This window comes from Pseudomonas sp. B414 (genome assembly GCF_055408445.1).
Genome location: NZ_JBUZTQ010000027.1, coordinates 1 through 57,671, shown reverse-complemented (window position 1 = coordinate 57,671; position 57,671 = coordinate 1). Strand labels below are relative to the sequence as shown.

42 protein-coding genes and 4 pseudogenes are annotated in these 57,671 nt (G+C 55.2%); 26 read left to right on the top strand and 20 right to left on the bottom strand.

The features are described from left to right. Window positions 1–28: 28 nt before the first annotated feature. On the top strand, window positions 29–562 hold the full coding sequence (locus tag ACZRMH_RS19765) for a DUF3087 domain-containing protein (protein ID WP_464014868.1): 534 nt from the start codon (window positions 29–31) through the stop codon (window positions 560–562). Between the two features lie 99 nt (window positions 563–661). On the opposite strand, the gene ppnN is transcribed toward ACZRMH_RS19765, so the two are convergent. Then, a complete protein-coding gene (gene ppnN / locus ACZRMH_RS19760; RefSeq protein WP_464014867.1) occupies window positions 662–2,035 on the bottom strand; it encodes a nucleotide 5'-monophosphate nucleosidase PpnN in 1,374 nt (457 codons plus the stop codon). A gap of 233 nt (window positions 2,036–2,268) precedes the next feature. On the opposite strand from ppnN, the gene ACZRMH_RS19755 reads away from it, so the two are divergent. Continuing rightward, entirely contained in the window at window positions 2,269–2,589 is a 321-nt protein-coding gene (locus ACZRMH_RS19755) for a YbjQ family protein (protein ID WP_464014866.1), read from the top strand. Window positions 2,590–2,636: 47 nt separating this feature from the next. Here the strand turns inward: ACZRMH_RS19755 and ACZRMH_RS19750 are convergent, their stop codons facing one another. Next, window positions 2,637–3,179 carry a DUF1269 domain-containing protein gene (locus tag ACZRMH_RS19750; RefSeq protein WP_464014865.1) on the bottom strand — a complete coding sequence of 181 codons (543 nt, stop codon included), beginning with the start codon at window positions 3,177–3,179 and terminating at the stop codon, window positions 2,637–2,639. A gap of 297 nt (window positions 3,180–3,476) precedes the next feature. Then, a complete protein-coding gene (gene csrA / locus ACZRMH_RS19745; RefSeq protein ID WP_016780419.1) occupies window positions 3,477–3,671 on the bottom strand; it encodes a carbon storage regulator CsrA in 195 nt (64 codons plus the stop codon). A 251-nt stretch (window positions 3,672–3,922) separates the two neighbouring features. Between csrA and ACZRMH_RS19740 the strand changes: the two genes are divergently transcribed. Then, a complete protein-coding gene (locus tag ACZRMH_RS19740; protein WP_464014864.1) occupies window positions 3,923–4,279 on the top strand; it encodes a hypothetical protein in 357 nt (118 codons plus the stop codon). Window positions 4,280–4,401: 122 nt separating this feature from the next. Further along, window positions 4,402–5,022, top strand: a complete 621-nt coding sequence (locus ACZRMH_RS19735) for a TetR family transcriptional regulator C-terminal domain-containing protein (protein ID WP_464014863.1) — start codon at window positions 4,402–4,404, stop codon at window positions 5,020–5,022. Window positions 5,023–5,165: 143 nt separating this feature from the next. Here ACZRMH_RS19735 and preA read toward each other — a convergent pair whose 3' ends face one another. The 3 genes from preA to hydA are packed head-to-tail and all read right to left on the bottom strand — an operon-like array spanning window position 5,166 to window position 9,306. Continuing rightward, complete coding sequence (gene preA, locus ACZRMH_RS19730) at window positions 5,166–6,440, bottom strand: NAD-dependent dihydropyrimidine dehydrogenase subunit PreA (RefSeq protein WP_464014862.1); 1,275 nt, start codon at window positions 6,438–6,440, stop codon at window positions 5,166–5,168. Next, window positions 6,441–7,808, bottom strand: a complete 1,368-nt coding sequence (locus tag ACZRMH_RS19725; RefSeq protein ID WP_464014861.1) for an NAD(P)-dependent oxidoreductase — start codon at window positions 7,806–7,808, stop codon at window positions 6,441–6,443. 58 nt (window positions 7,809–7,866) lie between these two features. Beyond that, the gene (gene hydA / locus ACZRMH_RS19720; RefSeq protein WP_464014860.1) at window positions 7,867–9,306 is read right to left on the bottom strand and encodes a dihydropyrimidinase; all 1,440 of its coding nucleotides are present in this window, start codon (window positions 9,304–9,306) and stop codon (window positions 7,867–7,869) included. Between the two features lie 623 nt (window positions 9,307–9,929). On the opposite strand from hydA, the gene ACZRMH_RS19715 reads away from it, so the two are divergent. Together ACZRMH_RS19715 and ACZRMH_RS19710 are read left to right on the top strand one after the other, a co-directional pair. After that, complete coding sequence (locus ACZRMH_RS19715; RefSeq protein ID WP_464014859.1) at window positions 9,930–11,417, top strand: NCS1 family nucleobase:cation symporter-1; 1,488 nt, start codon at window positions 9,930–9,932, stop codon at window positions 11,415–11,417. Between the two features lie 36 nt (window positions 11,418–11,453). After that, complete coding sequence (locus tag ACZRMH_RS19710; protein WP_464014858.1) at window positions 11,454–12,728, top strand: Zn-dependent hydrolase; 1,275 nt, start codon at window positions 11,454–11,456, stop codon at window positions 12,726–12,728. A gap of 151 nt (window positions 12,729–12,879) precedes the next feature. Here ACZRMH_RS19710 and ACZRMH_RS19705 read toward each other — a convergent pair whose 3' ends face one another. Genes ACZRMH_RS19705 through ACZRMH_RS19695 form a run of 3 tightly spaced genes read right to left on the bottom strand, consistent with a single transcriptional unit; the run spans window position 12,880 to window position 18,653 of the window. Continuing rightward, window positions 12,880–14,292, bottom strand: a complete 1,413-nt coding sequence (locus ACZRMH_RS19705; protein WP_464014857.1) for an efflux transporter outer membrane subunit — start codon at window positions 14,290–14,292, stop codon at window positions 12,880–12,882. Beyond that, window positions 14,276–15,442: an efflux RND transporter periplasmic adaptor subunit gene (locus tag ACZRMH_RS19700; RefSeq protein WP_464014856.1), complete on the bottom strand. Its 1,167-nt coding sequence runs from the start codon at window positions 15,440–15,442 to the stop codon at window positions 14,276–14,278. Before ACZRMH_RS19700 ends, ACZRMH_RS19705 begins: the two co-directional genes overlap by 17 nt. Next, window positions 15,432–18,653, bottom strand: a complete 3,222-nt coding sequence (locus tag ACZRMH_RS19695; RefSeq protein ID WP_464014855.1) for an efflux RND transporter permease subunit — start codon at window positions 18,651–18,653, stop codon at window positions 15,432–15,434. Before ACZRMH_RS19695 ends, ACZRMH_RS19700 begins: the two co-directional genes overlap by 11 nt. Before the next feature lie 225 nt (window positions 18,654–18,878). Between ACZRMH_RS19695 and ACZRMH_RS19690 the strand changes: the two genes are divergently transcribed. Continuing rightward, window positions 18,879–19,289 (top strand): PA0061/PA0062 family lipoprotein, encoded by a 411-nt coding sequence (locus tag ACZRMH_RS19690; protein WP_464014854.1) that lies wholly within the window; start codon window positions 18,879–18,881, stop codon window positions 19,287–19,289. Window positions 19,290–19,460: 171 nt separating this feature from the next. Here the strand turns inward: ACZRMH_RS19690 and mapR are convergent, their stop codons facing one another. Together mapR and ccoG are read right to left on the bottom strand one after the other, a co-directional pair. Next, entirely contained in the window at window positions 19,461–20,870 is a 1,410-nt protein-coding gene (gene mapR, locus ACZRMH_RS19685; protein ID WP_464014853.1) for a GntR family transcriptional regulator MpaR, read from the bottom strand. A 150-nt stretch (window positions 20,871–21,020) separates the two neighbouring features. Continuing rightward, window positions 21,021–22,442, bottom strand: a complete 1,422-nt coding sequence (gene ccoG / locus ACZRMH_RS19680; protein WP_464014852.1) for a cytochrome c oxidase accessory protein CcoG — start codon at window positions 22,440–22,442, stop codon at window positions 21,021–21,023. 654 nt (window positions 22,443–23,096) lie between these two features. Here ccoG and ACZRMH_RS19675 point away from each other — a divergent pair. The 10 genes and pseudogenes from ACZRMH_RS19675 to ACZRMH_RS19630 all read left to right on the top strand — a co-directional run bounded on the left by ACZRMH_RS19675 (window position 23,097) and on the right by ACZRMH_RS19630 (window position 35,696). Next, entirely contained in the window at window positions 23,097–24,107 is a 1,011-nt protein-coding gene (locus ACZRMH_RS19675; RefSeq protein WP_464014851.1) for a D-alanine--D-alanine ligase family protein, read from the top strand. Between the two features lie 87 nt (window positions 24,108–24,194). After that, window positions 24,195–25,268 (top strand): annotated as a pseudogene (locus ACZRMH_RS19670) (IS630 family transposase). Window positions 25,269–25,394: 126 nt separating this feature from the next. Next, window positions 25,395–26,786, top strand: coding sequence for an ATP-grasp domain-containing protein (locus ACZRMH_RS19665; RefSeq protein WP_464014850.1), 1,392 nt, complete (start codon window positions 25,395–25,397; stop codon window positions 26,784–26,786). Further along, window positions 26,787–28,349, top strand: coding sequence for an asparagine synthetase B family protein (locus tag ACZRMH_RS19660; RefSeq protein WP_464014849.1), 1,563 nt, complete (start codon window positions 26,787–26,789; stop codon window positions 28,347–28,349). It begins immediately after the preceding gene. Window positions 28,350–28,353: 4 nt separating this feature from the next. Beyond that, window positions 28,354–29,466 carry an arginine 2,3-aminomutase gene (blsG, locus tag ACZRMH_RS19655; RefSeq protein ID WP_464014848.1) on the top strand — a complete coding sequence of 371 codons (1,113 nt, stop codon included), beginning with the start codon at window positions 28,354–28,356 and terminating at the stop codon, window positions 29,464–29,466. Window positions 29,467–29,570: 104 nt separating this feature from the next. Continuing rightward, window positions 29,571–30,383, top strand: a complete 813-nt coding sequence (locus tag ACZRMH_RS19650) for a hypothetical protein (RefSeq protein ID WP_464014847.1) — start codon at window positions 29,571–29,573, stop codon at window positions 30,381–30,383. A 37-nt stretch (window positions 30,384–30,420) separates the two neighbouring features. After that, complete coding sequence (locus ACZRMH_RS19645) at window positions 30,421–31,761, top strand: MATE family efflux transporter (protein WP_464014873.1); 1,341 nt, start codon at window positions 30,421–30,423, stop codon at window positions 31,759–31,761. Window positions 31,762–32,198: 437 nt separating this feature from the next. Next, window positions 32,199–32,975: an aspartyl/asparaginyl beta-hydroxylase domain-containing protein gene (locus tag ACZRMH_RS19640; RefSeq protein ID WP_464014846.1), complete on the top strand. Its 777-nt coding sequence runs from the start codon at window positions 32,199–32,201 to the stop codon at window positions 32,973–32,975. A 69-nt stretch (window positions 32,976–33,044) separates the two neighbouring features. Further along, window positions 33,045–34,121, top strand: coding sequence for a pyridoxal phosphate-dependent aminotransferase (locus tag ACZRMH_RS19635; RefSeq protein WP_464014845.1), 1,077 nt, complete (start codon window positions 33,045–33,047; stop codon window positions 34,119–34,121). 225 nt (window positions 34,122–34,346) lie between these two features. Next, window positions 34,347–35,696, top strand: a complete 1,350-nt coding sequence (locus tag ACZRMH_RS19630) for a KamA family radical SAM protein (protein ID WP_464014844.1) — start codon at window positions 34,347–34,349, stop codon at window positions 35,694–35,696. 169 nt (window positions 35,697–35,865) lie between these two features. On the opposite strand, the pseudogene ACZRMH_RS19625 reads toward ACZRMH_RS19630, so the two are convergent. Next, window positions 35,866–36,117, bottom strand: a pseudogene (locus tag ACZRMH_RS19625) (transposase domain-containing protein); the annotation flags it as partial. A 565-nt stretch (window positions 36,118–36,682) separates the two neighbouring features. On the opposite strand from ACZRMH_RS19625, the gene ltrA reads away from it, so the two are divergent. Continuing rightward, the gene (gene ltrA / locus ACZRMH_RS19620; RefSeq protein ID WP_464014843.1) at window positions 36,683–38,008 is read left to right on the top strand and encodes a group II intron reverse transcriptase/maturase; all 1,326 of its coding nucleotides are present in this window, start codon (window positions 36,683–36,685) and stop codon (window positions 38,006–38,008) included. 54 nt (window positions 38,009–38,062) lie between these two features. Here ltrA and tnpC read toward each other — a convergent pair. Next, window positions 38,063–38,982: pseudogene (gene tnpC / locus ACZRMH_RS19615) on the bottom strand (IS66 family transposase); the annotation flags it as partial. On the opposite strand from tnpC, the pseudogene ACZRMH_RS19610 reads away from it, so the two are divergent. Then, a pseudogene (locus ACZRMH_RS19610) lies at window positions 38,977–39,108 on the top strand (IS5/IS1182 family transposase); the annotation flags it as partial. The pseudogenes tnpC and ACZRMH_RS19610 sit on opposite strands and share 6 nt — an antisense overlap. 402 nt (window positions 39,109–39,510) lie before the next feature. Further along, a complete protein-coding gene (gene glgB / locus ACZRMH_RS19605; protein WP_464014842.1) occupies window positions 39,511–41,736 on the top strand; it encodes a 1,4-alpha-glucan branching protein GlgB in 2,226 nt (741 codons plus the stop codon). 137 nt (window positions 41,737–41,873) lie between these two features. On the opposite strand, the gene ACZRMH_RS19600 is transcribed toward glgB, so the two are convergent. The 6 genes from ACZRMH_RS19600 to ACZRMH_RS19575 all read right to left on the bottom strand — a co-directional run bounded on the left by ACZRMH_RS19600 (window position 41,874) and on the right by ACZRMH_RS19575 (window position 49,919). Then, window positions 41,874–42,677 (bottom strand): endonuclease/exonuclease/phosphatase family protein, encoded by an 804-nt coding sequence (locus tag ACZRMH_RS19600; RefSeq protein ID WP_464014841.1) that lies wholly within the window; start codon window positions 42,675–42,677, stop codon window positions 41,874–41,876. A 93-nt stretch (window positions 42,678–42,770) separates the two neighbouring features. Then, window positions 42,771–44,924 carry a glycogen debranching protein GlgX gene (gene glgX / locus ACZRMH_RS19595; RefSeq protein WP_464014840.1) on the bottom strand — a complete coding sequence of 718 codons (2,154 nt, stop codon included), beginning with the start codon at window positions 44,922–44,924 and terminating at the stop codon, window positions 42,771–42,773. Between the two features lie 150 nt (window positions 44,925–45,074). Further along, window positions 45,075–45,296 carry a DUF2934 domain-containing protein gene (locus ACZRMH_RS19590; RefSeq protein WP_464014839.1) on the bottom strand — a complete coding sequence of 74 codons (222 nt, stop codon included), beginning with the start codon at window positions 45,294–45,296 and terminating at the stop codon, window positions 45,075–45,077. Window positions 45,297–45,322: 26 nt separating this feature from the next. Next, the gene (gene malQ, locus ACZRMH_RS19585) at window positions 45,323–47,404 is read right to left on the bottom strand and encodes a 4-alpha-glucanotransferase (RefSeq protein WP_464014838.1); all 2,082 of its coding nucleotides are present in this window, start codon (window positions 47,402–47,404) and stop codon (window positions 45,323–45,325) included. Window positions 47,405–47,465: 61 nt separating this feature from the next. Continuing rightward, entirely contained in the window at window positions 47,466–49,037 is a 1,572-nt protein-coding gene (gene glgA / locus ACZRMH_RS19580; RefSeq protein WP_464014837.1) for a glycogen synthase GlgA, read from the bottom strand. Between the two features lie 435 nt (window positions 49,038–49,472). After that, window positions 49,473–49,919 (bottom strand): DUF411 domain-containing protein, encoded by a 447-nt coding sequence (locus ACZRMH_RS19575; protein ID WP_464014836.1) that lies wholly within the window; start codon window positions 49,917–49,919, stop codon window positions 49,473–49,475. 157 nt (window positions 49,920–50,076) lie between these two features. Here ACZRMH_RS19575 and ACZRMH_RS19570 point away from each other — a divergent pair, with 157 nt between their 5' ends. Both ACZRMH_RS19570 and ACZRMH_RS19565 read left to right on the top strand, forming a co-directional pair. Beyond that, on the top strand, window positions 50,077–50,856 hold the full coding sequence (locus tag ACZRMH_RS19570; RefSeq protein WP_464014835.1) for an AraC family transcriptional regulator: 780 nt from the start codon (window positions 50,077–50,079) through the stop codon (window positions 50,854–50,856). A gap of 89 nt (window positions 50,857–50,945) precedes the next feature. Further along, window positions 50,946–51,905 carry a quinone oxidoreductase family protein gene (locus ACZRMH_RS19565; RefSeq protein ID WP_464014834.1) on the top strand — a complete coding sequence of 320 codons (960 nt, stop codon included), beginning with the start codon at window positions 50,946–50,948 and terminating at the stop codon, window positions 51,903–51,905. A gap of 118 nt (window positions 51,906–52,023) precedes the next feature. Here the strand turns inward: ACZRMH_RS19565 and ACZRMH_RS19560 are convergent, their stop codons facing one another. After that, window positions 52,024–52,554, bottom strand: a complete 531-nt coding sequence (locus ACZRMH_RS19560; protein WP_464014833.1) for a DUF4946 domain-containing protein — start codon at window positions 52,552–52,554, stop codon at window positions 52,024–52,026. A gap of 228 nt (window positions 52,555–52,782) precedes the next feature. Here ACZRMH_RS19560 and ACZRMH_RS19555 point away from each other — a divergent pair, with 228 nt between their 5' ends. The 4 genes from ACZRMH_RS19555 to ACZRMH_RS19540 form a co-directional block, all read left to right on the top strand. Beyond that, the gene (locus tag ACZRMH_RS19555) at window positions 52,783–54,060 is read left to right on the top strand and encodes a serine/threonine transporter (protein WP_464014832.1); all 1,278 of its coding nucleotides are present in this window, start codon (window positions 52,783–52,785) and stop codon (window positions 54,058–54,060) included. 151 nt (window positions 54,061–54,211) lie between these two features. Continuing rightward, complete coding sequence (locus ACZRMH_RS19550) at window positions 54,212–54,736, top strand: sigma-70 family RNA polymerase sigma factor (RefSeq protein ID WP_464014831.1); 525 nt, start codon at window positions 54,212–54,214, stop codon at window positions 54,734–54,736. A gap of 11 nt (window positions 54,737–54,747) precedes the next feature. Continuing rightward, entirely contained in the window at window positions 54,748–55,716 is a 969-nt protein-coding gene (locus ACZRMH_RS19545) for a FecR domain-containing protein (protein WP_464014830.1), read from the top strand. Window positions 55,717–55,824: 108 nt separating this feature from the next. After that, a partial coding sequence (locus ACZRMH_RS19540) for a TonB-dependent receptor domain-containing protein (protein ID WP_464014829.1) occupies window positions 55,825–57,671 on the top strand: 1,847 nt, incomplete at its 3' end.

Sequence of the window (57,671 nt, the reverse complement as noted above, 5' to 3'; positions counted from 1 at the left end):
CCCGTCATTCTGGAGTCATATAACAGTGATGTTTGAAATAAAACCGATAAGCCCTGAAATCTATCGCCAGCAGACTCGTCGCAGCACGCTGTATATCGCGCTGACATTTATCGTACTGGCGCTGCTGGTGTCCGGGCTGGCGGTGATGTTGCTGGGCGAGGCAGGTGGCGACAATTTCCGCTTGAATCTGGGCGGGGTGATTGTGGCCCTGATCGCTACCATTTTACTGGTGCGGTATCTGTTCTGGTCGCAACCCTGGATGGCGCCTGCAGTTTACGGCTGGCAACTCAAACGCAGCCTGATGAAGGTCACCAACGTCATGCATCATGTAACGGCAGGGGTAATGGCGGGGGATGTGGCAGCGATGAAACTGCTGCGCTTTTATCACCTGGGCTTGACCCAGATGTACCAACTGGACGCCAACTCCAGTGCGTTAAACCAGATGGTTCGCGAGATTGATTTGCATAAGGCGCGCCTTGAAGCGCTGGGTATCGACACGGAGCAAACCAGGCTTGATCCACAGTGGCTTGAAGCGGTGAAAAACTTTGCGCCACTGAAGTAATGCTGTTCAGGTCTGCGGTACTTGTGTGTGGGAGCGGGCTTGCTCGCGATGGTCTTCAACGACCATCGGGAGCAAGCCCCACAGTTTATAAGGTGAGGCTTAGCTTACGACTCTGTAGCACGGCTCATAGGCCGCGCCGCCTGGCAGTTTCATGCGGTGTTGTTCGACAAATGCCTGCAGCAGTTTATCCAGAGGCTTCATCACAGCAGCGTCACCGTGGATCTCATACGGCCCGTGTTGTTCGATCAGGTGGATACCTTTCTCTTTCACGTTACCCGACACAATCCCGGAAAAAGCCTGGCGTAGATTGATAGCCAATTCATGCGCCGGCATGTCGCTGCGCAGTTTCAGGTTGGCCATATTGGCATGGGTCGGGTCGAAAGGGCGCTGGAAGCCTTCGTCGATTTTTAGTAACCAGTTAAAGTGAAATGCGTCGTTGCGTTCGCGACGGAACTGTTTCACTGCCTTGAGCCCGGCGGTCATATGGCGGGCCACTTCGGCCGGGTTGTCGATGATGATCTGATAATGCTGCTGGGCTTCTTCGCCCAGGGTTGCGCCGACAAATTCATGCAGTTGTTGCAGGTAGGGTTCGGCTTCCTTGGGGCCGGTCAAGACAACCGGGAACGGCACATCCTTGTTTTCCGGGTGCATCAGAATGCCGAGCAGGTACAGGAACTCTTCAGCTGTGCCGGCACCGCCCGGGAAGATAATCACCCCGTGACCCACGCGGACAAAAGCTTCAAGACGCTTTTCGATATCGGGCAGGATCACCAGTTCGTTGACGATGGGGTTCGGCGCTTCGGCAGCGATGATGCCCGGCTCGGTCAGGCCCAGATAGCGGCCACCGGTCAAACGCTGTTTGGCGTGGGAAATGGTCGCGCCCTTCATCGGTCCTTTCATCACACCGGGGCCGCAACCGGTACAAATATCCAGGCTGCGCAAGCCCAGTTCGTGGCCGACCTTTTTCGTGTATTTGTACTCTTCGGTGTTGATTGAGTGACCACCCCAGCACACCACGATTTTCGGTTCGACGCCGGGGCGCAGCGTACGGGCATTGCGCAGCAGGTGGAACACGTAGTCGGTGATGCCCTGGGAGCTGCTCAGGTCGATGCGCGGGCTGTCCAGGCCGCTCTGGGTATAGACGATATCGCGCAGGGCGCTGAACAGCATTTCACGGGTGCTGGCGATCATTTCGCCATCAACAAAGGCATCCGCTGGGGCGTTGAGCAGTTCAAGGCGCACGCCGCGGTCTTGCTGGTGAATCCGTACCTCGAAATCCTGGTAGGCCTCAAGGATGGTTTTGGCGTTATCGACGTGCGCGCCGGTGTTCAGGATAGCCAGTACGCACTGGCGGAAAAGCGTGTAACTGCTGCCTGAGCCAACCTCGCTCAGTTGTTGTACTTCACGTTGGGAAAGTGTTTCCAGGCTGCCTTTCGGACTAACCGAGGCGTTGATGACTTGTCTTTGGACCATTGCGAGCTTCCTTGAGCGGGGTCGAAAAGTTGCTTGGCGCAGCTATTGAATTCATGTCAGCAGCGAGCGAGGCGTCCCAACTCTTACGTTTTTTGATGGTTCTACTGTAAGCATAGTAGCCCTGGTCATGTAATTAAAAGAGCCTGCAGTTAACTCTGGTTACAGTACCAGCAGTGAGCGCGGCGGCGATAAGGTAACCTCGCAAGTCACTGAAAAAGAAAAAGGACAGGCAGATGATCATCACCACCACACACAGCATCGACGGCAGAAAAGCCACTGAATACCTGGGTATTGTCAGCGCCGAATCGGTCCACGGGATCAACGTGGTGCGGGACTTTTTTACCGGCGTACGCGATTTTTTTGGCGGGCGTTCGCAGACCCTGGAGCGGGCACTCAAGGAAGCGCGGGCAGAAGTGACGGACGAAATCCGTGACAGGGCGAAGGCCATGGGCGCAGATGCGATTATGGGGTTGGATTTTGAAATCAGCATGCCTTCAGGTCGTGGTGGCATGCTGGTGGTGTTTGCCACGGGCACCGCAGTGCGCTTGAACTGAGGCGCCAGGTTTCGACCGCACAGGGCGGTCGAATGGGCCTGTACGGGTTAAACCGTTTTGGCCAAAGGCACGGAAGTGGTTTTGGACAGCGCGTCCTGCAGCTTCTGCTCTTGCTCGGGCGACAGGGAGGTACGCAAAACCTTGCCCTTGAAGTCCGAGTCTTCCAGTTCCTTAAGCACTTTTTCCGGCTGGAACTTGCGCAGCAGCACAAACAGGGCCGAGGAGTCATTTGGAATGGTCTCGCTCAATGATTTGATAAAATCATCATCGATGCCGTAATCGCTCAACGAGCCCGACAGGGCACCGGTCCCAGCACCCAGTGCGCCGCCAATGGCAAAGCCTGCCAGCGGGTTGAGAAACAGCAGCCCCACCAGTGCGCCCCACAGGCCACCAGTGACCAGACCTGAGGTGGCCCCGATCGCTGTCAGATTGACGCTTTGCTTGATATGGATCTTGCCTTCGGCATTACGTACCACAATGACCGCATCTTCCAGCTCGACCAGATGCTCTTTGCTCAGCGATACCATCTTGGTGAGGGCACGATCTGCTTTTTCGGTGTCTGAAAATCCCACTACGATTAAATCGGACATGTCTTTCATTCCTTGACGGTACAGGTCCAGCCCGGCGAAGAGCTGAAGGGTGGAGGAGTTTCTCAAGGCGTCACAATGCAAACGCCCTGGCGCGCAGTGGTTCAGCTGTTTAGAGCCTTCTGCGAGGAATGAGCGTGGTCGCTAACCTTGAAACGGTCAAGTCGACAAGACATATCTCTTAACAAAGAGACGGGTGCAGCAAGAGGGCTATGCCGTGGCAGGTGCTGTGTGCAAATGCTTTGAAGAGGGCTGACTGAGCAGCCCTGACCTCAAGCCTAGGGCTGATACCTCACAGGCTTACGGCTGTTCGTTCTTTTCAGGAGCATTCAAACCGGCCTGGATGCGTTGGTAAATTTCTTCACGGTGAACGGCTACATCCTTCGGCGCGTTGATGCCGATTCTGACCTGTTGACCGCTGACACCTAAAATAGTGATCGTAATATCGTCACCGATGTTTATGCTTTCACCAACTTTGCGGGTGAGTATCAGCATTTTTTTCTCCTTGATGGCTTTGTAAGGCACGTCTCTGAGACGGTGCGGCTTCGGTCATGACTACAGAATACTGCTAAGTACGTATTATTGCGCCGCTCATTACAGACGACATGGCCAGAGGTTTAATTCCCTTTAAGGGGAAAATTCTCGCGCATAAGCCTTAAATTGGGGCGCTTTGGATTTGTTCAAGGAGAGCAAGGCCGCTGCCCCAGTGATAAAATCTACCCATTCAAACAGACAGGGGAAACGCAGTGCGTATAGTCATCGTGATGACAGCTTTTTTGGCCTTGACGGCTTGCGGTCAGGAGTCTAACGATAAAATCCAGCGGGCTAAAGCAGCTTCTGAAGCATCAGCGGTCCAGGCACCCGTTGCTCACTGGGCGTTGGAGATCACTGAGGGTCAGAGAGCGACCATCCCGGACACTACCGGCAGGCTTCTTGACAACGGTTTTACTCCTTATATTTTCGAGAGTGGCGGTGTTCAGCACTTCCTGATCGGGCCGTTTACCTCCGAGGCTCAAGCGCTTGAAGCCCAGCAAAAGATGAAGCTCAAGCCCAAGCTGGACGGCATTGAAACCAACGTGATCGAGTTACCCGCCGCGAAATAATCTGATACAGCGTCGGGTATTCGCCTAAGCGTAGCTGCCACAGGCGTTATTCGACGCCTTGTGGAGGAAATATTTGCTCACTCGGCGTCCATCAGAGCAGCACGACGGCAAGGGTAATCGCCATGAGCAATCACAAGATCGAAATTCGACGCAGCAATGTCGAAAAAATCCTTCTGGGGGCCGAAAAGGTTTTTGCCGAAAAAGGCTTTGCCGGCACGGCGATGGCGGATATTGCGGCGCAAGTGCAGTTGCCACGCTCTAACCTGCACTACTACTTCAGCACCAAGACTGATCTGTACAGCGCGGTTTTGCTGGGGTTGCTGGAAGTGTGGAAGCAGGATGCGCTGTGTTTCGAGACTTACGACGATCCGCGCCTGGTCCTGAGCAGCTACATACGCGCCAAAATGAACCATTCACGCACCCGGCCCCATGGCTCGAAAGTCTGGGCCAATGAAATGATCCATGGCGCCCCGACCCTGGGCCTGGCGCTGGATGCCAGCCTGTATGACTGGGCCAAGATGAAGGAAGCGAAAATTCGCCAATGGGTGCAAGACAAGCGAATCCTGCCGGTGGAACCTTCCAGCCTGCTGTATATGATCTGGGCCTCAACCCAGCATTACGCTGATTTTGACCATCAGGTGATGATCATCAATGATCACCAGCCGTTGTCCGATATCCAGTTTGAACGGGCGGTGCAGACCGTCACCAGTGTAATCCTGCGCGGGATCGGGCTGGAGCCGTAAAAACACCTTGGGATGTACTCAATGTGATGTGTGGGAGCGGGCTTGCTCGCGATGGCATCACGCTGGTGTCCTTGACACACCGCGTCGCTTGCATCGCGAGCAAGCCCGCTCCCACAGAAGTTTATTTATGCTTTCGTTAAATTTTACGAAGCCACCCGATACGGGTTACGCGGGTCATGGTTCCAGTCCAGGAACGGCAGGCCATTGTTATGCGGCACCATCTCGATACAGTCCTCCACAGGGCAGGTGATCTGGCACAGGTTACAACCCACGCATTCATCGTCTATCACTTCATAACGGTGCGTGCCGTCCGCCTGTTTCAAGCTGGCGATGGCCTGGTGCGAGGTGTCTTCGCAGGAAATATGGCAGCGCCCGCAACCAATACAGGCGTCTTGATCGATCTTGGCGATGACCTGATAATTGATATCCAGATATTTCCAGTCAGTGGTATTGCCCACTGCACGGCCAGAAAAGTCCTCCAGGCAGGTGTAGCCCTGGCTGTCCATCCAGCGCGACAAACCGTCTTTCATCTCGTCAACAATCCGAAACCCGTGCAGCATCGCGGCGGTACACACCTGCACCGAGCCACAGCCCAAGGCAATAAATTCTGCGGCATCACGCCAACTGCCAATGCCGCCGATGCCGCTGATCGGCAAGCCTCTGGTCAATGGGTCACGGGCAATTTCGGCGACCATATTCAGCGCGATCGGCTTGACCGCCGAGCCGCAATAGCCGCCGTGGGTACTCTGGCTCCCCACCATCGGCAATGCCACCATGCGTTCAAGATCGACACTGGTGATCGAGTTGATGGTGTTGATCAACGATACCGCATCGGCCCCCCCACGATGGGCGGCCCGGGCGCTAAGGCGCACATCGGTGATATTGGGCGTGAGCTTGACGATCACCGGCAGTGAGCACCAGGTCTTGCACCAGCGCGTGACCATCTCCACATATTCAGGCACCTGGCCCACAGCCGCGCCCATGCCGCGCTCCGGCATGCCGTGGGGGCAACCGAAATTCAGCTCGATGCCATCGGCGCCTGTGGCTTCAACCAGCGGCAGGATAAATTTCCACGATTCCTCCTCGCAGGGCACCATCAGCGACACGATCAGCGCCCGGTCCGGCCAGTCCTTTTTGACCTGGGTAATTTCGCGCAAATTGATCTCAAGGGAGCGATCGGTGATCAGCTCGATATTGTTGATGCCCATGACTTCTCGATTCGGCCCGAAGTGCGCCGAGTAGCGTGAGGACACGTTGACCGCCGCCGGGTCTTCGCCCAGGGTTTTCCAGACCACGCCGCCCCAGCCCGCCTCATAGGCGCGCACGACGTTGTAGGCCTTGTCGGTGGGTGGCGCAGACGCGAGCCAGAACGGGTTGGGCGCTTTGATACCGGCGAAAACAATTGAGAGATCGGCCATTTACGCAGCCTCCTGATCAAGCATGAGTTGGGCATGCATGGCTTCTGCGGCCAGCTTGCCGTGTTGCACGGCCTGTACGGTCAGATCCTGCCCCAGTGAAGTGCAATCGCCGCCGGCATAGACCCCGGGAATGCTGGTACGCAGTTGTTCGTCCACCTCGATGCGGTCGCCTACGCGCTTGAGCGTTTGTGCCAGCGGGTCGGCCAGGGCGTGCTCATCAAAGGTCTGGCCGATGGCCTTGAACACTGCGTCTGCGGCCAGCTCAAAGGTTTCACCGGTGGTCACCAGGCGCCCGTCCTCAAGATGAGTACGGGCAAAGCGCATACCGCGCACCTTGCCCTTTTTATCCAGCAACACTTCCTGTGGCTGTGCCCAGGTCATCAGGCGCACCTGATTGGCCTTGGCGATGTCCTGCTCGTGCCCGGTGGCGCCCATGTCCTCCAGCCCGCGGCGATACACCAGATTTACTTCGCGAGCACCAAGACGAGCCATTTGCACGGCCATATCGATCGCCGTATTGCCAGCGCCCAATACAATGCAGCGCTCGGCCAGGGGCAATTGCGTCAGGTCATCACTCTGGCGTAGCTCGCGAATGTAGTCGGTGGCGGCCAACAGTCCCGGCGCATCTTCGTGGGTTAAACCCAACTGGCGACTTGCCGCCAGGCCCAGCCCCAGAAATACCGAATCGAATTGCTGATGCAGTTCACTCAGGCTCAGGTTGGCGCCCAATCGCTGCCCGTGGCGAACCTCAATACCGCCCACTTGCAGGACGAAATCCACTTCACGCTGGGCGAAATCATTTACCAGTTTGTATTTGGCAATCCCGTACTCGTTTAGTCCGCCGGATTTCTCCCGGGCTTCGAAAATCACCACGTCATGCCCGTGCAGTGCCAGGCGATGGGCACAGGCCAGCCCCGCAGGCCCGGCGCCGACCACGGCAATGCGCTTGCCGGTAGGCGCAGCCCGTTTGAACGGATGCTCGCTGAACTGTGCATGGTCAACTGCATAACGCTGTAACAAACCGATCAGCACTGGCGCGCATTCCTGGCTGTTGTTGCGCACGCAGGCTTGCTCGCACAGCACCTCGGTCGGGCATACCCGGGCACAACTGCCGCCGAGGATATTGGCCGAGAGAATTTTCTGCGCTGCGCCCTGGACGTTTTCCTGCTGGATATTGCGAATAAACGACGGGATATCTATATCACTGGGGCACGCATTGACGCAGGGCGCGTCGTAGCAATACAGGCAGCGTGAGCTTTCCAGCACCGCTTGACGGGCGTTGAGGGGGGGTGCCAGATCAGTGAAGTGGCTCGCCAGCACCTGCGCATTGTCGTGCGGGTGCGGTAAATGGTTCAGGGACTTGATCACAGTGATTGCCTCACGGTTGTGGGGTACGTCCTGCCTCTGTCGGGCAGTGGTCTGACACTTAGCGCTTCACAGCCACCGGCTGCTGGTGTTCGGCGCGTTTTTTCAGCAGATCGAACACGGCAGGGTAGGCCGGGCGCTCGATATAGCGGCCTGCACCGCGTTCAGCCCGCAGGTCACCATCGGCCCACAGCACACGGCCCTGGCTGACGGTATGGCTGGGAACGCCGCGCACGGTTTTGCCTTCAAAAATATTGAAGTCGACGTTTTGATGATGGGTTTTTGCGGAAATGGTGCGAGTGCCCTGTGGGTCCCACAGCACCAGGTCGGCATCGGCACCGACGCGGATCGTGCCTTTGCGCGGGTAGATATTGAAAATTTTCGCGGTATTGGTCGAGGTCAGTGCAACGAACTCCTGCATTGACAGGCGCCCGGTATTCACCCCTTCATCCCACAGCAGCGCCATGCGGTCTTCGATGCCCGCGGTGCCGTTGGGGATCTTGCTGAAATCGTCACGCCCGGCGGCCTTTTGCTCGGCACAGAAGCAGCAATGGTCGGTGGCAGTGGTGTGCAGGTTGCCCGACTGCAGGCCATGCCAGAGTGCTTCCTGATGCCCGCGCGGGCGGAAGGGCGGGCTCATCACATAACCGGCGGCGGTCTGCCAGTCCGGGTGCTGATACACGCTGTCATCGAGCAACAGATGCCCGGCCAGTACCTCGCCGTACACAGGTTGGCCCTGACTGCGCGCGTAGGTGATTTCATCCAGCGCTTCACGGGTCGAGACATGCACCAGATACAGCGGTGTGCCGATGGTCTGAGCGATGCGGATCGCCCGGCTGGCGGCTTCGCCCTCGACCTGGGACGGGCGCGATAGCGGGTGGGCCTCAGGCCCGGTCATGCCCTGGGCCATCAGCTTGCGTTGCAGGTGGTACACCAGTTCGCCGTTTTCCGCATGCACGGTGGGCACTGCGCCCAACTCCAGGCAACGCTCGAAGCTGGCCACCAGGGTGTCATCAGCGGCCATGATCGCGTTTTTGTACGCCATAAAATGTTTGAAGCTGTTGACGCCGTGCTGGCTGACTAATTCGGCCATTTCTTCACGCACCTGCTCGCTCCACCAGGTGATGGCAACGTGAAAGCCATAGTCCGCCGCTGACTTCTCGGCCCAACCGCGCCACTGATGAAAAGCCTCCAGCAGGGACTGCTGCGGGTTGGGAATGACAAAGTCGATAATCGACGTTGTGCCGCCAGCCAGACCGGCTGCGGTACCACTGAAAAAGTCTTCACTGGCCACCGTGCCCATAAAGGGAAGTTGCATATGAGTGTGCGGGTCGATACCACCGGGCAGCAGATATTGGCCGCTGCCATCGAGCACTTCGCAGCCTGCCGGAACATCAAGATCGGTACCTATTGCGCGGATTAGACCGTCGGCGCAATAAACATCGGCACAATAACTTTCATCATGGGTCACAAGCGTAGCGCCACGGATTAACAGCGACATACGGAGTTCCTCGCAGGCTGACCGGCTAGAGCCGGTTCTAAATGTTGTTATTAAAGTTAGTGGGGAGTTTCCATTCCTGCCACTGGTGACAGGAATAAAATCTAGAGGGTTGTATGGAAATGATCAAACTTTATTTTTAATTGCACTATTTGTACTTAACTAACTGATTTATATGTATTTATTATTAAAATCACCAAAATGATGCACGACCTCACCATTTTGACGCACTTGACAGGAATCAAATATGAGCGAAGTTTCTTATGCTAAATCAGGCGCTTGAGCCTGCAGGGTAACGGTGATGAATCGATAAAATAAATAAGCGTGCACCGTGTTGTTTCGTTTAGCTATATGAAAAAAAGCAGAAGAGGGACAGGAAGGGCGTTAAACGGGAATGAGAGTCATTTGGCTGCATAATTAAAACAGTTTTAAACCAGTAAGTTGCAAGTTAAAGAAGCCAGTAAGCGGGGGTGAGGCAAGTAACACGGCACAGTTCTTGATTGTTGCTGCCAACACCTGATCGGGCGAGACAGAAAAGTGAGTGTCCAAGTAAGGGAGACGCTCTGCGCCACCGTGCAGGGTTAAACAGTACAACCAGGAACATCACAAAAAGAGAGTGATCGAGTATGCAACCGAGCAGATCCCAAGTCACCGAACGTAACGGATTGTACGAACTGGAGGCCGGGCCTGAAGTCCTTGACAGCCCCCGCTATAACCACGATATAGCGCCCACCAGGGTGCATGAGCGCACTTGGAACAAATGGCATATCACGGCTTTGTGGGTCGGCATGTCGATTTGCGTGCCCACTTATACCCTGGGAGGTGTGCTGACGGCCTATTTCGGGCTTTCAGTGGGGGAGGCATTGCTGGCGATTTTACTGGCCAATATCGTGGTGTTGATCCCGCTGACTCTCAATGCTTTTCCCGGCACCAAGTACGGCATTCCCTTTCCTGTATTGCTGCGCTCTTCCTTCGGCATTATCGGCTCCAACGTCCCGTGCCTGATCCGTGCGCTGGTGGCCTGCGGCTGGTTCGGCATCCAGACGTTGTTTGGTGGCCTGGCGATTCACCTGTTTCTGGGCTCAGTGTTCGAGGGCTGGAAAAGCCTCGGCGGTACCGGTGAAGTAATAGGTTTCATGATGTTCTGGGCCCTCAACCTGTGGGTGGTGTTGCGCGGTGCCGAGTCGATCAAGTGGCTGGAAACCCTGTCCGCGCCGCTGCTGGTGCTGGTGGGGATCGGGTTGCTGGTGTGGGCATTGCCCAATGTGTCGATGACCGAGCTGCTGGCCCAGCCGCCGAAACGCCCGGAAGGCGCCAGTGTGTATGGCTACTTCTTTGCCGGCCTGACCGCGATGGTCGGTTTCTGGGCCACCCTGTCGCTGAATATCCCGGACTTCAGCCGCTACGCAAAAAGCCAGAAAGACCAGATTCTGGGGCAGATTTTCGGTCTGCCGTTGACCATGTTTCTGTTCGCCGCTTTAGGCGTGGTGATGACCGCCGCGTCGGAAAAACTGGTCGGCGTCACCGTGTCCGACCCGGTCAGCCTGATCGGTCATATTCAAAGCCCGGGCTGGGTGGCGCTGGCGATGGCACTGATCATTATTGCAACGCTTTCGACCAACACTGCGGCCAATATCGTCTCGCCCACCAATGATTTCCAGAACATCGCACCCAAGCTGATCAACCGCACCAAGGCAGTGATGCTGACGGGGTTTGTCGGGTTGGCGCTGATGGCCCATGAACTGCTGAAAAAACTCGGTTTGCTGGTCTCGGAGGTGAGCCTGGAGACGGTGTATTCCAACTGGCTGCTGGGTTACTCCAGCCTGTTGGGGCCGATCGCGGGGATCATGGTGGTGGACTATTTCATCATCCGTCAGCAACGGCTCGACCTTGCCGGGCTGTACCGTGACGGCGTGTACCCGGCCTGGAACTGGAACGGCTTTATCGCCTTTGCCGTGCCCGTGCTGCTGACCCTGCTGTCGCTGGGCAGCAGTGCCTTCAGCTGGTTCTATGACTTTGGCTGGTTTACCGGGTCGTTGCTCGGGGCCGGGATTTACTACGGACTGTACCGCTTTAGCAGCCAGCCAGCCGTGTCCGTGAAAGGCACGATCTGAAGCTGATTCTTATAAAAACTGCCTGAGGAAAACATTATGAACGCCGTACAAGACCTTCAGCAGCAACGCCCGCAGTCAATCAACGGTGAGCGCCTGTGGGCCTCGCTGATGGAACTCGCCCAGCTGGGCGCCACGGTCAAAGGCGGCGTGTGCCGTCTGGCCCTGACCGATCTCGACCGTCAGGCCCGGGATATTTTCGTACGCTGGTGCGAAGAGGCGGGCTGCACTGTCAGCGTGGATGCGGTGGGCAATATCTTTGCCCGCCGCCCCGGGCGCAACCCCGACCTGCCGCCGGTGATGACCGGCAGCCATATCGACACCCAGCCCACCGGCGGCAAGTTTGACGGCTGCTTTGGCGTACTGGCCGGGGTTGAAGTGCTGCGCACCCTCAATGACCTCAAGATCGAGACCGAGGCACCGCTGGAGGTGGTGGTGTGGACCAACGAGGAGGGCTCGCGTTTTGCACCGTGCATGATGGGTTCGGGGGTATTTGCGGATAAATTCACCCTCGAAGAAACCCTGGCCAAGACCGATGCCCAGGGCGTGACCGTGGGCGAAGCCTTGACCGCCATTGGTTATGCTGGCACTCGCAAGGTCAGCGGTCATCCTGTGGGGGCTTACTTCGAAGCCCATATTGAACAAGGCCCGATCCTGGAAGATGAACGCAAGACTATCGGCGTGGTGCTGGGCGCGTTGGGGCAGAAATGGTTCGACCTTAATCTGCGCGGCGTAGAGGCCCATGCCGGGCCGACCCCCATGCACCTGCGCAAGGACGCCCTGGTCGGTGCGGCGGTTGTAGTTGCAGCGGTCAATAGCGCTGCACTCAGCCATCAGCCCCATGCCTGCGGGACCGTGGGGTGCCTGCAGGCCTATCCGGGTTCGCGCAACGTGATCCCCGGCGAAGTGCGCATGACCCTGGACTTCCGCCATCTGCTGCCTGAGCGTCTGGACTCCATGATTGCAGAGGTGCGCGGGGTGATTGAAGCCACCTGCCAGCAACATGGCCTGAGCTATGAACTGACCCCTACGGCGGATTTTCCGCCGCTGTACTTCAACCCGGACTGCGTCAATGCAGTGCGCGATGCGGCCAATGAATTGGGACTGTCCAATATGGATATCGTCAGCGGGGCAGGGCACGATGCGATTTTCCTGGCTGAACTGGGGCCGGCGGGGATGATTTTTGTGCCTTGCGAGGGAGGCATCAGCCACAACGAAATCGAAAACGCCGACCCCAAGGATCTGGCAGCCGGGTGTGCGGTTTTGCTCAAGGCCATGTTGGCGGCGTCGAAGACGGTGGCGCAGGTTAACTGATCGGCTATTTACGGGTGGGAGCGAACTTGCTCGCGATGGTATCGCCGAGGAGTAACAGACACACCGCGTCGCTTGCATCGCGAGCAAGCCCGCTCCCACATATTCTCAGCCCTACGCAAAATTTATGTTCGACACAAAACCCGTGGGAGTTTCACCCCTCCCAACCACCCCCCAACGCTGTCAACAACCCCACACTGGCCTGCAACTGCCGGGTGCGCAGGGCCTGCACCTGGCGTTGCGCCTGTAGTGCTGCGGTTTGCGCGGTAACCACATCCAGATAACTTATCGCCCCGGCTTCATAGCTGTTGGTGGCGATCGCCTGGGTGTGTTCGGCGGCATTGGCCGCGGCCTGCTCGTCGAGGCTTGCCTGTTGCAGGTCGCGCAACTGCGCCAGGTTATCTTCAACTTCGCGCACGGCATGCAGCACCTGGCTGCGGTATTTGGCCGACGCCTCTTCAAACTCAGCCCTGGCCTGACGCTCCTGTCCATCGAGCCTGCCGCCGTCAAAAATCGGCAAGTTGATCAGCGGCCCCAAGGCCCAAAAGCGGTTGCTGGCAGCCAGTAAATTACCACTGCCCTGAGTTTGCCCACCCAGCAGCCCGGTCAAACTGAAGTCGGGATACCAGGCCGCTTTTGCCACACCAATTCCGGCATTGGCCGCAAATACCCGGCGCTCGGCTGCGGCAATATCAGGACGGCGTTGCAACAAGGTGCTGGGCAAGGTGTGCGGCTGATCAGGCACGCTGAGTCTGTGTTCACTGGCAGGCAACTGGAAGTTGCTGGCGGGCTCGCCCACCAGTTCGCCGATGGCGTGTTCGGTGAGGTTGCGCTGGGCGCGCACATCGTCCAGTTGCGCCTCGGCTTCAGCCAGTTGGCTTTGGGCGCGGGTCAGGTCGAGTTCCGAGGCAATTTGCCCCTGATAGCGGGAACGGGTCAGTTGCAGGGCCTGACTGTAATCATCCAGCGATTTTGAGAGAATCTGCCGTTGCGCATCCAGCCCGTCGAGTTGCACATACAGGCTGGCAAGCTGACGTTGCAGGCTCAAGCGCGCCACGGCCAGATCATCTGCCGAGGCCTGTGCCTGGGCATCCCCCGCCGAGACTTGATTGCGAATTTTGCCCCACAGGTCGAGGTCGAAATTCAGCGCAAACCCCGCCGTATTGCTGTTGTATATCGACGGCTGCGTCGTGCCGCGCAAAGGTCGATTGTCTGACTGACGCTGGCGTAGTGGCTGACCATTGGCGGTAATTTGCGGGAACAAGCCTGCGTGCAACTGGCTGGCATAGGCCTGTGCGCCGTCAAAGTGGGCCAGCGCTGCCGCCAGGTCAGGGTTGGCCTTGAGCAATTGCTGTTGCAGTGCGTTCAGGCGTTCATCCTCATACACCTGCCACCACTGCGGCGACAACTGGTCGGCAGGCTGCGCGCTGTGCCATGGGCCATCACTACTTTGCTCGCGATAGTGCGCGGGCAAGTCCAGCGTTGGGGGTTTGTAGGTCGGTGCCAGGGAGCAACCCTGCAAGGCCAGGGCCAGTAACAAGACGCTTTGCTTAAGCCTTGGCTGCATGGGTGGCTCCTGCGTCGGCCAGTTTTACCGTATCGCCTTCGCGCAGGGCGTCGGGAGGGTTGTCGATCACCGTGTCAGCCGGTTTCAGGCCTTGGTCGATCACTAGCCTGTCGCCTAGGTCCAGGCCGATATGGATAGTTTGCAAATGCACATGCCGGGCACTGTCGAGCACCGCGACCTGGGTACCCTGGGCGCGGAAGATCAGGGCGCTGGCCGGGATGCTGACGCCGTGGGTGTCTGCCGGGATCGCCAGGGTCGCTTCGGCATAGTCGCCGGGCATCAGCGCATCGCCGGGGTTCTGCGCGACAAACTGGGCCATCAGGGTGCCCGAGCGCGGGTCTACTGACGTCGAGTTGCCGATCAGGCTGGCGCTGAAGGTCTGCCCCGGATGTTCCGGCACGCTGAGCTGCACCTGCATGCCGGGGCGGATCACGCTGGCGTAGTTCTGTGGCACCGGCACATACAGGCGCAACTGGTGGGTATCGGCGAGATCAAACAGCTCGATATCGCTGTCGGTATCGGCCTTGATCAGTTGGCCAATATCGGTATTGCGCGCGGTGATGGTGCCAGCGAAGGGCGCGCGAATGGTCTTGTAGGCTTCCAGCGTCGAGAGACGTGCGTAATTGGCTTCAGCGGCCTGGGCATTGGCTTTGGCAGCGGCAGCATTGGATTGTTTTTCGTCGGCCTCCTGGCGTGATACCGAATGGCTGGCCAACAGGTTTTGCCAGCGCGTGGCAGTGATCGCGGCAAGCTTGGCGTTGGCCTGTTCCTGCAACATTTGCGCATGGGTTTGCGCCAATTGCTGGTCGAGGTCAGGGCTGTCGATGACGGCCAGAATCTGCCCCGCTTTGACCTTGCTGCCGATATCGCTTTGCCAGCTTTTCAGGTAGCCGTTGACCCGAGCATGGATCGGCGCCTTGCTCCAGGCTTCCAGGTGCGCCGGCAGGCGCAGGGTATCGCCGTGAGCGTTCTGCAGCGGCTGGAACACGCTGACAATCGGCAGCGCCGCCGCTTCGGTCCATTGGCTGACTGCATGCTCATGGCGGCTACGTGCCGCCAGGCCATTAGCAACCAGCAAGGCAGCCAGGGTCAGGCCACCGATGCCCAGGTACATCAAGCGCTTGCGTGAGGGTTGTTGATTAGATGACATGGGAAGTTTCTCCAGCAGCAGCGCGATTTTTTTCACGGCCATGCACCAGGCTGAACACCACGGGCACGAACAGCAGGGTGGCAACGGTGGCCAGCATCAGACCGCCAATAACGGCGCGTCCGAGGGGCGCGTTCTGTTCTTCCGACAGGGCCAGCGGGAGCATGCCGATGATCATCGCCAGGGCGGTCATGCACACCGGGCGGAAACGGGTGTAGCCGGCTTCCAGCGCCGCCTTGAGCGCATCGCCATGTTCGGTCAGGCGTTCACGGCAGAAACTCACCACCAGAATCGAGTTGGCCGTGGCCACGCCCATGCACAGGATGGCCCCGGTCAAGGCGGGCACCGACAGCGAAGTGCCGCTGAGAAACAGCATCCACACGATCCCGGCCAGGGCCGCGGGCAGGGCGGTGATAATCACAAACGGATCGACCCAGGACTGGAAATTGACCACGATCAGCAGATAGATCAGCACCACCGCGCCCAGCAGGCCCAGGCTCAGGCCGCTAAAAGCTTCATGCAGGGCGTCGATCTGACCATGCAGGCTGATGATGGCGCCTTTGGGGCGCAGGTCGGCCGCGCCATCAATCACCTTCTGCACATCCGCCGCCACCGAACCCAGATCGCGGCCCTGAATATTGGCGTACAGGTCCAGGGTCGGCTGGATATTGTAGTGGGTGACCACCGCCGGGCTTTGCACCCGGCTGATGGTCGCCAGCCCGCCAAGGATTTGTGACTGGCCATTGCTGCCGGTTACCGGCAAGGCCTCAAGGGCCGGCAGGCTGTCCAGGCGATATTGCGGGGTTGCCGCGACCACACCATAAGACACGCCGTTTTGCGGGTTGAGCCAGAAGGTCGGTGCCACCTGTGAACTGCCTGCCAGGGACGCGACCATGCTGTTGGTCACATCGCGTTCGGTAATCCCCAGGCCATTGGCGCGCAGGCGATCGACTTTGACTTGCAATGACGGGTAGCCCACCGACTGCTGGATACGCAGGTCGGCAATCCCTGGCACATGTTGCAGGCGCCGTTGCAGTTCCAGGGCATAGGCGCGGTTGGCCGCGTCGTCACGTCCGGAGATCTTCACATCCAAGGGTGCCGGGGCACCGAAGTTGAGGATCTGGCTGCTGATATCCGCAGGCATAAATGCAAACTGACTGCCAGGGAAGCTCTCTGGCAGGGCCTCTCGCAGACGCTTTACATAGTCGGCCGTGGGGCTGTGGCCTTCTTTGAGGGTGATCTGAATATCGCCGTCCTGCGGTCCGATAGTCCCGCTGCTGCTGTAGGCCATATCGATACCACTTAATGGAATGCCGATATTGTCGATCACCGTGTCCAGTTGTTCGGCGGGGATGATTTCGCGGATGCGTGATTCGATACGGTCGAAGTCGGCGGCACTTTCTTCGATACGGGTGCCCAACGGCAAGCGCACATGCAGGGCCAGGGCACCGGCATCGGTGGCCGGGAAAAAGTCCTGGCCCAGGCTTGGTAATAACGCGAACGAGGCCAGCACACAGGCCATAAAACCCAGCAAAAAACGCTTGCGATTGGCCAGTGCCAGTTCCAGTACGCCGTAATAGGCGTCACGCACGGCCGAGAAACGGCGCTCGAACCCCAGCTGGAAATTCAGCAGCGCACGCACAGCTGCCGAGTGCTGTTTGCTGTGCTGATCACCCTCGTGGTGGTTGATGTAGCCGTCTTCCGGATGATGCCCTGCACTTTGCTCTGGCACATGTGGCTTGAGCAGAAACATCGCCAGGGTCGGCACCAGGGTTCGCGACAGAATAAATGAACTGCCCATGGCGAATATCACCGACAGCGCCATGGGGCGAAACAGGTAGCCGGCAATGCCCTGCAACATGAACATCGGCACAAACACGATGCAGATACACAGCAGCGATACAAATGCCGGGCCGACAATCTGTTTGGCACCATCGAGAATCGCATCGCGTACCGACTTGCCTTGCTCAAGGTGCCAGTTGATGTTCTCGATGGTCACCGTCGCGTCGTCCACCAAAATCCCCACTGCCAACGCCAGCCCGCCGAGGGTCATGACATTCAGGGTTTGCCCGCTGAGGGCCAGCAGGGCAATGGCTGACAGCACGGCGAGAGGGATCGACACGGCAATGATCAGCGTGGAGCGCCAACTGCCGAGGAACAGCAGAATCATGGCACTGGTCAGCAGGGCGGCAATGATGCCTTCCTGGGCCACGCTGCCTACCGACTGTTTGACGAACACCGAAGCGTCACCCAGCAGCGAGGTTTTCAGGGATGGCGGCAGGGTCTCATTGATCCGCGGCAGCATCCCGCGAATACCGTCGACGATGGACAGGGTGGAGATATTGCCGTTTTTCAACGCGGGCATCAGTACGGCGCGATGGCCGTCAACCCGCACAATATTGGTCTGCGGTGGCGAGCCGTCACGCACATGGGCGACCTGGCCGATGGTGATCAGCGCGCCATTGACGGTCTTGATCGGCAGATCGTTCAGCTCATCGATGGCCTTGGGGCTGTTGTTGAGTAATACGGTGTATTCATAAGTGCCAAGCTTGGCGGTACCTACCGGGATGATCTGGTTTTGCGCCGCCAGGGCATTGCCCACGTCCTGCGCCGACAAGCCTTTGGCCGCCAGGGCTTGCGGGTCAAGGTCGAGGGTGATCTGGCGCTGTTTGCCGCCCATGGGTGTGGGCATGGCCAGACCGGGCAGGGCGCTGAGGGGCAGGCGGATATTGTTCTGCACAATATCGCGGATTTTCGCTTCCGAGAGTGTCGGGCTGGAAAACGCCAGTTGCAGGATCGGCACCGTGGAGGCGCTGTAATTGAGGATCAGCGGCGGCGTAATGCCCGGCGGCATTTGCTTGAGTACGGTTTGTGACACGGCGGTCACTTGCGCATTGGCGGTACGAATATCCACGCCAGGCTGAAAGAAAATTTTCACGATACCCATGCCCGGCAACGACTGCGACTCGATATGTTCGATGTCGTTGACCGTGGTACTCAGTGATCGCTCGTAGGTGTAGATCACCCGGCCCGCCATATCGGCAGGTGCCAGGCCAGTGTATTGCCATACCACGGCGACTACCGGAATGCCTATGTCGGGGAACACATCCGTGGGGGTGCGCACGGCCGCCAGCGGTCCGATGATGCAGATGAAAATCGCCAGCACGATAAACGTGTAGGGCTTGTGCAGTGCGGTCTTTACCAGCCCGAGCATGCCTGGACCTCCGGGGAGTGGAATTGCAAACCTCGGCAGTCTCACCGTCCAAACCTAACGATCCGCTTTCAGCCACGTGAAGGATCCTTTAGGAAAGGCCTGAAATTCCCTTCACTTTCATTCATTTGGCCGCAGAGGCGATGGGCGCCAAGCTTGAGACCTATTCGACGGGCCATCCTTTGTACCTGTCGTACTTTTTGGTTTCTCCTGCGAGGCGTACTTGCAATGACTCTTAAACCGCTGCTGCTGATTCCGTCCCTGAGCCTGGTGTTGTTGCTGTCGGCCTGTGCGGGGCCGATGCCCAAGCAAGACCCGGGTGAGGCCTGGATCGGCCTTAAAGAAGAGGGCAACAGTGACCTGATGGCCGAGCGGGTGGACGGCAAAAACATCAATGATGGCCGCTACTTTGAAGTCACCCCCGGTGCTCATCGCCTGGACGTGACCTTGTTTGAAGGGGCCACGGGGGATGAAAACCAGGTGGATTGCCAGGGCAAGGTCAATTACAGCGGGTTCAAGGCCGGTGAACACTACGAACTGATCGAGTCGAGCCTGGGGCCTGAGGTGAGTGCCAGCCTGGTCGATGGCCACGGCAAGGAAGTGGCGCATACGGCGGATTTCAACTGTATGCCGGGGTAGGCGCTTTACCCTTGTGGGAGCGGGCTTGCTCGCGATACTGGCAATGAAGTGCGCCCCAAAAGTTGGACACCTATCCAACTCCTGGGGCGCACTTCACAACGCGGTGTATCTGCTTTACTGCAGTGATGCCATCGCGAGCAAGCCCGCTCCCACAAATGATTGGGTGTTTTTCTAGAACGAACGCACGATCTTGCCCAGCGTCTCCATGGCCTTTTCGCTGGCGGCGTCCCACGGGCTGCCGTAGTTCAGGCGGATGCAGTTGCGAAAACGCTGGGTAGCCGAAAAAATCGGCCCCGGCGCGATGCTGATGCCTTGCGCCAACGCCATCTGAAACAGCTTGAGCGAATCCATTTGTTCAGGCAGTTCCAGCCACAGAAAGTAGCCGCCTGAAGGCTGGCTGACCCGGGTTTGCGCCGGAAAATAACGCCCAATTGCCGCCAGCATCGCGCTCTGTTGTTCTTCCAGGGCATAGCGCAACTTGCGCAAATGCCGGTCGTAGCCGCCATGCTGCAAGTAATCGGCAATCGCCGCCTGAGCGGGCATCGAAGCGCACAGTGAGGTCATCAGTTTCAGTCGCTCGATTTTCTGCGCATAACGCCCTGCAGCCACCCAACCAATGCGATAGCCCGGAGCCAGGCTTTTGGCGAACGAGCCGCAATGCATCACCAGCCCTTCGGTATCAAAGGCCTTGGCCGGTTTCGGCGGGTGCTGGCCGTAATACAGTTCGGCGTAGACATCGTCCTCAATCAACGGCACCTGATGGCTGCGCAGCAACTCGACCAGTGCCTGTTTCTTGGCTTCGGGCATGGTCGCGCCAATCGGGTTCTGAAAGCTGGTCATGCACCACACGGCCTTGATCGGGTGCCGTTCGAGGGTTTGTGCCAGTACCCCGAGGTCGATGCCGTCACGGGGGTGAACCGGGATTTCCACGGCCTTGAGCTTGAGCCGCTCCAACACTTGCAGGCAGGCGTAGAACGCCGGGGCTTCAATGGCCACCAGATCACCGGGTTCGGTGACGGCTTGCAGGCACAGGTTCAGGGCCTCCAGCGCACCATTGGTGATCAGCAGTTCCTCCATGGGCAGCATCAGCCCGCCGACCATATAGCGCAGGGCGATTTGCCTGCGTAGCTGCGGGTTGCCGGGGGACATATCGGTGACTACCATGCGCGGGTCCATCTCGCGGCTGGCGGTGGCCATCGAACGGGCCAGGCGTTGCAGCGGAAACAGCATCGGGCTGGGGAACGCCGAGCCGAAGGGCACGGTGTGCGGATCCTTGATCGAGTCCAGCACCGAAAACACCAGGGCGCTGACATCCACCTGGGTGGACTCGGTGACATGGCTGCTGAACACCGGCTCGCAGAACGGGCTGGGCGCATGGGTATTGACGAAGTAGCCCGAGCGCGGCTTGGCCCGGATCAGGCCACGGCGCTCCAGCAGGTAATAGGCCTGAAATACCGTCGAGGGGCTGACGCCGTAGGTCTGGCTGGCATAGCGCACCGAGGGTACGCGCTGGCCGGGGCCGAGCACCCCGGAGCGGATCAGTTCGGCAATATCGTCGGCGAATTTTTCGTAGCGTTTCATTGGGATAAGGCTCGGTCCGAAGGGGCTTGCGGCACTGCGTGCTGTGTCTGTGGGAGCGAGCTTGCTCGCGATACAGGCGCTGCGGTGTTTCTGATAAACCGCAGCGATCCTATCCCGATCAAGCCCGATCCCACACAGAGTATTTGCAACTTAACGGTTAATCGGTGCGACAAAGCGGCTTTTGGCCACGCTGCGAACACTTGGCTCATCGGTATCGGTGACCACAAATTCGATGGTCTGAGAGCTGCTTTTCGGGCGGTCGGCCAACAGGGCGACAGACACCGGCACATCGACAATCTCACCCGCGGCCAGGGTCAGCTCGGTCTTGCCCTGCAACTGGAAGTCTTCGTCGGCTTGCAACGACACCCGATAGTGCTGCGGTTCCTGGGTCTTGTTGATGATTTTAAGGCTGTAGATGTTCTCGATCTGGCCCTGGCTGTTTTCGCGGAACAGGCCGCGGTCCTTGATCACATCCAGGGACACCATGGTGCGCATGTTCAGGGCCATCACCAGCGCGCCGATCATCACTACCAGCACCACCGCGTAACCGATCAGGCGCGGACGCAACAGATGGGTTTTGCCGCCTTGCAGTTCGTGTTCGGAGGTATAGCGCACCAGACCCGGGGCGTAACCCATTTTTTCCATCACCGAATCACAGGCATCGATACAGGCAGCGCAGCCGATGCATTCCATCTGCAAGCCATCGCGGATATCGATCCCGGTAGGGCAGACCTGCACACACATATGGCAATCGATGCAATCACCCAGCCCGGCTTGCTTGGGCTCTACCCCGCGTTTGCGCGGGCCACGACTTTCGCCACGGGCCACGTCATAGGAAATGGCCAGTGTGTCTTTGTCGAACATCACGCTCTGGAAGCGGGCATACGGGCACATATGCATGCACACCGCCTCACGCAGCCAGCCGGCGCTGATATAGGTGGCACCGGTGAAAAACAGCATCCAGAACAGGCTGATCCCGGCGATTTCCAGGGTCAGCAGCTCAGTGGCCAGTGGCCGCACCGGGGTGAAGTAGCCAACGAAGGTCAGCGCAGTCATTACGCTTATTGCCAGCCACAGTGAGTGCTTGGCCGTGCGGCGCAGGATCTTGTTCAAGCGCCAGGGCGCGGCTTGCAGTTTTATGCGCTGGTTTCTGTCACCTTCGGTGATCTTTTCGCACCACATAAACAGCCATGTCCAGCTGCTTTGCGGGCAGGTGTAACCACACCATACGCGCCCGGCAAACACCGTGATCGCAAACAGGCCAAAGGCAGCAATAATCAGCAAGGCCGAGAGCAGAATGAAATCCTGCGGCCAGAAAGTCGCGCCGAAAATATGAAATTTACTTTCAGACAGGTCCCACAAGACTGCCTGACGGCCGTCCCAATTCAGCCAGACCGTGCCAAAAAACAGCAAAAACAGCAGGCCTGTACCCACTATTCGCAGGGTACGGAACAGGCCGGTGAAACTGCGGGTGTGAATCATGTTGTCGCTGGACTTGTTATTTATTTTTGCGGCTCGTGGTCGAGAAGCCTCAAATGACTCAAGTATCTGGACGGGTATTTGTTCGCTCATGGTCTTTCGCTCATCAGCCTCCATCAGGCAGGAGCACTATGCCCGGCGAACTGTTTGCATAACAGGCTCAGGTATTTGAATAAAAACCGGATCAGATGGGTTTTCAAGGCAGCCTGCGACAACTTGCTGCACCCTCAGCAACGCCCCGCAGTTGTTGGGCTTGTGCGGCTGTAACCGAGGTGGGCGGGGGAGAGGGTGATTGAGGTCAAGGAATACACCGAATCACTTTGGCTGATTTCAAATTGATGTCTACCAGAAATGCCTAACCAACACCCAGCTCCGAGGGTGGGCTCACTCATAGAAGGTGATAGTTCTACGCAGTGTGCAGGATCTTGCTGATTTTGGGTATTTACGTGATAGCACGAATATAGGGATCTGTTTAAAAAGCGTTTAATAGATCAAGACTCAACAATGGCCTTGAAAGACGCATGTTTGGAGTTGGGAACAATGATAGTGAGTTTAAAGGATTTGTTTTATTGTTTATTCAATTTGTAGGAAAAGGATTATTTTAATTTAAGTTGGATCCTCCTGCTGTCCAGGTAAAGGGCTTCATTGCATGAAGTGATATCTGAAAATCGAGTTATAAATTTGCGTTAGCTATTTATTGGTACTAACTTAAAATTTCAGAGGGGAAGCGAAAATTAAGGTGCTGTAATGAAAGTGAAGAAGGGGTCTCTAATCAATATCAATAGCTGCTGCAGTGTGCTTCTGTTTGGAGGTGTTGATGGCGAGCGATTTGTTTCGATTGCATCAGCGTTGAACCTCTCACGGGCATATGATTTTGAACTGTATATATTTTTGGACAAAAATTATGGGTATCACTTTGTAAGTAAAGAAGTACTGCAAAAGCAATTTATTGACTTTAAGACCGAGTTTGAATTTGAAATAGAAGGGGGAGGGGGAAGTGACTTGGGATCGCTAGTAGTTGGACTTCCAAGAGATGCAATATTTTTCATTGCTCTTCATGGTATGTTTGGTGAGGATGGAGGCATTCAAATTAAATTGGAAGAGTTAGGCTTCGTGTATACAGGGTCATCTAGTAGATCTTGCATGCTGGCTTTCGATAAATATAGTTCTAAAAAGACGGCTCAAATGAATAATCTAGCCGTTCCTAAAGTTGTAAGTCGAGATTGTAAGGAGGCAGAGTGCGAGCTTATATGCAAGCCAGTTCGGGGAGGATCCAGTATAGGTATTTATACTTACGATTCATATGCTTCAGTTCCGGAGGCAATTAAGAGTGATCAGCAGTATATGGTTGAACATAAAATCTATGGTAGAGAGTTTAGTTGTGGAGTTATCTGTGATGATGAATTCAATGTGGTTGCATTACCGCCTATTGAGATATTGACTGAAACGGAATTTGATTATAATGAGAAATATATTTCACATAAAACTAAAGAAATAATTTTAGATGATGATATTGAGCATGTTCTTTCCGAAGACCTAAAGCATAATAGTGTGTTGATGCACAAAGCATTGGGGTGTCAAGGTTATAGTCGTTCAGATTTCATTTGTAGTAATAGTGGTTTGGTCTATTTGGAAACGAACACGCTTCCAGGTTTAACTGAGCAGTCACTTATTATAAAAGAGCTGAGCGCAGCGCGTATAACATTAAATGAATTTGTGAGAACTCAAATCAGATATAAGTTGGTGATTGATCGATAAAACTAAAGCTAGTGTACTGTTTTCGAATTAACCCTTCGCCAATTTTGGCTACACTTCCTATGTCATCCAACGTTCGGAGAAACGCCGATGAACACCGCCAAAATCGTCTTAAGCCCAGAAGAAAATGCCGAACTGAGCCGGCGCGTGCGATCAGCCATCATCAGTCAGCGCGACGGTCGTCGAACTCGAGTCATTCTGTTAGCGGCTCAGGGCTGCACACGGGTCGAAATCGGTCGACTGACCGGACTTTCACTTCCCGTTATCAGCGGTTGGTGCCAACGTTTTCTGGATCATCGAATGGCAGGCTTAGTCGACAAACCGGGCCGGGGCCGCAAACCTTCTTTGCCGCTTGAGGTGGTGCAGCGCGTCATTGAGCAAGTCACTAAACCACGTATTGGCGAGCCTCGATGGAGCTGTCGGAGCATGGTCCGAGCGGCGAGAATTTCGGCCACCAGCGTGCATAAAATTTGGGCAGCTAATGATTTGAAACCCCACCTGACCCGCACCTTCAAACTGTCCAATGATCCTAATTTCGAAGAGAAATTCTGGGACGTCATCGGCCTCTACCTCGACCAGCCAGAAAAGGCTCTGGGGCTCTGCTGCGATGAAAAGAGCCAGGTGCAAGCACTTGAACGTATCCAGCCCGGATTGCTCTTGGGGGTTGGCCATATCCGCACGCAATCGCATGACTATATGCGTCATGGCACCGCCACCTTGTTCACCGCTCTGGGCTATCTCCAGGGCCGTTTGATCAGCACTATCGAATCACATCACCGGCATCAGGAATGGCTGGGGTTTCTCAAGAAAATTAATCGAGAAACGCCCAAACGTCTTCAGTTGCATTTGATCGTCGACAACTACGCGACCCACAAGCATCCGAAGGTGAAGGCGTGGTTGGAAAAACACAAACGCTTCCATATGCATTTTACGCCGACTTCCAGTTCTTGGATGAATATGGTCGAGCGTTTTTATCGTGACATCACGGTGTATTTGCCTGACGGCAGTTTCGGATCGGTACGCGAACTGGAGACTTCGATTATCACGCTTCTGGCGCTTCGAAATGCTTAACCGACACGGTATGTCTGGAACGCCAAGGGCGAAGATATCTTGAACAAAATTCAGCGCGCCTGCGAGGCGTTGGCGTCACAGGCACATGGGTAAATTATTACGAGAACAGCACACTAGTGCAATTCCAAAAAGATCTCTACCGATAGCCGTGTGACATATGGTGCATACGTGAGCTCTCTATCTTATTACACAACGACGCCAATTATCATGGAGCTACACATGAAGCCCGGAATATTAATTTTTATCGACAACGATTATCTATCAACCTCATTGTATTTATATAGAAAACTACACTTTAAAGCGGCGGCAAAAGAGGGTATCAGATGCATAACAATCATCGCAAAAGATAGCAAAAACATCAGGGAGTCCAGCGATGAAAGTGACGAAGTTGTCTTGGTAGATAGTATTGAAACTAGCGAAGTGCTCTGTGCAATAGAACGTTTAAGTCGCACATACAACGTGAAAGGATTGTTTTGTTACCCAGCGCATGTCACCCCGCGTGGGGACGCTAACCATGTAGTTGAAGAGGTCGCTAGTCAATACGGGCTCAGATATTACAGCGCCGAGCCGCTAGAGAACTGTAATAATAAGCACCTAATGCGTTCACAGCTTAGCAATATAAAAGGTGTTAAGCCAGTAAGATTCCGGCTCTTCAACGGGGATTTCGAAACTATTGATGACCTTATATTTCCCGTAATGATGAAGCCAGTATACGGAGGCGGCTCGGCGTTTGTCTCGATATGTGATGGCCGGAAGGGTCTTGAAAAAGCATACAATCATTTCATACAAAGATTTCCTGACGTACCTGGAGCGTGTTCTTTCTCAGGAGCTAAAAAATGGCTTAGCTCTTCAGAGGAAGGCCCAGTTCTATATACTCCGGGTGTTTCCGTTTTGATTGAAGAATTCATCGAGGGGCCTGAAGGTTCTTTAGAATGCTTAGTTATCGACGGTAGCATTCACCCGATGCTAATATTCGAAAAGATGATAACAAGTAATACTGCCAATACGGTATTGGAAAAGGTCATAGTCACACCACCTCAAAGCTTTTCCAGCGACCAGATATCGATAATAGTATTAGCTATTAGCAATTCTATAAAAGCGCTGAAGATAAAGAACGGATTTTTACACGTTGAGTTCAAATTATCCACAGGCGGCCCCCAGGTGATTGAGGTAAATCCTAGGCTGGGCGGGTTCTTCGTGGACGAAGCCCTTAAGGATTTGTGCTCATGTGATGCGTATTATTTAAACGTAAATTACCTAACAAATAAGCCAGTGAGCATAGGGCATTATTTGGCGAATGACCTTCCGATTTTGCCGGAGGATGCCGTATACGCGATGCTCCTATTCTATCCAAATCGCTCAGGCTACATCAAAGCTATAAAGCTCCCAGAAATTGATTCTGCATGTGAGATTTTATCGCAGGTACTGCCTACTACTAACGGGCACAAAGATGGATTCTTCGATGTAGAGAACGAAGAAGCTTATATCGCTAAGATGTGGGTGAGGGCAACTTCTATAGACGAGATACTTCACTTCCATAAAGAGTATGAGAAAAATATTGAAATCGAAGTGTCTGAATATAGCGAAGACAAATTATTGGGGGAGTGCTAGATGTGTGGGATAGCTGCAATATTTGAAACCCCTACTAGTTCTGATGGACCGCGCGACATTGAGGCTACTTTGTTAGAAATGTTGGGGAAAATCTCTCATAGAGGCGCGGCTGAAAGATTTGGAGAGCGTTTTATATTTTCTAATGCTGCTATTGGTACCAATCGCTTGCCTATCGTGGAGAGAGAAGAAAATAATCAGCCGTTCATAGATAAAATTTCTGGCCACGCAATTATATTTAATGGCGAGATTTATAATCTAGATGAGTTGCGATTGATTTTATTATCGCAAGGTGTGGAGTTTTTAGGCTGCTCAGATACTGAGCTAGTTCTTAGAGCCTATATTCACTGGGGAAGGTCTTGTCTGAACCGGTTCAATGGAATATTCGCCTTTATTATCTACTCACCGGAAGACAACACTGTTTTTGCTGCGAGGGATCGGTTGGGCGTAAAGCCTCTATACTGGGCTCAAGTGGGATCTGTCCTCTATTTCGCATCGGAACTGAAAGCACTGATTGGGCTGACCAACAAGACCCAAGATATTCTCCCCGGATATTATTGGGAGGATGGTCGACAAAAAGCATATTATTTAATTAGCGAAAGCATAGAGCGGCAATTAGATTGCAAGTCCGCGGTAACTAAATGCAACGAGTTACTGCACCTTTCGGTAAAACGCCAAGTTAATACGGATCTTCCGGTAGGAGTAGTTTTCTCTGGCGGGCTAGACAGCGCGATTATTCTTTATCTTGCTAACCTATATCATAATAACGTCACCGCCTACACGGTAGGCGTGGCTGGCTCATCTGACGTAATATTCGCTCAGAGACTATGCAAAGAACTCGGTATAAAAATAGTTGTTTGTGATGTTGAACGCGCAGACCTCATGCAATCTATTAGAGCATACATATATGTGTCTGAACAGTTTGAGCCTGTGGATATAACTGATGCATTAACTATAAATGCTGCTTTCTCCCGGATGAAAGAAGACGGCATACGTATAGCTTTATCTGGAGATGGAAGTGACGAGCTATTCGCTGGTTATGACTTCTTTCAAGGGGTCAGTGACCGTCGTGCACTTCAATTACATAAGGTTAGGAACTTGTATCGAACTGATCTACAACGTGTGGATAGAATGAGCATGTTCAATACGGTGGAATGCCGTGTGCCGTTTCTTGATAAAGATCTTTTCGATTTTATAATCTCGTTACCAATGGAATTTCATGTAAGAGATTATTTTACGAAAGCTTTGCTTAGAGACGCCTTCTCTCTCGAATTACCAGATTATATCACTCGGCGACCAAAAATGAGGATGTCCGAAGGGTCAGGTATAGGCGGACTCATATTTGACGTACTTCAATCCATGAATGAGAGCCTGGATAACAAGCCATTTCCTCTAGAAGATGATGCAGTAAATAATGCTGCTTTGATATTCCAAGAGCTCGGCTTTGGGCTTCCAACTAGTCGATATAAGATACAAGGTCTCGACTATCATAGCGGCGGATGGACGACCTCAAAAACTGCAGATGTTGACAAAAATCTTATCAGTCACCCTACCATCCAAGGATAATAAAATGATTATTGCAAAGGACACTTTGAGTAAACAGGATTTACTTTCTTCCGACCAATGGGGTGACTACAAGTTCCAGATGAAGAATGCCATCCGCACCAAGTCTCAGCTGGAAACCTGGGTGACACTCAGTGAGACGGAGTTGAGGGGGATTGAGCAAACAGAGAGCCAGTATAAGTGGATGATTACTCCCTATTATGCATCATTGATGGATGAGACCAATGAGAATTGTCCGATTAGGCTGCAAAGCATACCCCACCCAAAAGAAGTTGAAGAGAGCAATCAGCAGGAGGATGTAGATCCGGTGGGTGATATGGTTTACATGAAAACCAGGCGCGTCGTACATAAATATCCAAACCGAGTCATATTCCTTGTTTCGGATACTTGTCCAGTTTACTGTAGGCATTGTACTAGAAAGTTCCATACAACTGATAAATCAGGTACTTATTACAACAAAGAACTTCCCGCTTCATATGATCAAGACATAGAGTACATCGCGAATAACAAAAATATCAGCGACGTATTACTCACCGGAGGCGACCCGCTAATACTTCCAGATAAGCTTCTGCATAGTATTATATCTAGGCTCAATGCAATCCCCCACGTCGATTTTGTACGAATTGGCTCGCGATATCCGGTTTTTCTCCCGCAGCGGATAACAGATGATTTTTGTAAGATGTTGTCTGAATTCAAATCGATCTGGTTTAGCACTCATTTCAATCATCCCGTAGAAGTGACTCCTGAGGCCTTAAGCGCGGTAGATAAACTCCTTTCCCACGGGATACCGGTGCAAAACCAGACCGTGCTGTTGCGTGGAGTTAACGATGACGTCGAAACTCTTAGAACGTTGAACCGGATGTTAGTGAAAGGCAGGGTAAGACCTTATTACCTTTACCACGCGGACAACGTTCAAGGCGTGTCGCACTTTAGGACGTCGATAGAAAAAGGCCTTGAGATTATGGAACAGTTGCACGGTTATGAAACTGGTTTCAGTGTCCCACAGTATGTTTACACCACAAAGCTTGGGAAGATTCCTCTGAATAACCAGTACTTTTATAAACTAGGCTCAAAGAAGTTTGTGCTCGGCTATGATCATAAAACGCTTGAAATCTCTTGAGCTAAATTGACGAGTGAGTGGTTCACTGCACTTCGTGGCTTTGAAACTATCTAACTTACCATTTCTTCGGTGTTGATATGATACTTACTAAATTAGACTACTCGATGTTAAAGCCAGATGCTGTTGTAGCTCAATTTAAAGAGGACTTTAGTTTTTCGTCTGACATAATAGTATTAGACCTCCCTAAAGCCAATGAGCAGCGACCAACGCCGAAACATTGGAAAGACGACTGTCATTCAAGCTACGATGATTTGTTTCTTCAGCTTTCAAGGCATGTTGGTGATGTCTTCGGTTATAGCGACCTACAGAACGGTAAGCTTATTCAAGAAATATTCCCCATATTCAAAGATAGAAATAAGCAGTTGGGGAGTGGTTCTGTGCATTTAGAACTTCATACTGAGGACCCCGCTCTAGCCTATAGGGCAGATATGCTAGGTTTTTTATGCGTAAGAAACGACGATAAAATCCCTAACTTACTGTCTTGCCCAGACTTCTCAACTATTGATGCAACACTCAAACATAGGTTAACTGAGAATCGTTATACAATTCTTTCCGACCGACCATCTACGATCGAATATAAGCCGAAAGCTCTAGAGGCGGCGGTATTGCAAGAATCTCCAGCCGAAGGTTACAGCTTCATTTATGATCCGGTCTACGTTGACTACAGCAAAATGTCTCAGTGTGAAGAACTAGTTTTTAAGGATTTTATCAAGCTGGTTGAGTCAGCCACCTTTAACTTATCAATGAATGAAGCACAGGTTTTATTTATCAACAACTACAAGTGCGCTCACGGCAGGCCGCAATTTACACCAAGGTACGATGGAACGGATCGATGGCTAAAAAGAGTACAGATTTCCAAGGATATATCTAAGCACCTAGATCGGGAGTACAGTCTTGACATCATCACTGATATATAATCGTGCCGCGAGGCTTTCCCGTAGATATACATCCGAGATGCGCGAGAGTTTCCGGCTCTCGCTTGCCTTTGTATTCGGCAATATCGCGCATGTGATTATTGCTACTACGGACGTAATAATGGCTGGATGGATAAGTACAAAGGCGTTGGCTGCGTCGACTTTGGCACAGGGCCTCTACTATCTCCTGTTTTTATTATTTTCCGGGTTGCTAGTCTCTATAGTCCCATTTGTAACTGATGCGTTGGGCTCTAAGGAAAAAGAAGAACAATATATATCGGTATCAACCAGTTGCGTTCAACTCATAGTAGCTGCATTTTTAATCTGCTTATCAATACTCTATTTTACGAAAGAGATATTAGTTTTTTTCGGCCAGGATATTCTTTTGTCTCTCGAGGCCCAGAGATATATGAGTAGCCTGATGTGGAGCATTGGACCAGCGATTTTATTTGTACACCTCAGAAATGTTTTATCTATAATGGGGACAGCTCGATATGCAGTTATCTCAATTATTATAGCGTCGATATTTAACTTCGTTGCGCACCTGATTCTAATATTTGGGTTTTTGTGGATACCCCCCTTGGGTTTGTTCGGTGCAGGTATAGCCACGACTCTAACAAACGTTCTGCTTTGTATGTTGCTGATCACATTCGGTTTAATGAATCCGCAGTTTAGGGAGCGTCGGCATTGCATAAAATTGATGGTAGTGAGATGGCGGTTGATGCTGCCTATTTTAAAAAACGGTATTCCGGTCTCTTTAACTCAAGCAAACGACACGCTGTTTTTCTTCATCCTCACAATTGTAGTGGGTAAATTTGGAGTCGTTGCATTGGCTGCTCATGGTATCGCAATGCAAGTTCTTCAAGTTGTATTTACAATACCTAATGGTATTTCTCAAGCATCTACCACAAGAATAAGCCTCTGCTCACCTTTAGGTTTGTATTCGCGGCGGACTAGTGACGCAGGATGGAGTGCTCTATGGCTCAGTTGGATAGTACTCACTGTGACATCTTCTAGTCTGATTATTTTTTCTAATGATATCGTTCAGTTATTTGTTGCTCGCGATGATGGTGTATATGACGAACTCATCATGCTTTCTAGCCTCTTTGTCAGCATCTTAGGAATCTTCCATTTCTTTGATGGTAGTCAAATGGTCCTGCTCGGTATATTTAGGGGACTGAAAAAGACCGTTATTCCGATGCTGCTCTCAATTATTTGTTTTTGGCTAGTGGGGCTGCCGCTAGCTCTATTTTTTGCATTTTATACTGACCTAGCAGCAGCTGGTATATGGTGTGGCTTAGCGCTCGGACTTTTAGCGCTGTTCTCTCTACTTTTATTTAGATGGATTCGATACGAGCCTTCGGAGCAGGTTGCGACATGAGAAATCTATACGGCATTCGAGGCATAAATTATATACTGAAACACAGTATATCCGTGATAGCTTGCTTGTTGTTATATATATTGCTTATTCTAGCTGTTGCGAACGACTTTTTGTCGATATATTCCGTTTCTTACTGCTGCTTGCTGTTTTTTCTTCTATATTCCGTCAGCTCCTGGCCGATTATTCGTTCCCAATTCGATATCCTTAATATCGTCGTACCTTACTCTGCCGTGCGGCGCTATAATAGCTGCGTGTGTTGGCTCGTTCCTCTCTCTATTTTTACTTTGGTGGTGGGGCTATATTACAGAACCGAGTTAGTGGGATTTGGACTTTTAGGATCGAGCCAGTTATTACTCATTTACCTCATAATCCGGCTATATGCGACTGTAGTGATTGCCTGCAGGTCTGCTCTAAAGTGGCGGGAGCCGGTTGTCACATTGTGGCACGATGTATTAGATGAACTTGGCGATATCGATGATAAAATACGTGAGTGTGTCCTTGACCTAATAGAGTTGGAATGTTGTGGAAGGAAATCATCATTACCTAGCCGCCTATCCAGCGGCCTGTCTAAGAATGTTACGCCTGTACCTTATGCTACGAATATAAATATTAATGGGTTTAAGTCGTTGTTTGGACCAAGAAAGCCTCTTTGGTCTAAAGACGGTTTCAGCTTTCTCTCAGGCGTTGATACTCTACTCGCCGAGATGACGCAAGAATTAATCCAGCTCTATGATAAATATAAGAACACGCAAGAAAAATACCCCTTTCATGGCGACCCTTTGTGGAAATCAATTCCACTTTATAAAGGTGGTCAAAAAGTTGCTGTATACGCTGACCTTGTACCAAATACTATTCGTTTTGTTGAGGATGTTGTGCCAGGTGCGACTATCAGAGAGGTTGTGCTTTCAAGCCTAGAGCCGGGCGGTCATATTGAACCGCATCTAGATTATGTTTATCCTATGCTGACGTTACATCTACCTATACTTTGTTCTGATGATGGTATGTCTGGGCTGAGAGTCGGGGAAGAGATAGTTAGTTGGAGAACTGGTGACATAGTAATCATTGATACGACTTTTCAGCATGAGTCTTGGAACCATAGTAAATGTACTCGTGTAAATCTAATGTTTGATTTCTGGTCCCAGGATTTGGGCCCGTCGGCAAAAGCTTTTTTCACTGAAGTCTACTCGCGGCAGATGCTGCGACATTTAAAATAATTACAGTTGGTGAAGATTATGTTAAGCCCGAGTCAGAAGTTGTCGCAGGTCTTAAGTAAAAGTCCTCAAATGGGCGACTTAATTCAGATGCACGATGGTGAGTTCAATCTTGAAGTTCCACAGGAAATTTCTCGCGCGACGATTAACGCCTTAACGAATGGACATACTGGCTATTGTGATCTTGCCGGCATAGAGCCTTTAAAAAATGCTTTGATCGAGAGGTGTTTTCAACAGCATAGTAAGTTGTACGACCCAACCGAGATTTTAGTCTCTAATGGCTCGAGTCAGGCTTTGTTTATGTTGATGAAATGCATATTATCCAAAGGTGACGAGGTTCTTATTCCGAACCCATGCTGGCCCGCTTATATAGCTGACATAGAGCTTAACGAGGGCATTGCCGTCGATTATGAAATGGGCACTAAGCGTATCGACATAGCTGAAATTCGTAAGTTGGTCACTAGCAAAACTAGGGCGTTGATCATTAACTCACCGCACAACCCCACCGGCTCGGTTCTAAGTCGACAAGATGTTCTAGAGTTGGTGCTCTTATCTCAAGAGTTTGGATTTTTGCTAATTTCCGACGAAGCCTACGAAGGCATCGTTTTCGGTAGCGGTGAACATGTTAGTCCTCTGGATCTTATGGTGGATACCAGCCTGCTGGTGGTTACACGTACGTTCTCAAAACTGTTCTCCATGTCTGGTTTTAGAATAGGTTATATGTTCGCGGATAGAAATATTATCAATCGCTGCTCCACGCTTCAGGGCGTCATGACGGATAATGCTTGTACATTTGCTCAGCACGGTGCCCTGGCAGCAACCGCTTTGCCTAAAAATATTCTTAAAGCGCGCGTTGATGAGTTGCAACACCGAGCCTATTACTGCCATCAGTTATTAAGCACTACGTTTGATATTGTAATGCCGCAGGGTGGATTTTTCCTATTTCCCAATATTTCCCGCGTATTGGGTGCTACTTGGGATTCGGATGCCCAATTTGTAGACGATCTCCTCAACGTAAAATCTGTTTCTACCACGCCGGGCTCTTCTTACGGTATGAAGGACCATATCCGAATATCAATTGCTTCCGTTAATGAAGTTGAAATTAAAGAGGCTTGTGGGAGAATTGTAGATTTTGTCCACCGTCGCTGATTTTCATGCGGCAAGTGTTACTAGTGTGGAAAAATGTGTCAATTGGAGGTTGCGCTTTCTTGGTTAGCCCACGCTAACCTTGTTGAGATTTGATTAAGTTTATATGCCTAAAATCCCATTGCGTCATCAGATATTATATGTGATCGCGTATTAATTTTAGGTCAAGACAGTTCCGTATTTTATCATTTCCTATATTCCATTAAAGAATCTTATTGGCTACTAATCATGCATTCTATAGAAAATATAGCGGTAAGTGTTGAAGACTTCACAAACAAATCAGAGGTTGAACGTTTCAAGGTTTATACCTTGAAACAAATTGACCAGATTTCTCAGCTTGCTAAATTAGACAGCCAGACTATTTGGGAGATGAAGGTTGTGGCAAGCGTCTTGCCATTTCGGGTCAACGAATATGTTATAAAGAACTTGATCGACTGGGACAATATTCCCAACGACCCTATATACCAACTTACCTTCCCCCAGAAGGATATGCTGGATAAAGAGTCTTTTGATCTAGTATCATCTTTACTTTTAAGGAATTCCGACCGTACAACGTGTGAGGTTGCGATAAAAGAGGTTAGAGCCAGACTGAACCCTCATCCAGCGGGACAGCTTGAGCGTAACATCCCTTCACTGTCTGGCGTGACGGTAACTGGTGTCCAGCACAAATATCGTGAGACTGTGCTTTTTTTCCCAAGCGCTGGTCAGATTTGCCATAGCTACTGTACTTTTTGTTTCCGTTGGGCCCAATTCACTGGAGACCAATCGCTCAAGATTGCTGCTAAGGAAAACACCCAGCTGTTGGATTACCTTCGGGCCAACCCTCAAGTGACTGATGTTTTAATTACTGGTGGAGATCCGCTGGTTATGAAGACAAGCAATCTACGTGCTTATCTAGAACCTCTTTTGACTCCTGAGTTCGAGCACATCCACACTATCCGAATTGGTACGAAAGCGCTTTCTTTCTGGCCTCAGCGGTTTGTGACTGATAGCGACGCAGGTGAACTTCTTGATCTATTTAGGAAGATTAGCATGCATGGGAAACACTTAGCGTTAATGGCTCATTATAATCATTGGGCGGAACTTGAACCTGCAATTGCTCGAGAGGCTATTCGTCGTGTTCGAAAAACAGGCGCTCAAATACGTAGTCAGGGCCCGTTGCTGGCTCATATCAATGACTCTGCTGATATCTGGGCGCGACTCTGGCAGACGCAAGTTGAACTAGGTATTATTCCTTACTATATGTTTATCGAACGTGATACCGGGGCTCGCCGGTATTTTGAAGTACCTCTTATACGTTCGTGGGAAATTTACCGGGACGCTGTCAAACAAGTCTCAGGTATTGCTAGAACCGCCAGAGGACCTTCGATGAGCGCAGATCCGGGGAAAGTTGAGGTCTGCGGTGTAGCTGAAATTAGAGGAGAAAAGGTGTTTGTTTTACGCTTTATCCAAGCACGAAACCCGGATTGGGTGCAAAGACCATTCTTCGCACGATTTGATCCCGATGCTACGTGGTTCGATCAACTAAAACCGGCTTTTGGGGAGACTGCCTTCTTTTTCGAGGAGGAAGTTTCTTAACCCGTTTTGCCAGCATTGCTGCTGATGATCAAACTACCAGGCTGGGAAAATGTGCTCTCACTCAATACGCTGTGCCCAGTTTTCATGGATCCGCGTTTCATAACCGAAGGAAGCGAGATCAACTGTAAGCGCTCCATAAACCCCACCGAGCTCAAGATGGGTGGCGCGCTCAGCTAGGCGATGCGGGCGAGCAGTTCCACGGCAGCAAGGCTTCGTAGTCTTCAACTGATGTCGCCGTTGGTAGGCGTTCGAGTGCGTGGCGCAGCCACGCATAGGGCTCTTGGCCGTTGGCTTTGGCAGTCTCGACCAGGCTGTAAAGTTGAGCACTGGCCGTCGCGCCCTTGGGTATGTCGCTAAACAGCCAGTTCTTTCTTCCGATCACGAAGGGGCGGATCGCCCGTTCAGCGGCGTTGTTGTGTACGCCCTGACAAGGCGTATGAGTTCAGTGGGTGCGAATCCCACCCGGCTACTGTCGCTCCGGCCGGAAGCACTTTGGAGCAGTTCAGGAGGCAACGAATGGGCTGAAGTATCTGAAGAAAAGGCTTCTTTAGGAAGTCAGTGACTGTGCAGGCCGTAGCGCGCAGCGAACACCGAGCAGGTCCCGAAAATGCCTTGCGGTAGCCGACCCGCCATAATAACGGGGAAGGTTGATAGTGCTAAGGGATCGAGCGTCAGACGAACTTGGCACTGCCGCCGGGGTAGTGGTGACAGCATGTACAGAAGAGAACTCATACGAAACAGGGGAAGCCTGCCAGGGTGAAGTGACCGTTAGACACGGCCATACAAACAGTGCGCCCGTGAGGGATGGCGCTGGCTCGGACAGGTGGCGGATGGGCTCGTAGTACCGTTGAGGCCGGGTAATGCCGGAGTAGGAAAGGAGCCCTGGTCCAAGAGAGGAGTACAAAGTGGTAAGAACGATGGGATTGGCTCCAAGCCTACTAACCCAGGTGAGAAATCGCGTTCGGAAACTACAGCGTGCCCTGTATGTGAAAGCTAAGACAGAGCCAGACTTTCGCTTCTACAGCCTGTGGGACAAAGTCTATCGAATCGACGTATTGGTCATCGCCTACCAACGTTGCCGCGCAAATCGAGGCAGCCACGGTGTAGATGGTCAGCGATTCGAAGACATTGAAAGCATGGGGCCTATGGAGTGGCTGGCTCAGCTACGCGAGGAGCTGAGGTCGGGTGGATATCGCCCTCAGCCCCTGCGGCGGGTATGGATTCCCAAAAAGAACGGCAAACTTCGTTCCTTGGGAATTCCTTGCATTCGAGACCGCGTTGTTCAGATGGCCGTCAATCTCACACTCCAAGCGATTTTCGAAGCGGACATGCAGCCATCGCAGTATGGCTTCAGACCTCGTCGAGATGCCAAGGAAGCTGTGAGGCAGGTGCACCACTACACCGCGAGAGTTGGATTGAGAGACGTTGTCGATACGGATCTTCGTGACTATTTCAATACCATTCCACACGGGCCTTTGATGAAATGTCTGGCCCGGCGTATCTCGGATGGCAGGGTATTGCGGCTGATCAAGCAATGGCTTGAGGTGGCCGTTATCGAACGCATTGACGGAAAGCCTCGACGCACCAACGAAGCCAAGCACACGCACCGCGGCAGCGCCCAAGGATCGGTGATTTCGCCGCTGTTGGCCAATGTGTACTTCAGGCGCTTCATTCTGGCCTGGGAAAAATTTGGCTACGCCAAGCGTCTGCATGCAAGGATTGTGAATTACGCGGACGACATGGTGATCTGCTGCCGTCCCGGCAGTGGAGAGCAGGCAATGGTGCTGATGAGTGGTTTGATGGCGCGGCTGGGGCTGACGGTCAACGACGAGAAAACGGCGCTGGTGAAACTCCCGGAACAGTCACTCGACTTTCTGGGGTACAACCTGGGCAGGCAATACGATCGTCATGGGAAAACCTATATCGGCACTCAACCTTCGAAAGGAGCGATGAAGTCGATTATTGGGAAAATCCATGACGAAACAGCGATCAGCATGACGTGGGATGCGGTAGAGCACCGGATAGCCGAACTCAACTCGATCCTCCGAGGCTGGGCTGGCTACTTCGATCAAGGGCCTGTGCTCAAGCACTATCGAATCCTGCAACGTTACACTGAGCGCCGTATCCGACGCTGGTTGGTCAAGAAGTATAAGCGGCGAGGCCGCTCTGGGTACCGTCTATACCCGGATGCATTTCTATATGGAAAGCTAGGCCTGCATCAGTTGCCTGTGCGAATGGCCGATGTGTCGAGTGCGAAGGCATATCGATCTCGGACGAAAGCCGGATGCGTTAGTAGCGCACGTCCGGTTTGACGAGCGGGGTGTGGAAACGGAGCGCAAGCCACCGCGCCACATCCCGACTCTACCGAGCGGCAGGTAGCCTTCCTCGACGTACCGCCAAGCTTATTCCAGTTGCTTGCCAGGTAACTGATGGCTTTGCCCAGAGCATTCTGAGCGGCGACCTGTGGCTGCGTCTTTTCGATCCAGTTTTTCAACTGAGCCAGTATCGGCAGGCTTTGTTTGTGACGACCGATCTTGCGTTCAGCGTTGCCGCAAGCTTTTAGGTCGCGTTCGATGCCGTAAAGCTTGTTGATCAGATTCAGCGCGATATCCGCACGCCCCGTTTTACCTTTGGGCTGCACTTTCTGTGCTTCAACGAATTTGCGACGCGCATGGGCCCAGCATCCTAAACGCTCAACTCCAGCTTGCGCGCCCAGTGCGTTGTAACCGGCATAATCATCGGTCATGACGTAGCCACGATAGCCATCGAGCAGGCGCGTATGCACCTCCTGCGCTCGGCTGGTGGGGTAGTCAAAAAGGATGACCGGCTTATCCGGTGGGCCACCGGTTTGCACCAACACCCCCGACTGGCTGCTTGGCTCGCGGTCAGGCTCTTTCAACACTTGTACCCGCGTTTCATCGCAGTGGATGACACGACTGGCCAACAGGCTATCGCGCATTAAATTCAGCAGCGGCTGGAAGTGCTCACCGCACTGGATAACCCAGCGTGCCAAGGTCTGGCGAGGCATATCAATGCCGTGGCGGTCCAGTACTTTTTCAAAGCGGTGAAGCGGCAAACCGTCCACATATTTGATGGTCAGCAGCATCGCCAGAACGCTCGGGCTGGCCATGCTTTTTTCAATCACCTGAGCCGGTTTGTCCGCAGTGACCGGTGCACTCTCGCAGTCGCGGCAACCGTAGACTTTACGGACGTGTTTGATCACCCGTATCTGCATCGGGACGATTTCAAGTTGCTCGCTGATTCCCTCGCCAATGGCGTGTTGTTTGGCTGGCTGAAGGAGAACCGCCGCATCGTTACACGCTTCGACAAACTCGCGAAAAGTTATGCGGCGATGGTCTCGCTGGCCTGCGCCATGCGATGTTTACGACATTACTTTTCGTACAGAGCCTAGAGAAAACGACAAGTGGTAGCGGTCGCTTTTTTTCAGACCTATGTGCTTTTCTGCTCTTCCATGCTTTGGGGAATACGTACGGCCTGTGGATCACGTGTGTGAGCCTTCGCACAAAATGTGCACGCGTTTTGCATTGAACCCAGCAGTAACCCCCATCAACCCTCTGCCCGGGTGTCAGGGTGACCTCAAAGCAACATATTGCCCTGTTAGTGTGCGAAAACAGTGCAATGTGCAGTCATCTGCCCCAAGTGTTTGTCATACGTCACAGGATGGTCATCAAAGGATACAGATTGTCTGACAGCAGCTAGGCTTTGCTCTGTCTGTGAGTTGCAGGACATAGCTCAAGGCGATGGCTTAAACGCGTGCAGGGTCATGCGTAACCTTTACCGGATGGAGAGCAGCATGGATTCGAGCAAGAAAACGGGTAAAGGGAAAGATTCATTGTTACCCGACATTGCGGATATCGAGGCGCTGACGCGAGCTGAGCATCCTGATCCGTTTTCAGTACTGGGGCCCCATGGGGATGGCGAGGGCGGGCAATATATCCGGGCGTTTTTACCCGGCGCGGTGAATGTCAATGTGATCGCCCGTGATAGTGGCGAGGTACTGGGTCGACTTGATGATTCACAGGTGCCCGGCCTTTATGTGGGGCATTTCCCCCAGGCCCGTGCATATCTGTTGCAGGTTGACTGGGGCAACACGGTACAGACCAGCGAAGATCCCTACAGTTTCGGCCCGTTGCTGGGTGAAATGGATCTGTATCTGTTTGCCGAAGGCAACCACCGCGATCTGAGCAGCTGTTTTGGCGCGCAATTGACCGAGGTCGATGGTGTGCCTGGGGTGCGCTTTGCGGTGTGGGCGCCGAATGCGCGGCGGGTGTCGGTGGTCGGTGATTTCAATGGCTGGGATGGCCGTCGCCACCCCATGCGCCTGCGCCATGCCAACGGTGTATGGGAGTTGTTTGTGCCGCGCCTGCAAGCGGGTGAGGCGTACAAGTATGAAATCCTCGGCGCCCACGGGATCTTGCCGCTCAAGGCTGACCCTGTGGCCCTGGCCACCCAGTTGCCACCCGATACCGCGTCGAGGGTGGCATCGCCTCTGGCCATCGACTGGCAGGACGGTGACTGGATGCAAGCCCGCGAGCAGTTGCAGCGCCATGATGCGCCGCTGTCGATCTATGAGCTGCATGTGGGGTCGTGGCAATGCGAGGTGGATGATGTCGGGGATATCGCACGCCAGTACAGCTGGCTTGAGCTGGCGGACCGGCTGATTCCTTATGTGCAGCAACTGGGCTTTACCCATATCGAGCTGATGCCGATTATGGAACACCCGTTCGGTGGTTCGTGGGGCTATCAGCCCTTGTCGCAATTTGCCCCGACTGCCCGCTATGGCTCGCCCGATGAATTCGCTGCATTCGTCAATGCCTGCCATATGGCCGGTATCGGCGTGATTCTGGACTGGGTGCCGGCGCATTTTCCCAACGATACTCACGGGCTGGCGCAGTTTGATGGCACGGCCTTGTACGAATATGCCAACCCGCTGGAAGGCTTTCATCAGGACTGGAATACGCTGATTTACAACCTGGGCCGTACTGAAGTTCACGGCTTTATGCTGGCTTCGGCCCTGCACTGGCTCAAGCACTTCCATATTGACGGGCTGCGGGTCGATGCGGTGGCGTCCATGTTGTACCGCGATTATTCGCGCAAATCCGGGGAATGGGTGCCCAACCGTTTTGGCGGCCGGGAAAACCTCGAAGCCATCGAGTTCTTGCGCCACCTCAACGATGTAGTGGCTCATGAAGTGCCAGGTGCACTGGTGATTGCCGAAGAGTCCACGGCCTGGCCGGGTGTGAGCCAGAGCACCGATCAGGGCGGCCTGGGTTTTTCCTACAAGTGGAACATGGGCTGGATGCATGACTCGCTGCACTATATCCAGCAGGATCCGGTGTACCGCGCTCACCATCACAACGAGTTGAGCTTTGGCCTGGTGTACGCATGGACCGAGCGTTTTATCCTGCCGATTTCCCACGATGAGGTGGTACACGGCAAGCACTCGCTGATTGACAAGATGCCCGGTGACCGTTGGCAAAAATTCGCCAATCTGCGGGCTTACCTGAGTTTTATGTGGGCGCACCCGGGCAAGAAATTGCTGTTTATGGGCTGCGAATTCGGGCAGTGGCGCGAGTGGAACCACGATCAGCAACTGGACTGGTATTTGCTGCAATACCCCGAGCACAGGGGGGTGCAGAAGCTGGTCGGGGATTTGAACCGGCTGTATCGCGAGCAACCTGCGTTGTATGAGCAGGATGACGTGTCGCAAGGGTTCCAGTGGTTGATTGGCGATGATGCTGCCAACAGCGTTTATGCCTGGCTGCGCTGGAGCAAGGACGGTTCGCCATTGTTGGTGGTGACCAATTTTACCCCGGTGCCGCGTGCGGGGTATCGCATCGGTGTGCCGTTTGCCGGGACCTGGCAGGAAGTGATCAACAGTGATTCGGCGATCTATGCCGGTTCTGATTATGGCAATGGCGGCGGGGTGATGACCGATGAGTTGCCGAGCCATGGCCAGGATTCGTCGCTGGCCTTGAATCTGCCGCCGTTGGGGGTGTTGATCTTGCGGCCGGTGTAAGCCCTTTTGGGCACCAAACCTTAAGTGGGAGCGGGCTTGCTCGCGATAGCATCGACGCGGTTCAACCGAAACATTGCGCCGTCTGCATCGCGAGCAAGCCCGCTCCCACGGGAGGGTGGTGGCAGAGTGTCTGAGGTCTACAGATGCACCTCAACTGCCAACGGCAAATGATCGGATAAATGCGTCCACGGCTTGTTGCCGAGGATCTTTGGATCGTGGCTGCTGGCATTGCGCAAGTAGATGCGGTCCAGGCGCAACAGCGGCCAGCGCGCCGGGTAGGTCTTGGCCACTTGCCCATGATGGCGCTCAAACACCTCATGCAGATCGTCGCGCTGGCGCAGGGCGGCGTTGCCTTGCTGCTTCCAGTCATTAAAGTCCCCGGCAATGATTACCGGCTCATGGGGCGGCAAGGATTTGAGCAACTGGTTAAGCAATACAATCTGTAGCTGGCGATGACTCTCCAGCAGGCTCAAATGCACGCAAATCGCATGCACATTGTCATGCCCCGGCACATCCAGCACGCAGTGCAGCAGGCCGCGCCGCTCAGGCCCGGTAATGGACACATCCAGATTGCGCGAGGATTTGATCGGGTACTTCGACAGCAACGCATTACCGTGATGGCCATCCGGGTAAACCGCGTTACGGCCGTAGGCAAAATCAGTCCACATGCTGTCAGCGAGGAATTCGTACTGCGAGGTGGCGGGCCAGTCCTCGTAGCGCGACGCGTGTTTGTCGTGCTCGCCGAGCACTTCCTGCAAGAACACCAGATCGGCCCCGGTACTGCGCACCGCTTCGCGCAGTTCGGGGAGGATAAAGCGCCGATTGAAAACCGTGAATCCCTTGTGCGTATTGACCGTCAGCACCTTCATTTGATGTACAGCAGGCGCTGATACCGTGGCGGCAGATAAAAGTGTGTTGCCGACAATATCCTTAGTGGGCATGGTCACTCCTCTGTCAGTGGCAGTTCAGAGCGGCAGCTCAAGTGTGCAGCTTGCCGCTTTTTATGGGGATGCACTTGATGTTTATCAATGGTTTTACGACACCTCGGTATGTTGCAGCTCAAACAGCACCAGCGAGCGCCCGGTGACTTCGTAAGGTTTGTTGAACGGCAGGTGCTGCGGGCCTTTGATGCTCGGGTCGGTGGTGTCTAGCTTGCATGACCAACTGATGCCATGGGGGACTTTGGGCAGGTTGAAATTGATGCCGTCATGGTTGGCGTTGACCACGATCAGTAGCGTGGCATCAGACCCGGCGCGCTGCACTCCGGACACTTGCGCGCGACCATCAAGCAGCATGCCCAGGCAACGGGCCTGAGCGTCCTGCCATTGCTCGGTGGTCATCTCGCTGCCATCGGCAGTCAGCCAGGTGACGTCCTTGACCCCGGGCACTTCGCTGGAGTGACCCTCCAGAAACAGGGCGCGGCGCAGGATGGGGTACTGCATGCGTAGTTTGATCAGGCGTTTGACGAACGCCAGCAGGGATTTGCCAGACTTGTCCAGGTCCCAGTTGATCCAGCCGATTTCGCTGTCCTGGCAATAGGCATTGTTGTTGCCGTGCTGGGTACGGGCGAATTCGTCGCCGGCCACCAGCATCGGTGTGCCCTGGGCCAGAAACAGGGTGGCCATTAAGTTGCGCATCTGACGCTGGCGCAAGGCATTGATTTCGGGGTCGTCGGTAGGGCCTTCGACCCCGTGGTTCCAGGAAATATTATTGTTGCTGCCGTCCTCGTTGTTCTCCTCGTTGGCTTCGTTGTGCTTGTCGTTGTAGGACACCAGATCGTGCAGGGTGAAGCCGTCATGGGCGGTAATAAAATTGACCGAGCTATAGGGCCTGCGTCCGCGGTGGTTGAACATATCGGCCGAGCCGGTCATGCGCCCGGCAAATTCGGCCAGCTTGCCTTCGTCGCCTTTCCAGAAGGCGCGCACGGTGTCGCGAAAACGGTCGTTCCACTCGGCCCAGCCGGGCGGGAAGCCGCCAACCTGATAGCCGCCGGGGCCGCAGTCCCAGGGCTCGGCGATCATCTTCACGCGGCGCAACAGCGGGTCCTGGCGGCAGGCCACGAGAAAACTGTGGCGTTCGTTAAAACCATCGTGGTAACGGCCCAGAATGGTCGCCAGGTCGAAGCGGAAGCCGTCGACATGCATTTCCCTGGCCCAGTAACGCAGCGAGTCGGTGACCATCTGCAATACGCAGGGGTGGCTCAAGTCCAGGGTATTACCGGTACCGGAATCGTTGATATAGAAGCGCTTGTCGTCGGGCATCAGTCGATAGTACGAGGCGTTATCGATGCCGCGCATGGACAGGGTGGGGCCTTGCTCGTTGCCTTCGGCGGTGTGGTTGTAGACCACATCCAGTATCACCTCCAGCCCGGCCTTGTGCAGGTGCGCGACCATTTCCTTGAACTCGGCAATTTTGCCGCTGGCCAGATAGCGCGGGTCCGGGGCGAAAAAGGCAATGCTGTTGTAACCCCAGTAGTTGGTCATGCCTTTTTGCAGCAGGTGCTGGTCGTTGACGAAGGCATGCACCGGCAGCAGCTCGACGCTGGTGACGCCCAGGTCGGTCATGTGCTCGACCACCTCATCGACCATCAAACCGGCAAAGGTGCCCCTTACCGCTTCCGGCACGGCCGGGTGGCGCATGCTGATGCCGCGCACATGGGCCTCATAAAAGATGGTGCGCTCCCAGGGCACGCTCACTCGGCGATCCTGGCCCCAGGTGTGCGCCGGGTCGATGACCTTGCACTTGGGTACAAACGGTGCACTGTCACGTTCATCAAAACTCAGGTCGGCATCCGGGTGACCGATGGTGTAGCCAAACAGCGCTTCGGACCATTTGAGTTCTCCCACCAATTGCTTGGCATAGGGATCGATCAGTAATTTGTGGTGGTTGAAGCGGTGGCCGTTTTCCGGCTCGTAGGGGCCATAGACGCGATAACCGTAGACCTGCCCCGGGTGGGCGTCAGGCAGGTAGCCGTGGAAGGTTTCGTCGGTATATTCGGGTAGCTCGATCCGTTCCAGTTCCACTTCGCCAGCCGCGTCGAACAGGCACAGTTCGACTTTGGTGGCGTTGGCCGAAAACAGCGCGAAGTTAACGCCCAGGCCATCCCAGGTGGCGCCCAGGGGGAAGGGCAGCCCTTCGCGTATACGCAAGGGATCACCGGTGGGCGCTTTTGACGTGTGTTTACTCATGACCTGCTCCTGCGCAACCGGTTTTTTAGGCATGTAGGGCCTGTGGGCGCTGGCTTGCCTGCGATTCGGACACCTCGGTACATCAGGTTGGCCGGGTTGCTCCAATCGCGGGCAAGCCCGCTCCCACAGGGGAGGGGGAGTGCTTCCAGACTAAGCAGGTTTGCGCGGTGCCCGGGGCTTTTTCTCGGCAGCAGGTTTTGCCGCAGCCTTGGCCTTGGCTGCCCGTGGTGCGGCTTTTGAGGGGGCCAGGGCCTGTGCCTGGGCCAGTTTGTGTGCCATGTCCCAATGGCGTGCCTCCTGGCCTTCCGGACGTCCCTCAGATTCCCAGATCTGATAGGCAAATTCACGAATGTGTTTGTCGTCATTACTCATGGTGATGCTCCTTGCTCATGGGTGATTCAGCGGTCTCGTTCGTGGGCTTGCTGGCGGGCGCAGGCCAGCAGTTCGAAGCGTTGCGTTGCATCGATTGCGTCCAGCAACGTGCTGCAATCGCCCGGCAGTCGTCGGCACCAGTTGGGGTGGCCGCTGACGGTACCAGGCAAATTGGCTTGCTCCTCAAGCCCCAGAGCATCCTCGATCGGCAGCAGCACCAATGGCGCACGGGTGTGCCCCAGAAAGCGGATACTGGCGTCCAGCGTCGGGGCGTTGCCCTGGGCTTCTTCCTGAAAATTCTGCGGGTCCAGGCGCAAGGCCCGGTCCAGCCCTTCACATTCGCGCTGACGCTCCTCGCGCCAGCGTTGCGCGGCAACCGGGTCGATCAGATTGAGGCGCTCGTTCCAGTCGATATCGCGCCCGTGCAGCCAGCCAGTAAGGGTCGGCAGGTCGTGGGTGCTGGTGGTGGCCAGCGCATAATCAGGCCAGTCCAAAATGGGTTTGAAGCGGGCGCCATAGTCCTGCTCGAACAGCAGCACGCGGATGCCCAGGATCGCCCGCTCGCTGAGTTTTTCGCGCAGGCCTTCCGGCACTGTGCCGAGGTCTTCACCCAGGACAATGGCCTGATGGCGCACGGACTCGAGGCAGACCAGGCGCAGCAGGTCATCGATGGGGTAGTACAGATAGGCGCCTTCGTCGGGCGACGCGCCGAGGGGGATCACCCACAAGCGCTGCAAGCCCAGCACATGGTCGATGCGCAAGCCGCCGGCGTGGGCAAAGTTGGCGCGCAACATTTCAATAAAGGCGCGAAAGCCGCTGCGTTTGAGGCCTTCTGGTGAGAATGCGGAAATCCCCCAACCCTGGCCTGCGCGGTTGAGCTGATCGGGCGGGGCGCCTACGGTCAGTTGCGCCAGCAGTTCGTCCTGGCGGCACCAGGCCTGGCTGCCCGCACCATCGGCGCCCACCGCCAGATCGGCAACCAGGCCGATGGCCATGCCGCTGGCGCGGGCGGTGGCCTGGGCGCGGTCCAGGCAGCTGGCGATCAGCCATTGGCAAAAGGCGTAATAGCCGATGACCTGTTGATGCTCCTCGGCAAACTGCAGCAGCGCCGGGCTGTCCGGGTTGCGCCATTGCTCGGGCCAGTCACGCCAGTCGAGGCTGTGTTGCTCGGCCACACAGGCTTCTTGCAGGGCTTCAAAGCGGCAGTGGTTTTCCAGGGCTTCGCCCCCCCGCTGACGAAAACTCTGGAAGTCGGCATCCAGGGGGTGCTCTTCCCGGGTAAAGTCCTTGTACAACTGGCGCAGCAGTGCCTGCTTGGCCTGGGTGGCGGCGGGCCAGTCGATCAGGGGCAGTTGCTCCAGGCGCTGCAGTTCGTCCTGCAGGCCCGTGGCATCAATGGCCCTGTTCAGCGCTTCCTCGCCGAGGATGGTGGCGGGTGCGGCATACAGGCTGTTGAGGAATAAACGGCTGGACGGTGAATACGGGCTGTAGTGCCTGGGCGCGCTGCTGAACATGGCGTGCAAAGGGCTGATCGCCAGAGCATCGGCACCGCGCTCACCGACCGCTTGCAGCAGGGTTTGCAGTGCCCGGGTATCACCAAAGCCGCCATCGCCGTGGCGCCGCAGCGAGTACAACTGCACGCTCAGTCCCCAGGCCCGTGGTGCCGATTGATGCAGGGCATCGCCAATGCTGAAACACTTGGTCGGGGCCACGGCCAGGGTGAATTGCTGGTCGTCCAGATGCACCCGGTGATAGCCAATGGGGATCATGCCCGGCAGCATGGCGTCGGCATCCAGCTGGATCGACAGCGAAGCACCGTTCTCCAGATGCACGACACACTGGCTGTGGGGCTGGAAATAACGCGACAGGTCCAGGGACTTGCCCACGTCTGCCGTCAGCAAGGGTGGCAGACGTTTGTTCTGTTGCTCCAGTTGCAGGTTGAGCAGGCTGGTTTCGATAGCCTCAGCGCTGTCGGCAGGCAAGCCCAGCCCCGCCAGAATGGCTTCCAGCACCGCAGGCGTGACGCGTTGCGGCTGGCCGTTGGCATCAATCCAGTCAACGGCCAACCCGGCTCGGCCGGCGAGTACTTCTAGTTGCGCTTCACTCATTGGCGGTTCCCTTGATGGCGATAAATGATCGAACGTCAGGCAGATCCGCAGTTGGCAGGGTTCATGGCTTCACCGCGCGAAGCAATGACCTGGCAACCAGTTGCTCATACAGCTCGGCATAGGGTTCTACGGCCTTGCACCAGTTGAATGGAGCGGCCATTGCGCGGCAGCGCATGGCATTGAACAGTTTGGGGTAGCTGAACACCTTGAAGGCGCGCTGGAGTGCTTCTTCATAGCTGGCCACGGTGGATTCGTCGAACAGAAACCCGGTCACGCCATTCTCGATGGTGTCAGCCAGGCCGCCGGTGTTGCGCGCTACCGGCAACGAGCCGAAGCGTTGTGCATACATCTGGCTCAAACCGCAGGGCTCGTAGCGCGAGGGCATCAGCAAAAAGTCGCTGCCGGCGAACATGCGCCGCGCATCGGTTTCATTGAAACCGATGCGCACACCGATCTGACCCGGGAAGCGCAAGGCAAGTTCACGCATGGCTTGCTCTTCTTCGGGCTCGCCGCGACCGATGATGCAAATCTGCCCGCCCGACGCGACGATAAAGGCCGCCACCGCCTCGGTCAGATCCAGGCCCTTTTGGTAAACCAGGCGCGATACCACGGCAAACAATGGCCCTTTGGACGGCTTGAGGCCGAACAGGTTGCGCACATGCGCGGTGTTGACGGCGCGGGCATCCCAGTCACCGATGCCGAAAGGCGCCACCAAATGCGGGTCGGTGGTGGCTTCCCAGCTTTCATCGATGCCATTGGGGATGCCGCTAAGCAGCCCTTGCTGGGTTTTACTGGCCAAAAAGCCATCAAGCCCGCAGCCAAAGGCCGGGGTGGTGATTTCGGCGGCGTAGGTGGCGCTGACCGTGGTGATATGGCTGGCGTACGCCATGCCGGCCTTGAGAAACGACAGCTTGCCGTAGAACTCCATGCCGTCCTGTTGCAGGGCATGGTGCGGAATGCCCAGCTCGGGGCAGCAGGCGCGGCTGAATACGCCCTGGTAGGCCAGGTTATGGATGGTAAACAGCGTTGGCGTACGTTGACCGCGCCAGTGCATATAGGCGGGGGCCAGTCCGGCAGGCCAGTCGTGGGCGTGGACCAGGTCGGGCTGCCAGTGGATTTGCGCCAGGTTGGCGGCAATATCCGCCGCGGCCAGGCCCAGGCGGGCGAAGCGGATATGGTTGTCGGGCCAGTCACGGCCATTATTGGCGCCGTAGGGGGTGCCCTCACGCTCATAAAGTTCGGGGCATATCAGCACATAGATGACCAGCCCGTCCTTCAAGTCCATGCGACCGATCTTGCAGGCGGGCAGGGCAGCATGGCCGCCGAGTTCACCGATGATATGGATCGGGTTGTCGCTATTGAGCACTTGCGGGTAGCCGGGGATCAGTACCCGTACATCATGCAGGTGGCGCATGGCCCGTGGCAGTGCGGCCGACACATCCCCCAGGCCGCCGGTTTTTACCAGGTCGGCCAGCTCGGAGGTGACGAACAGCACCTTCTTTTTATTGGGATTGGCATTGATCACCGCCAGCGCGGGCCTCCCTGCAGGGGCCAGATCTGATAGCGAAATCAGCTCTTTCGCAACTTGTGGGGCCAGACGTTGTTCTTGATGTGGCGCAGCAGCACTGATCATGAATCTCTCCCGTTGTATTTATTGATCCCCTAACGGCCACCCGGCCGGTACGTCCCCACTTGCTGATCGGCCATGTCATCCCTGGCGTAAATGCTCAAAAGATGAAAAAGGCACTGCAAGGAATGCACCAATAGCGGCGACCTTGTCTGAAATCGACCTATCACGGGCGCAGAAGATTCGTTTATTCAAATACGACGATTACACGCCGTAGACGCGACAGCGTTGAGTGTAGGAGAGATAGTTCAAGGTGCTAGTTGGGAATAGGTAAATTTGTAGGACGAAAGCTTATTTGTTGTAAGAAATTATCTAACACATGATCTGTGTCAGGGGTATTTCAATGTTGGCATCGACTCCGGGCTATACCGGCTTTAATGCGCCACAGGCCTTCAGGAAATGGGGTGAGTGCACCATTGCGGTGCGCTCACCAGCCAAAAATCAGGTGCCGGGATATTCGGCAATCACTTGGTCTTTACCGTCGTTGCCCAGTCCGATCACCTGATAGGCATCTTTGCGGTCGCCCATTTCCATCCCCGGAGAGCCCATTGGCATACCTGGCACGGCGATGCCTTTAAGGTCGTTTCGTTGGGTCAGGGCCACCACTTGCTCGGCCGGCACATGGCCTTCAACAAATTTGCCGTTGATCACCCCGGTATGGCACGAAGCCAGGCGCGGCTGGACGCCGAGGCGCTGTTTCACGCTGCTCATATCGTCTTCTACATGGTCATTGACCTTGAAGCCATTGGTTTCAAGGTGGGAAATCCAGGCTTTGCAGCAGCCACAGTTGGCATCGCGGTGCACATCAATGGTCAGTTGTTCAGCCGCTTGAGCCATGGAGGTCAGCAGCAGTGCCGAAAGTGCGACCAGGCGCAATGGAGTTTTCATCGTGATCCTCTGTACAAAAAAAGCGTCAGCCTGAACCACAGTGACTGTCAGGCAACTGATGGGAAAATGACAAATCTGTCAGGTTGGGGCGCTTTGAGTGGAATCAAGGCACTATAGCTTCTGTCCTGACCGCTTACTTTTCTGATGTGTACCGCATATGGCTCTTGCCACTCCACCCGATTTTTCTGATACCGCCGTAAGGGTTCAACCTCTGGCGCGTACCTATCCTCGAGGCCTGTATATCGAGCCGCATCAGCATGAGTGGGGCCAGTTGTTATACGCAAGCAGCGGCGTGATGTGGGTCGATACCCCGGACGAAGCCCTGGCCGTGCCGCCGCAACGGGCAGTGTGGTTGCCGCCGCAGGTGCCCCACGGGATCCGCGTGGTGTCGGATTTGCAGATGCGTAATATCTACTTGCCACCCAAGCTGGCCAGCACCCTGGACAACCGGGTGCAGGTGATTGAAGTCGGTCGCTTGCTCAGGGAGCTGATTATCAGACTGGTGGAGCAGGCCGACGGGCAAGCAGCCTACACCGAGGCGCTGCTCAATCTGACCCTGCTGGAGTTGCAGCGGGCCCGCCGAACCCAGCTCAAGGTGCCGATGCCCGATACCCCGGACCGGCGCCTGCTCAACCTGTGCCAGTCGGTGATGGCCAGTCCGTCGCTGGATATCGCCTTTGAGCAGCATGCCGAGAACGCCGGAGCCAGTGTGCGTACCCTGGCACGGCTGTTTCAGGGTGAGTTGGGCATGGGCTTTGCCCAGTGGCGGCGGCAGGTGCAACTGGCAACTGCTGCAGCCGAGTTGATCCAGGGCGCGTCGGTCAGCCAGATCTCCCGCTCGCTGGGTTATTCGCCCAGCAGTTTCAGCGATATGTTCCGACGCGAGTTGGGTGTGAGTCCTTCTTTGTATGCGTCAGGTCAGGTCGCGGAAATCTGAAGTTGGCCGACAGGCAGAAGGCATTGGCAGAAATCCCGCACTTGTCGGCCATAGACTGGGGCATCTCTAAAGTGTCCAGAGGGCCGCACATGAAAGCACTGCAATTTTCCCAAACCGGTGATCTGGCTGCACTCAGCCTGGTTGAGCTGCCGTTACCGACCCCCGGTGCCGATGAAGTGCTGGTGCAGGTCAGGGCTGCTGGCTTGAACCCCAGCGATGTGAAAAATGTTCTCGGCCGTTTTCCCTACACCACCTTGCCCCGTATCCCCGGTCGAGATTTTGCCGGGGTGATTGTGGATGGCCCACAGGAACTGGTGGGGCAGGAAGTGTGGGGGACGGGCAAGGAACTGGGGTTCTATCGGGACGGTTCCCACGCGGGCTATCTGGCCTTGCCGATTGACGGCGTTGCGCTAAAGCCCAAGTCACTGAGCTTTGAACAGGCGGCCAGCCTCGGCGTGCCATTCACCACGGCGTGGGATGCCCTGCAGCGCAGTGGTGTAGGCGCGGATACCCGTTTACTGGTGATCGGTGCCAATGGAGCGGTAGGCACGGCGGCTATTGCATTGGCGAAAGTGCTTGGCGCGCGGGTGCTGGCGGCGGTGCGTCGTATCGAGCAGGCGCAGGTTCTGTTGGCGCAGGGCATTGAGGTGCTGGTGCTGGAGAACCCTCAAGAGTTGGCATCACAGGTGAATGGGGTATTTGCGGGCGGCGCTGAAGTGATTTTCGACACTACTGGCCACTGGCTGCCCGCGGCAGTTCCGGCGTTGCGTACTTTTGGCCGAATCGCCTTTATTGCTGCGCCGCAGGACGGCCATGTGCATTTGCCTGCGCTGGCCCTGTACCGCAAGGGCGGGTCACTGGTGGGGGTCAACTCGCTGCTTTATAGCTGCGGCGAATGTGCGCAGATGCTTGATCAGTTTGGCCAGTACTTTGATCAAGGCTTGCTGCCTGCACCGAGCGGTTTTCAGGAAGCGGCCCTGGCGGACGGTCTGGCCAGCTATGCACAAGTCAATCAAGGTGCGTGCGCCAAAGTGGTGCTGATCCCCTGAGCGACTCCGAACCTGTGGGAGCGGGCTTGCTCGCGATGCAGGCGGCTCGGTAAATCAGGCGGATCGCGGTGATGCCATCGCCAGCAAGCCCGCTCCCACAGAGGGTAGGGTTGTCCGGTTACTGCCCCAGTCGCAGGCTGGCGCGAATCCCGTTGACCTCAGCCTCGTTGGCTTTGTAGCCATCAGCCGGGCCTGCGTAGGAAAGGGCGTAAGCGCTGTTGCCCTGGGTAGCGGCCACCAGCGTCTGGGTGATCACGTGGTTGCCGTTCTGGGTGATCTTGCACGTGGTCTGCAGCGCGTCCAGCCCGCCCAGGGTGCTGCTGTGGATCTTGTTGCAGGCGCTCTGGTAACCGCCTTTGGCGAAATTCTGCTGCAGGGTTTTGCGCATTTGCAGCAACACCGCTTCCATATTGACCTTGTGCTCGGGCGCCAGGCTCGACTGGGTCAGCTCCATGACCATCTGCGGATCACCATTGGCATCGTTCTTCACCGCCCGCTGGCGCACGCTGCTGTCGTCCGGGGCAGGGGGCACGGCCTGAACTTCCCAGCCGCCGGGCCAGGTAATCATCAGTCCCTCGGCGTTGGCCACAGGTAACGCAGCAAGCAGGCATAAGCCGACAAAAGCGGGAAAACGGCGAGCAAAGTGCATGGATATCGGGCCTTTTGGGCGAGGTTTGGACGGTAAGATTGTATCAGCAGGTGTCGAAGTCTTGCTTTGGAGCGTGACATCATTTTCGACCATTGCTCAGCTAAACCTTTGCTTCTTATGTCTAATCCCGGACAATCGCGCCCCTCTTATGGCCGGGGCGATGTCAGCAAGGTGTTTCTTGTCCGCTCCGGCTGCGTGGTAACGACCGGCTAGCGGAGATTCGACCGGATGAATGACCAGGCTAACAGCGTCGACGAACGCTTCGACGAGACACCCGCGACCCTCAGTCGCTGGAACCGTCATGACACCACCTGGATGTTGGGCCTGTTTGGCACAGCGATTGGCGCAGGTACTTTGTTTTTGCCGATCAACGCAGGGCTTGGCGGCTTTTGGCCGCTATTGATTCTAGCGCTGCTCGCGTTTCCGATGACCTTTTACGCCCACCGAGGCCTGACCCGCTTTGTCCTCTCCGGTCGTGAAGGCTCAGATATCACTGACGTGGTTGAAGAACATTTCGGTCTGCGCGCCGGTGCTGTCATCACGCTGCTGTACTTCCTGGCCATCTTCCCGATCTTGTTGATCTACAGCGTAGCGCTGACCAACACGGTCGGCAGCTTTATGCTTAACCAGCTGCATATCACCCCGCCACCTCGGGCCATCCTGTCGCTGGTGCTGATCCTGGGCTTGCTGATCGTGGTGCGTTGCGGCGAACAGGTGATCGTCAAGGCCATGAGCATGATGGTCTACCCGTTTATCGTCGCCTTGCTGTTTTTGGCGGTGTTTCTGATCCCGCACTGGAACGGCGGCATCCTCAGCACCGCGACCACGCTGCCTGCGCCTTCTGCCTTGCTGCACACCCTGTGGCTGGCGATTCCGGTGATGGTGTTCTCCTTTAACCATTCACCGATCATCTCGGCGTTCGCCGTGGATCAAAAGCGTCGTTACGGCAACAATGCCGATGAGCGCAGCTCGCAGATCCTCTCCCGCGCCCACCTGTTGATGGTGGTCATGGTGCTGTTCTTCGTGTTCAGTTGCGTGCTCACGTTGTCCCCTGAGCAACTGGCCGAAGCCAAGGCGCAGAACCTGTCGATCCTGTCCTACCTGGCCAACCACTTCAGCAACCCGACCATTGCCTTTGCCGCGCCGCTGATTGCATTTGTGGCCATCGCCAAATCCTTCCTGGGCCATTACATCGGCGCCAGCGAAGGCCTTAAAGGTCTGGTACTGAAAACCGGCAAGCGCCCCGGCGCAAAAGCCCTCGATCGTATGACGGGCGCATTTATGCTGGTGGTGTGCTGGGCCGTGGCCACGCTGAATCCGAGCATTCTGGGCATGATCGAAACCATGGGTGGCCCGGTGATTGCCGCCATCCTGTTCCTGATGCCGATGTACGCGATCCGCCGGGTTCCGGCCATGCGCCAGTATTCGGGGCAGATCTCCAACGTGTTCGTCACGGTGGTAGGCCTGATCGCGATTTCCTCGCTGGTGTACTCGCTGATCCCTTGATGCATGCCCCTGTCGCCGCCGTTCTGTGCGGCGACACTGCGCTGATTGACCCGCCCAAGCCGGCCGAGGCTTGAGTCTGGGCAGTACTGCGAATATGATTGCGACCCATTCCTATTCGCAGTGTGCGTGAGCGCACGTCCCGAGGGTTCCCGTGTCGCCATCCCCGCCGAACTCTGCATTGCTGCATACCGACGTACACAGCCTTTACAGCGATCATCACGGTTGGCTGGTGAACTGGCTGCGCAGGCGCCTGCGCGATACCGACAATGCAGCGGACCTGGCCCAGGACACCTTCGTGTATGTATTGGGCAAGCCGGAGCAGGTGGCGTATTTGCGCGAACCACGGGCCTGGCTGAGCAGCATTGCCAAAGGCTTGTTGATTGATCGCTTTCGTCGCCAGAAGGTGGAGCAGGCGTACCTTCTGGCCATTGCGCATTTGCCCGAACAGGATATGCCCGCCCCCGAGGAGCGATTGATTCTCCTCGAAACCCTGACCCGAATTGATGCGCTGCTCGATGGCCTTAAACCCAATGTGCGGACTGCCTTTTTGCTCTCACGCCTTGAGGGGCTTGGTTATCAGGCTATTGCCGAGCGGCTGGGGGTAAGTGTGAGCTCGGTGGAAAAGTACATGGCCACGGCCATTCGCCATTGTTTTCTGGCGCGTCACGCCTTGTGAGCGGGGGCTCAATGCAGGCTGAGTTTGCTCCTCAGGTACTGGATCAGGCGATTGACTGGCTGGTCAAAACCCAATCCGGAGCGGCTGAGCCGCAGGTATTTGCTGCCTGCGAGCAATGGCGCGCCGCTGATCCCGCTCACGAAGCGGCGTGGCAAGCCTTGCAAATGACCGAGACTACGCTGCGCCAGGCCTCGGTGCTGCCCGCTCGCGTGGCGCTGGACACCCTGGCCGGCAGTGCTCGCCTGCGTTCCCGGCGTCAGGCCCTCAAGGTACTGGGTTTGGGCATGCTCGGCGCGGGGGCGGGCGCTCTGGCGTTGCAGCAACAGCCGTGGCGCAGTTTTGCTGCCGACTATGTGACCCGGGTGGGCGAACGGCGCGCCTTCAACCTGCTTGATGGCACACGCTTGCAGCTCAATACCGACAGTGCTGCTGATGTGCTGTTCACCGGGCAACAGCGGCTGGTTGTGTTGCGCGATGGCGAGATATTTATTCGCACGGGGCAGGACTCGGCTGCGACAAGCGGGCGTCGGCCTTTTTGGGTGCATACCCGTGAAGCACGTTTGCAGGCTATTGGTACCGCGTTCGATGTTCGTCAGGAGTCGGGGCGTACCCGGTTGATGGTCGAGGAGGGCGTCGTTGCAATTCACCTGCCCCAAGGTCGCCCGGTGCGGGTGCAGGCGGGTAGTGAATATCTGATCGACGCCGGTTCTGCGCAACCGCAGTCTGCATCCACTTTTATTGCCAATGGTTGGGCCAGTGGCGTGCTGATGGCCCGGCAGATGCGTTTGCAAGACTTGGCGCAAGAGCTGTCGCGCTATCGTCACGGCTGGCTGCAGTGTGATCCGGCAGTCAGTGAGCTGCGGGTTTCCGGCGTGTTTCAACTCGACCGCATTGATCATGCGCTGGAGGGCCTGAGCCAGTCGCTGCCGGTGCGAATCCAGCGCAGAACAGGGTTATGGACACGGATTGTGGCGGCTTAGATCCTTTGTTGGTTGCAAATACGAATAATTATCAAATTTCTTTGCGGGTTTTCGGCTGCCCTTCGACAAATAGGCATAAGACTTATTTAGTGCAGGAGCCCCCCGCCAATGTCCCGTGTTTTTCGCAATCCGTTATTGCCTTCTCGCAGCCGCCTGGCCATCGCCTTACACACCGCCTTGCTAAGTGGCGCAATACTGGCCGCGGCGCAACCCTTGTCCCTGGTCAGCGCGGCAGCCGTTAGTGCCCAGCGCAGCTTCGACGTGCCTGCCAGCTCGCTGGAAGAGTCATTGAATCGCTTTGCCCAGCAGGCCAATATCTCCCTGCCTTACAACCCGGACCTGGTGAAAAACAAGCAGGCATCAGCACTCAAGGGCCGGTTTGACGTCGCCCAGGGCTTGCAACAACTGCTCAAGGGCAGCGGCTTGACGGCCACGGAAGGCGCCAGCGGGGTCTGGACCCTCTATCTGCTGACCTCCAGTGCTGGCGACGGGCAATTGCAATTGCAGGCCACCAGTGTCACGGGGCTGGCACTGGGCGGCACCACAGAGGGCAGCCATTCCTACACCACGGGTGAAACCAGTACGGCGACCAAACTGCCTCTTTCCCTGCGCGAAACGCCGCAATCGGTCACCGTCATAACCCGTCAGCAGATGACCGACCAGGGTCTGGGTAGCATCGCCCAGGTGTTGGGGCAAACTCCCGGCATCACCGTGGTGCATGACGACAGTGAGCGCTACAACTTCTACTCGCGGGGTTTCACCCTCGACAATTTTCAGTACGACGGCGTCCCGACCTCGGACTTCACCACCAACACCAACGGCTTGGGCATGCGTGACATGGCCATTTACGATCGGGTTGAAGTGGTCCGCGGTGCAACCGGCCTGATGAGCGGTGTGGGTAGCCCCTCGGGTGCGGTAAATCTGGTGCGCAAGCGCCCGACCAAAGAGTTTCAGGGCTATGTGTCGGGCAGTGGCGGGTCATGGGACCGCTACCGCAGCGAACTGGATTTGTCCGGCCCGCTGACTGAAAACGGCGCTCTGCGCGGCCGTGTCGTCGCCGCCCGTGAAGATGGCCGTTCCTTTATCGATAGCTACTCCTCGACCAAGGACGTGTTCTACGGTATCGGCGAAGCAGATCTGAGCGACGACACTACCGCTTATGCCGGTATCGATTATCAGCGGATCAATTCCAACGGTTCCAGCTTTGGTCAGTTGCCGCTGTATTACAGCGATGGCAGCCGCACCCACTTTAAGCGCTCGATGAATCCTGCCGCCAAATGGGCCTATGCCGACAGTGAAAGCACCAAATACTTCGCCGGGGTAGAGCAGCGTTTTGACAACGACTGGCTGCTCAAGGTTGAGGCCAGCCACTGGAAGGGCAATACCGAACAGTTGCAGGGCAACCTGGTGGGCTGGGGCCCGTTCCCGGACAAGGCCACCGGTGAAGCACAGTTTATGAGCGGGAGCAAAATCTTCGAGATCAACACCGATACGCTGGACGCTTATGCCACCGGGCCGTTTGAATTGTTGGGGCGCAGCCATGAACTGGTGGTGGGGGTAAACGTCAGTGACCGGCGCACTGATTATCTGGCCATGAATGCTGACGACCTGACCGTCAACTACGAGCACTGGAACAATGACGCACCGCGCCCCACGGACCTGAGCCAGGGCTTGAAGCAGAAGTACAAGACCAAGGAATCAGCGGCCTACGCGGCATTACGCCTTAAACCGACCGATGATCTGTCGGTAATCGTAGGAACCCGGGTAGTGGACTACGACCGTAAAGGCACAATGACCTATAACGCTGCGCAAACGGTCCCAACCACGGATAACAGCAAAAAAACCGGGAAAATGATTGGGCGGCCGCGAAAACTGAGTGCAACACCTGACCTTTCCGGTACGGTGCTGCCCCTATGTCCTATTCCGAACTCAGCGTTGAAGAGCGCGCGATCATT

Bases quoted from the DNA above. Each gene is read 5' to 3' on its own strand.
- ACZRMH_RS19765 (WP_464014868.1), top strand. From the start codon at position 29: ATGTTTGAAATAAAACCGATAAGCCCTGAAATCTATCGCCAGCAGACT.
- ppnN (WP_464014867.1), bottom strand. From the start codon at position 2,035: ATGGTCCAAAGACAAGTCATCAACGCCTCGGTTAGTCCGAAAGGCAGC.
- ACZRMH_RS19755 (WP_464014866.1), top strand. From the start codon at position 2,269: ATGATCATCACCACCACACACAGCATCGACGGCAGAAAAGCCACTGAA.
- ACZRMH_RS19750 (WP_464014865.1), bottom strand. From the start codon at position 3,179: ATGTCCGATTTAATCGTAGTGGGATTTTCAGACACCGAAAAAGCAGAT.
- csrA (WP_016780419.1), bottom strand. From the start codon at position 3,671: ATGCTGATACTCACCCGCAAAGTTGGTGAAAGCATAAACATCGGTGAC.
- ACZRMH_RS19735 (WP_464014863.1), top strand. From the start codon at position 4,402: ATGAGCAATCACAAGATCGAAATTCGACGCAGCAATGTCGAAAAAATC.
- preA (WP_464014862.1), bottom strand. From the start codon at position 6,440: ATGGCCGATCTCTCAATTGTTTTCGCCGGTATCAAAGCGCCCAACCCG.
- hydA (WP_464014860.1), bottom strand. From the start codon at position 9,306: ATGTCGCTGTTAATCCGTGGCGCTACGCTTGTGACCCATGATGAAAGT.
- ACZRMH_RS19715 (WP_464014859.1), top strand. From the start codon at position 9,930: ATGCAACCGAGCAGATCCCAAGTCACCGAACGTAACGGATTGTACGAA.
- ACZRMH_RS19710 (WP_464014858.1), top strand. From the start codon at position 11,454: ATGAACGCCGTACAAGACCTTCAGCAGCAACGCCCGCAGTCAATCAAC.
- ACZRMH_RS19705 (WP_464014857.1), bottom strand. From the start codon at position 14,292: ATGCAGCCAAGGCTTAAGCAAAGCGTCTTGTTACTGGCCCTGGCCTTG.
- ACZRMH_RS19700 (WP_464014856.1), bottom strand. From the start codon at position 15,442: ATGTCATCTAATCAACAACCCTCACGCAAGCGCTTGATGTACCTGGGC.
- ACZRMH_RS19695 (WP_464014855.1), bottom strand. From the start codon at position 18,653: ATGCTCGGGCTGGTAAAGACCGCACTGCACAAGCCCTACACGTTTATC.
- ACZRMH_RS19690 (WP_464014854.1), top strand. From the start codon at position 18,879: ATGACTCTTAAACCGCTGCTGCTGATTCCGTCCCTGAGCCTGGTGTTG.
- mapR (WP_464014853.1), bottom strand. From the start codon at position 20,870: ATGAAACGCTACGAAAAATTCGCCGACGATATTGCCGAACTGATCCGC.
- ccoG (WP_464014852.1), bottom strand. From the start codon at position 22,442: ATGAGCGAACAAATACCCGTCCAGATACTTGAGTCATTTGAGGCTTCT.
- ACZRMH_RS19675 (WP_464014851.1), top strand. From the start codon at position 23,097: ATGAAAGTGAAGAAGGGGTCTCTAATCAATATCAATAGCTGCTGCAGT.
- ACZRMH_RS19665 (WP_464014850.1), top strand. From the start codon at position 25,395: ATGAAGCCCGGAATATTAATTTTTATCGACAACGATTATCTATCAACC.
- ACZRMH_RS19660 (WP_464014849.1), top strand. From the start codon at position 26,787: ATGTGTGGGATAGCTGCAATATTTGAAACCCCTACTAGTTCTGATGGA.
- blsG (WP_464014848.1), top strand. From the start codon at position 28,354: ATGATTATTGCAAAGGACACTTTGAGTAAACAGGATTTACTTTCTTCC.
- ACZRMH_RS19650 (WP_464014847.1), top strand. From the start codon at position 29,571: ATGTTAAAGCCAGATGCTGTTGTAGCTCAATTTAAAGAGGACTTTAGT.
- ACZRMH_RS19645 (WP_464014873.1), top strand. From the start codon at position 30,421: ATGCGCGAGAGTTTCCGGCTCTCGCTTGCCTTTGTATTCGGCAATATC.
- ACZRMH_RS19635 (WP_464014845.1), top strand. From the start codon at position 33,045: ATGGGCGACTTAATTCAGATGCACGATGGTGAGTTCAATCTTGAAGTT.
- ACZRMH_RS19630 (WP_464014844.1), top strand. From the start codon at position 34,347: ATGCATTCTATAGAAAATATAGCGGTAAGTGTTGAAGACTTCACAAAC.
- glgB (WP_464014842.1), top strand. From the start codon at position 39,511: ATGGATTCGAGCAAGAAAACGGGTAAAGGGAAAGATTCATTGTTACCC.
- ACZRMH_RS19600 (WP_464014841.1), bottom strand. From the start codon at position 42,677: ATGCCCACTAAGGATATTGTCGGCAACACACTTTTATCTGCCGCCACG.
- glgX (WP_464014840.1), bottom strand. From the start codon at position 44,924: ATGAGTAAACACACGTCAAAAGCGCCCACCGGTGATCCCTTGCGTATA.
- ACZRMH_RS19590 (WP_464014839.1), bottom strand. From the start codon at position 45,296: ATGAGTAATGACGACAAACACATTCGTGAATTTGCCTATCAGATCTGG.
- malQ (WP_464014838.1), bottom strand. From the start codon at position 47,404: ATGAGTGAAGCGCAACTAGAAGTACTCGCCGGCCGAGCCGGGTTGGCC.
- glgA (WP_464014837.1), bottom strand. From the start codon at position 49,037: ATGATCAGTGCTGCTGCGCCACATCAAGAACAACGTCTGGCCCCACAA.
- ACZRMH_RS19575 (WP_464014836.1), bottom strand. From the start codon at position 49,919: ATGAAAACTCCATTGCGCCTGGTCGCACTTTCGGCACTGCTGCTGACC.
- ACZRMH_RS19570 (WP_464014835.1), top strand. From the start codon at position 50,077: ATGGCTCTTGCCACTCCACCCGATTTTTCTGATACCGCCGTAAGGGTT.
- ACZRMH_RS19565 (WP_464014834.1), top strand. From the start codon at position 50,946: ATGAAAGCACTGCAATTTTCCCAAACCGGTGATCTGGCTGCACTCAGC.
- ACZRMH_RS19560 (WP_464014833.1), bottom strand. From the start codon at position 52,554: ATGCACTTTGCTCGCCGTTTTCCCGCTTTTGTCGGCTTATGCCTGCTT.
- ACZRMH_RS19555 (WP_464014832.1), top strand. From the start codon at position 52,783: ATGAATGACCAGGCTAACAGCGTCGACGAACGCTTCGACGAGACACCC.
- ACZRMH_RS19545 (WP_464014830.1), top strand. From the start codon at position 54,748: ATGCAGGCTGAGTTTGCTCCTCAGGTACTGGATCAGGCGATTGACTGG.